This is a genomic window from Synechococcus sp. Cruz-7E5 (genome assembly GCF_024345995.1).
Taxonomy (GTDB): Bacteria; Cyanobacteriota; Cyanobacteriia; order PCC-6307; family Cyanobiaceae; genus Regnicoccus_A.
This window is the reverse complement of sequence record NZ_JAGQCE010000005.1, coordinates 108,607-162,867: the sequence shown is the minus strand read 5'-3', so window position 1 is coordinate 162,867 and position 54,261 is coordinate 108,607. Positions and strand designations below refer to the sequence as shown.

60 protein-coding genes and 1 pseudogene (2 of these 61 cut by a window edge) are annotated in these 54,261 nt (G+C 65.8%); 25 read left to right on the top strand and 36 right to left on the bottom strand.

The window, feature by feature from the left end; all coding sequences use genetic code 11:
- A protein-coding gene (gene purB / locus KBY77_RS08360) for an adenylosuccinate lyase (protein ID WP_255103089.1) crosses the window boundary here: on the bottom strand, nt 1–1,024 show its 5' portion. It extends 272 nt beyond the left edge of the window; the window shows 1,024 of its 1,296 coding nt (coding positions 1–1,024); the start codon lies at nt 1,022–1,024; its stop codon lies off the left edge, out of view.
- 56 nt (nt 1,025–1,080) lie between these two features.
- Between purB and KBY77_RS08355 the strand changes: the two genes are divergently transcribed.
- Nucleotides 1,081–1,902 carry a TlyA family RNA methyltransferase gene (locus tag KBY77_RS08355; protein ID WP_255103087.1) on the top strand — a complete coding sequence of 274 codons (822 nt, stop codon included), beginning with the start codon at nt 1,081–1,083 and terminating at the stop codon, nt 1,900–1,902.
- A gap of 68 nt (nt 1,903–1,970) precedes the next feature.
- On the opposite strand, the gene KBY77_RS08350 is transcribed toward KBY77_RS08355, so the two are convergent.
- The 3 genes from KBY77_RS08350 to KBY77_RS08340 form a co-directional block, all read right to left on the bottom strand.
- Nucleotides 1,971–2,309, bottom strand: coding sequence for a P-II family nitrogen regulator (locus KBY77_RS08350; RefSeq protein WP_094554775.1), 339 nt, complete (start codon nt 2,307–2,309; stop codon nt 1,971–1,973).
- Nucleotides 2,310–2,339: 30 nt separating this feature from the next.
- Nucleotides 2,340–2,573: a hypothetical protein gene (locus KBY77_RS08345; RefSeq protein ID WP_255103085.1), complete on the bottom strand. Its 234-nt coding sequence runs from the start codon at nt 2,571–2,573 to the stop codon at nt 2,340–2,342.
- 137 nt (nt 2,574–2,710) lie between these two features.
- The gene (locus KBY77_RS08340) at nt 2,711–2,905 is read right to left on the bottom strand and encodes a DUF4278 domain-containing protein (protein ID WP_255103083.1); all 195 of its coding nucleotides are present in this window, start codon (nt 2,903–2,905) and stop codon (nt 2,711–2,713) included.
- Nucleotides 2,906–3,171: 266 nt separating this feature from the next.
- Between KBY77_RS08340 and queF the strand changes: the two genes are divergently transcribed.
- Nucleotides 3,172–3,657, top strand: a complete 486-nt coding sequence (gene queF / locus KBY77_RS08335; RefSeq protein ID WP_255103081.1) for a preQ(1) synthase — start codon at nt 3,172–3,174, stop codon at nt 3,655–3,657.
- Here queF and KBY77_RS08330 read toward each other — a convergent pair.
- The 7 genes from KBY77_RS08330 to KBY77_RS08300 form a co-directional block, all read right to left on the bottom strand.
- Nucleotides 3,629–4,951: a cytochrome c biogenesis protein ResB gene (locus KBY77_RS08330; protein ID WP_255103079.1), complete on the bottom strand. Its 1,323-nt coding sequence runs from the start codon at nt 4,949–4,951 to the stop codon at nt 3,629–3,631. The two genes, queF and KBY77_RS08330, sit on opposite strands and share 29 nt — an antisense overlap.
- Entirely contained in the window at nt 4,948–5,691 is a 744-nt protein-coding gene (locus KBY77_RS08325) for a cytochrome c biogenesis CcdA family protein (protein WP_255103075.1), read from the bottom strand. Before KBY77_RS08325 ends, KBY77_RS08330 begins: the two co-directional genes overlap by 4 nt.
- 37 nt (nt 5,692–5,728) lie before the next feature.
- A complete protein-coding gene (locus KBY77_RS08320; RefSeq protein WP_255103073.1) occupies nt 5,729–6,973 on the bottom strand; it encodes an FtsW/RodA/SpoVE family cell cycle protein in 1,245 nt (414 codons plus the stop codon).
- 148 nt (nt 6,974–7,121) lie between these two features.
- Nucleotides 7,122–7,322 carry a phycobilisome linker polypeptide gene (locus tag KBY77_RS08315; protein WP_006171988.1) on the bottom strand — a complete coding sequence of 67 codons (201 nt, stop codon included), beginning with the start codon at nt 7,320–7,322 and terminating at the stop codon, nt 7,122–7,124.
- Between the two features lie 35 nt (nt 7,323–7,357).
- Nucleotides 7,358–7,846, bottom strand: a complete 489-nt coding sequence (gene apcB, locus KBY77_RS08310) for an allophycocyanin subunit beta (protein ID WP_094554768.1) — start codon at nt 7,844–7,846, stop codon at nt 7,358–7,360.
- A gap of 40 nt (nt 7,847–7,886) precedes the next feature.
- A complete protein-coding gene (locus tag KBY77_RS08305; protein ID WP_255092470.1) occupies nt 7,887–8,372 on the bottom strand; it encodes an allophycocyanin in 486 nt (161 codons plus the stop codon).
- Between the two features lie 438 nt (nt 8,373–8,810).
- A complete protein-coding gene (locus KBY77_RS08300) occupies nt 8,811–11,840 on the bottom strand; it encodes a phycobilisome rod-core linker polypeptide (protein ID WP_255103070.1) in 3,030 nt (1,009 codons plus the stop codon).
- A 165-nt stretch (nt 11,841–12,005) separates the two neighbouring features.
- Here KBY77_RS08300 and KBY77_RS08295 point away from each other — a divergent pair, with 165 nt between their 5' ends.
- From KBY77_RS08295 to KBY77_RS08235, 13 genes are all read left to right on the top strand, one after another.
- The gene (locus KBY77_RS08295; RefSeq protein ID WP_255103186.1) at nt 12,006–13,229 is read left to right on the top strand and encodes a bifunctional 2-polyprenyl-6-hydroxyphenol methylase/3-demethylubiquinol 3-O-methyltransferase UbiG; all 1,224 of its coding nucleotides are present in this window, start codon (nt 12,006–12,008) and stop codon (nt 13,227–13,229) included.
- A gap of 47 nt (nt 13,230–13,276) precedes the next feature.
- Complete coding sequence (locus KBY77_RS08290) at nt 13,277–13,801, top strand: ATP synthase subunit I (RefSeq protein ID WP_255103067.1); 525 nt, start codon at nt 13,277–13,279, stop codon at nt 13,799–13,801.
- A 64-nt stretch (nt 13,802–13,865) separates the two neighbouring features.
- The gene (gene atpB / locus KBY77_RS08285; protein WP_094554763.1) at nt 13,866–14,594 is read left to right on the top strand and encodes a F0F1 ATP synthase subunit A; all 729 of its coding nucleotides are present in this window, start codon (nt 13,866–13,868) and stop codon (nt 14,592–14,594) included.
- Between the two features lie 163 nt (nt 14,595–14,757).
- On the top strand, nt 14,758–15,006 hold the full coding sequence (gene atpE, locus KBY77_RS08280) for an ATP synthase F0 subunit C (RefSeq protein WP_094554762.1): 249 nt from the start codon (nt 14,758–14,760) through the stop codon (nt 15,004–15,006).
- Nucleotides 15,007–15,135: 129 nt separating this feature from the next.
- Entirely contained in the window at nt 15,136–15,606 is a 471-nt protein-coding gene (locus KBY77_RS08275; RefSeq protein ID WP_255103064.1) for a F0F1 ATP synthase subunit B', read from the top strand.
- Nucleotides 15,603–16,133 carry a F0F1 ATP synthase subunit B gene (locus KBY77_RS08270; protein ID WP_255103061.1) on the top strand — a complete coding sequence of 177 codons (531 nt, stop codon included), beginning with the start codon at nt 15,603–15,605 and terminating at the stop codon, nt 16,131–16,133. The genes KBY77_RS08275 and KBY77_RS08270 overlap by 4 nt, the downstream gene beginning before the upstream one ends.
- Nucleotides 16,133–16,681, top strand: a complete 549-nt coding sequence (atpH, locus tag KBY77_RS08265; protein WP_255103058.1) for an ATP synthase F1 subunit delta — start codon at nt 16,133–16,135, stop codon at nt 16,679–16,681. The genes KBY77_RS08270 and atpH overlap by 1 nt, the downstream gene beginning before the upstream one ends.
- A gap of 60 nt (nt 16,682–16,741) precedes the next feature.
- A complete protein-coding gene (atpA, locus tag KBY77_RS08260; RefSeq protein ID WP_255103056.1) occupies nt 16,742–18,259 on the top strand; it encodes a F0F1 ATP synthase subunit alpha in 1,518 nt (505 codons plus the stop codon).
- 12 nt (nt 18,260–18,271) lie between these two features.
- Nucleotides 18,272–19,225, top strand: coding sequence for a F0F1 ATP synthase subunit gamma (locus KBY77_RS08255; protein WP_255103054.1), 954 nt, complete (start codon nt 18,272–18,274; stop codon nt 19,223–19,225).
- Nucleotides 19,203–19,970: a TIGR02466 family protein gene (locus KBY77_RS08250; RefSeq protein ID WP_255103051.1), complete on the top strand. Its 768-nt coding sequence runs from the start codon at nt 19,203–19,205 to the stop codon at nt 19,968–19,970. The genes KBY77_RS08255 and KBY77_RS08250 overlap by 23 nt, the downstream gene beginning before the upstream one ends.
- Nucleotides 19,971–20,044: 74 nt before the next feature.
- The gene (locus KBY77_RS08245) at nt 20,045–20,368 is read left to right on the top strand and encodes a 2Fe-2S iron-sulfur cluster-binding protein (RefSeq protein WP_255103049.1); all 324 of its coding nucleotides are present in this window, start codon (nt 20,045–20,047) and stop codon (nt 20,366–20,368) included.
- 11 nt (nt 20,369–20,379) lie between these two features.
- Nucleotides 20,380–20,571 (top strand): hypothetical protein, encoded by a 192-nt coding sequence (locus KBY77_RS08240; protein WP_255103048.1) that lies wholly within the window; start codon nt 20,380–20,382, stop codon nt 20,569–20,571.
- Nucleotides 20,568–21,722 carry a DUF3326 domain-containing protein gene (locus KBY77_RS08235; RefSeq protein ID WP_255103046.1) on the top strand — a complete coding sequence of 385 codons (1,155 nt, stop codon included), beginning with the start codon at nt 20,568–20,570 and terminating at the stop codon, nt 21,720–21,722. The genes KBY77_RS08240 and KBY77_RS08235 overlap by 4 nt, the downstream gene beginning before the upstream one ends.
- Here the strand turns inward: KBY77_RS08235 and ald are convergent.
- The 5 genes from ald to KBY77_RS08210 form a co-directional block, all read right to left on the bottom strand.
- Nucleotides 21,634–22,773, bottom strand: a complete 1,140-nt coding sequence (gene ald / locus KBY77_RS08230; RefSeq protein WP_094554753.1) for an alanine dehydrogenase — start codon at nt 22,771–22,773, stop codon at nt 21,634–21,636. The two genes, KBY77_RS08235 and ald, sit on opposite strands and share 89 nt — an antisense overlap.
- A 93-nt stretch (nt 22,774–22,866) precedes the next feature.
- Nucleotides 22,867–24,606, bottom strand: coding sequence for an NAD+ synthase (locus KBY77_RS08225; protein WP_255103044.1), 1,740 nt, complete (start codon nt 24,604–24,606; stop codon nt 22,867–22,869).
- Entirely contained in the window at nt 24,606–25,220 is a 615-nt protein-coding gene (locus KBY77_RS08220) for a nicotinate-nucleotide adenylyltransferase (RefSeq protein WP_255103043.1), read from the bottom strand. Before KBY77_RS08220 ends, KBY77_RS08225 begins: the two co-directional genes overlap by 1 nt.
- Nucleotides 25,217–26,545: a DUF697 domain-containing protein gene (locus KBY77_RS08215; RefSeq protein WP_255103042.1), complete on the bottom strand. Its 1,329-nt coding sequence runs from the start codon at nt 26,543–26,545 to the stop codon at nt 25,217–25,219. Before KBY77_RS08215 ends, KBY77_RS08220 begins: the two co-directional genes overlap by 4 nt.
- Entirely contained in the window at nt 26,542–27,555 is a 1,014-nt protein-coding gene (locus KBY77_RS08210; protein WP_255103041.1) for a CNNM domain-containing protein, read from the bottom strand. The genes KBY77_RS08215 and KBY77_RS08210 overlap by 4 nt, the downstream gene beginning before the upstream one ends.
- A gap of 84 nt (nt 27,556–27,639) precedes the next feature.
- Here KBY77_RS08210 and KBY77_RS08205 point away from each other — a divergent pair, with 84 nt between their 5' ends.
- A complete protein-coding gene (locus KBY77_RS08205; protein ID WP_255103040.1) occupies nt 27,640–28,959 on the top strand; it encodes an aminopeptidase P N-terminal domain-containing protein in 1,320 nt (439 codons plus the stop codon).
- Here KBY77_RS08205 and KBY77_RS08200 read toward each other — a convergent pair.
- On the bottom strand, nt 28,931–29,806 hold the full coding sequence (locus KBY77_RS08200; protein ID WP_255111874.1) for a TIGR01548 family HAD-type hydrolase: 876 nt from the start codon (nt 29,804–29,806) through the stop codon (nt 28,931–28,933). The genes KBY77_RS08205 and KBY77_RS08200 overlap by 29 nt on opposite strands.
- Between KBY77_RS08200 and KBY77_RS08195 the strand changes: the two genes are divergently transcribed.
- A complete protein-coding gene (locus tag KBY77_RS08195; protein ID WP_399212491.1) occupies nt 29,805–30,284 on the top strand; it encodes a 30S ribosomal protein PSRP-3 in 480 nt (159 codons plus the stop codon). The two genes, KBY77_RS08200 and KBY77_RS08195, sit on opposite strands and share 2 nt — an antisense overlap.
- A 111-nt stretch (nt 30,285–30,395) precedes the next feature.
- Here the strand turns inward: KBY77_RS08195 and KBY77_RS08190 are convergent, their stop codons facing one another.
- The 6 genes from KBY77_RS08190 to KBY77_RS08165 are packed head-to-tail and all read right to left on the bottom strand — an operon-like array spanning nt 30,396 to nt 35,913.
- Nucleotides 30,396–31,448 carry a hypothetical protein gene (locus KBY77_RS08190; RefSeq protein WP_255103038.1) on the bottom strand — a complete coding sequence of 351 codons (1,053 nt, stop codon included), beginning with the start codon at nt 31,446–31,448 and terminating at the stop codon, nt 30,396–30,398.
- Between the two features lie 12 nt (nt 31,449–31,460).
- Complete coding sequence (locus tag KBY77_RS08185) at nt 31,461–32,795, bottom strand: protein phosphatase 2C domain-containing protein (RefSeq protein ID WP_255103037.1); 1,335 nt, start codon at nt 32,793–32,795, stop codon at nt 31,461–31,463.
- Entirely contained in the window at nt 32,792–33,574 is a 783-nt protein-coding gene (locus tag KBY77_RS08180; protein ID WP_255103035.1) for a VWA domain-containing protein, read from the bottom strand. The genes KBY77_RS08185 and KBY77_RS08180 overlap by 4 nt, the downstream gene beginning before the upstream one ends.
- 23 nt (nt 33,575–33,597) lie before the next feature.
- Nucleotides 33,598–34,932, bottom strand: a complete 1,335-nt coding sequence (locus tag KBY77_RS08175) for a protein kinase domain-containing protein (protein ID WP_255103034.1) — start codon at nt 34,930–34,932, stop codon at nt 33,598–33,600.
- A gap of 19 nt (nt 34,933–34,951) precedes the next feature.
- Nucleotides 34,952–35,641 carry an FHA domain-containing protein gene (locus KBY77_RS08170; protein ID WP_255103033.1) on the bottom strand — a complete coding sequence of 230 codons (690 nt, stop codon included), beginning with the start codon at nt 35,639–35,641 and terminating at the stop codon, nt 34,952–34,954.
- On the bottom strand, nt 35,638–35,913 hold the full coding sequence (locus tag KBY77_RS08165; protein ID WP_255092500.1) for a hypothetical protein: 276 nt from the start codon (nt 35,911–35,913) through the stop codon (nt 35,638–35,640). Before KBY77_RS08165 ends, KBY77_RS08170 begins: the two co-directional genes overlap by 4 nt.
- Before the next feature lie 57 nt (nt 35,914–35,970).
- Here KBY77_RS08165 and KBY77_RS08160 point away from each other — a divergent pair, with 57 nt between their 5' ends.
- A complete protein-coding gene (locus tag KBY77_RS08160; RefSeq protein WP_255103032.1) occupies nt 35,971–38,304 on the top strand; it encodes a transglycosylase domain-containing protein in 2,334 nt (777 codons plus the stop codon).
- A gap of 34 nt (nt 38,305–38,338) precedes the next feature.
- On the opposite strand, the gene KBY77_RS08155 is transcribed toward KBY77_RS08160, so the two are convergent.
- The 4 genes and pseudogenes from KBY77_RS08155 to atpD form a co-directional block, all read right to left on the bottom strand.
- Nucleotides 38,339–39,481, bottom strand: coding sequence for a rhomboid family intramembrane serine protease (locus KBY77_RS08155; RefSeq protein ID WP_255103031.1), 1,143 nt, complete (start codon nt 39,479–39,481; stop codon nt 38,339–38,341).
- Nucleotides 39,478–40,122, bottom strand: a pseudogene (locus tag KBY77_RS08150) (transaldolase family protein); the annotation flags it as partial. The gene KBY77_RS08155 and the pseudogene KBY77_RS08150, both read right to left, overlap by 4 nt.
- A 39-nt stretch (nt 40,123–40,161) precedes the next feature.
- Nucleotides 40,162–40,569, bottom strand: a complete 408-nt coding sequence (gene atpC, locus KBY77_RS08145) for an ATP synthase F1 subunit epsilon (protein ID WP_255103030.1) — start codon at nt 40,567–40,569, stop codon at nt 40,162–40,164.
- A gap of 40 nt (nt 40,570–40,609) precedes the next feature.
- A complete protein-coding gene (atpD, locus tag KBY77_RS08140; protein ID WP_255103029.1) occupies nt 40,610–42,088 on the bottom strand; it encodes a F0F1 ATP synthase subunit beta in 1,479 nt (492 codons plus the stop codon).
- Nucleotides 42,089–42,350: 262 nt separating this feature from the next.
- Here atpD and groES point away from each other — a divergent pair, with 262 nt between their 5' ends.
- On the top strand, nt 42,351–42,662 hold the full coding sequence (gene groES, locus KBY77_RS08135) for a co-chaperone GroES (RefSeq protein ID WP_094554734.1): 312 nt from the start codon (nt 42,351–42,353) through the stop codon (nt 42,660–42,662).
- A 95-nt stretch (nt 42,663–42,757) separates the two neighbouring features.
- Nucleotides 42,758–44,392, top strand: a complete 1,635-nt coding sequence (groL, locus tag KBY77_RS08130; protein WP_094554733.1) for a chaperonin GroEL — start codon at nt 42,758–42,760, stop codon at nt 44,390–44,392.
- Nucleotides 44,393–44,506: 114 nt separating this feature from the next.
- Here the strand turns inward: groL and msrB are convergent, their stop codons facing one another.
- The 3 genes from msrB to gpmI form a co-directional block, all read right to left on the bottom strand.
- Nucleotides 44,507–44,986, bottom strand: a complete 480-nt coding sequence (msrB, locus tag KBY77_RS08125; protein WP_255103182.1) for a peptide-methionine (R)-S-oxide reductase MsrB — start codon at nt 44,984–44,986, stop codon at nt 44,507–44,509.
- A gap of 72 nt (nt 44,987–45,058) precedes the next feature.
- Nucleotides 45,059–45,289: a preprotein translocase subunit SecG gene (gene secG / locus KBY77_RS08120; RefSeq protein ID WP_255103028.1), complete on the bottom strand. Its 231-nt coding sequence runs from the start codon at nt 45,287–45,289 to the stop codon at nt 45,059–45,061.
- Nucleotides 45,290–45,310: 21 nt separating this feature from the next.
- Nucleotides 45,311–46,882 carry a 2,3-bisphosphoglycerate-independent phosphoglycerate mutase gene (gpmI, locus tag KBY77_RS08115; protein ID WP_255103180.1) on the bottom strand — a complete coding sequence of 524 codons (1,572 nt, stop codon included), beginning with the start codon at nt 46,880–46,882 and terminating at the stop codon, nt 45,311–45,313.
- A 250-nt stretch (nt 46,883–47,132) separates the two neighbouring features.
- Between gpmI and pyrR the strand changes: the two genes are divergently transcribed.
- Nucleotides 47,133–47,681: a bifunctional pyr operon transcriptional regulator/uracil phosphoribosyltransferase PyrR gene (gene pyrR / locus KBY77_RS08110; RefSeq protein ID WP_255103027.1), complete on the top strand. Its 549-nt coding sequence runs from the start codon at nt 47,133–47,135 to the stop codon at nt 47,679–47,681.
- A 38-nt stretch (nt 47,682–47,719) separates the two neighbouring features.
- Here pyrR and KBY77_RS08105 read toward each other — a convergent pair whose 3' ends face one another.
- The 3 genes from KBY77_RS08105 to KBY77_RS08095 form a co-directional block, all read right to left on the bottom strand.
- Entirely contained in the window at nt 47,720–47,941 is a 222-nt protein-coding gene (locus KBY77_RS08105) for a ferredoxin-thioredoxin reductase variable chain (protein ID WP_255103178.1), read from the bottom strand.
- Between the two features lie 67 nt (nt 47,942–48,008).
- Nucleotides 48,009–48,839: a hypothetical protein gene (locus KBY77_RS08100; RefSeq protein WP_255103026.1), complete on the bottom strand. Its 831-nt coding sequence runs from the start codon at nt 48,837–48,839 to the stop codon at nt 48,009–48,011.
- A gap of 114 nt (nt 48,840–48,953) precedes the next feature.
- The gene (locus KBY77_RS08095; protein ID WP_255103025.1) at nt 48,954–50,534 is read right to left on the bottom strand and encodes an Hsp70 family protein; all 1,581 of its coding nucleotides are present in this window, start codon (nt 50,532–50,534) and stop codon (nt 48,954–48,956) included.
- 53 nt (nt 50,535–50,587) lie between these two features.
- On the opposite strand from KBY77_RS08095, the gene KBY77_RS08090 reads away from it, so the two are divergent.
- From KBY77_RS08090 to KBY77_RS08080, 3 genes are all read left to right on the top strand, one after another.
- A complete protein-coding gene (locus KBY77_RS08090) occupies nt 50,588–50,818 on the top strand; it encodes a DNA-directed RNA polymerase subunit omega (RefSeq protein ID WP_255092515.1) in 231 nt (76 codons plus the stop codon).
- Between the two features lie 4 nt (nt 50,819–50,822).
- The gene (locus KBY77_RS08085) at nt 50,823–51,200 is read left to right on the top strand and encodes a DUF1818 family protein (RefSeq protein WP_255103024.1); all 378 of its coding nucleotides are present in this window, start codon (nt 50,823–50,825) and stop codon (nt 51,198–51,200) included.
- A 361-nt stretch (nt 51,201–51,561) separates the two neighbouring features.
- Nucleotides 51,562–51,876: a DUF2811 domain-containing protein gene (locus KBY77_RS08080; RefSeq protein ID WP_255103023.1), complete on the top strand. Its 315-nt coding sequence runs from the start codon at nt 51,562–51,564 to the stop codon at nt 51,874–51,876.
- Here KBY77_RS08080 and KBY77_RS08075 read toward each other — a convergent pair.
- Together KBY77_RS08075 and KBY77_RS08070 are read right to left on the bottom strand one after the other, a co-directional pair.
- Nucleotides 51,822–52,643, bottom strand: coding sequence for a hypothetical protein (locus KBY77_RS08075; protein ID WP_255103022.1), 822 nt, complete (start codon nt 52,641–52,643; stop codon nt 51,822–51,824). The genes KBY77_RS08080 and KBY77_RS08075 overlap by 55 nt on opposite strands.
- Nucleotides 52,640–53,101, bottom strand: a complete 462-nt coding sequence (locus KBY77_RS08070) for an EVE domain-containing protein (RefSeq protein ID WP_255103021.1) — start codon at nt 53,099–53,101, stop codon at nt 52,640–52,642. Before KBY77_RS08070 ends, KBY77_RS08075 begins: the two co-directional genes overlap by 4 nt.
- A gap of 135 nt (nt 53,102–53,236) precedes the next feature.
- Here KBY77_RS08070 and KBY77_RS08065 point away from each other — a divergent pair, with 135 nt between their 5' ends.
- A complete protein-coding gene (locus KBY77_RS08065; protein ID WP_255103020.1) occupies nt 53,237–53,959 on the top strand; it encodes a hypothetical protein in 723 nt (240 codons plus the stop codon).
- A 25-nt stretch (nt 53,960–53,984) separates the two neighbouring features.
- On the opposite strand, the gene murD is transcribed toward KBY77_RS08065, so the two are convergent.
- Nucleotides 53,985–54,261 carry the end of a UDP-N-acetylmuramoyl-L-alanine--D-glutamate ligase gene (gene murD / locus KBY77_RS08060; RefSeq protein ID WP_255103019.1) on the bottom strand. 1,115 nt of this gene lie beyond the right edge of the window, so only the last 277 of its 1,392 coding nucleotides appear in the window; its start codon lies off the right edge, out of view; the stop codon is at nt 53,985–53,987.

Genomic DNA, 54,261 nt, shown 5'->3' with positions numbered 1-54,261 from the left:
TCATGTTCTCGGGGTAGACCCCGAGGCCCTTCACCACCTCCGTCATCTCCCGCAGCATGAAGTGCAGCGTGCAGGAGCAATCAGGCAGCATCATCCGCTCTACGGAGCTGTGGCTGATGTCGCGCTCGTGCCAGAGGGCCACGTTCTCCAGGGCCGCGATCGTGTAGCTGCGCAGCACTCGAGCCAGACCGCTGATTCGCTCGCTGCGGATCGGATTGCGCTTGTGGGGCATGGCCGAGCTGCCTTTCTGTCCCTTGGCGAAGTTCTCCTCCACTTCCAGAACATCCGTGCGTTGCAGGTTGCGGATCTCGGTGGAGAACCGTTCCAGGGAGGTGCCCACCAGTGCCAGGGTCTGCACGTATTCCGCATGGCGATCGCGGCCGATCACCTGGGTGCTGGCGGTGTCGGGCTCCAGGCCGAGGCTGGCGCAGGTGAGGGCCTCAACCTGGGGGTCGGTGTTGGCGTAGGTGCCCATGGCCCCGCTCACCTGACCCACCGCCACCACCTGGGCCAGTCGTTCCAGTCGCTCCCGGTTCCGCTCCGTCTCCGCCAGCCAGCCAGCCACCTTGAAGCCGAAGGTGATCGGCTCGCCATGGATCGCATGGGAGCGGCCGATCATCACCGTGTCCTTATGCTCCGCCGCCAGGGTCCGCAGTGCGGCGGCCAGCTGATCGAGCTCTTGGCGCAACAACGCCACCGACGCTTTCAGCTGCAGGGCCAGGCCCGTGTCGAGCACATCGGAGCTGGTCATACCCACGTGGATGTAGCGGCCCGCATCGCCCACGTGCTCATTGACGTTGGTCAGAAAAGCGATCACGTCGTGGCGCACCTCCGCCTCGATCTCCAGAATGCGAGGCACATCGAAGCGGGCCCGCTCGCGGATCGCGGCCATGGCCTCCTTTGGCACCCGGCCCAGCTGGCAGTTTGCGCCGGTGGCAGCGATCTCCACATCCAGCCAGCTCTGGAATTTGGCCTCTTCGCTCCAGAGGTTGCCCATCTCGGGCAGGGTGTAACGCTCGATCAAGGCCAGCGCGTGGCAACGTCCTGGTCAATCTATGGGTCGACCCCAACGGGATCCCTATGGCAGGCAAGCAGCGACTCGATCAGCACCTGGTGGCGCTTGGGCTGGCCGCGAGCCGTCAGCAGGCGCAGCAGTTGATCCGTGCCGGACGGGTGCGCAGTGGTGATCGGGTGCTCGACAAGCCCGGCCAGGAGGTGCCGGCTGAGCTGAGACCCGAGGTGAGCCACCCACCCCGCTTTGTCTCCCGTGGCGGTGAGAAGCTGGTGGCGGCCCTGGAGGCCTTTCCCCTGCAGCTGCCGGGACGCATCTGCCTAGATGGTGGCATCTCCACCGGCGGCTTCAGCGACTGCCTGCTTCAGCATGGGGCCGAGCGGGTGTACGGCATTGATGTGGGCTACGGCCAGACCGCCTGGAGCCTGCGCACCGACCCCAGGTTGGTGCTGCGCGAGCGCACCAACCTGCGCCGCCTCACACCCGAGGAGCTCTATGGCCCCGATGACCCCTGGCCCGACCTGGCCGTGGCCGACGTGTCGTTCATCTCCCTGGCCCTGGTGCTTCCGGCCCTGCGGGCTCTGCTCAAGCCAGCCGCCGTCGAGGCCGTGCTGCTGGTGAAACCCCAGTTCGAGGTGGGTCGCGAGCGGGTGGGCAAAGGCGGTGTGGTACGTGAGCCTGGCGCCCATGCCGATGCCATCACGGCCGTGATCCGAGCGGCTGCAACGCATGGCTTGTGGCCCTGGGGCCTGATCGCCTCACCGCTCACCGGCCCCGCCGGCAACCACGAATACCTGCTCTGGCTGCGGTCCAAGCAGGAGCCCGCAGGCGAGCCGGTGACGCCCGACTCGATCCGCGCCCTGGTGCACCGCACTCTCTCCACTGGCTGACCACAAAAAAACCGGAGATCTGATCGATCCCCGGCTGAAGGTGCTGAGCCTGTCTCTGAGTGCTGGCGTCAGATAGCTGTGCTGTCGCGGTCGCCGGTGCGGATGCGGATGACAGTCCCTATGGAGCTGATGAAGATCTTGCCGTCGCCGATCTCGCCGGTGCGGGCTGCGTCCTGGATGGCGGTGACCACCGTGTCCACCCGGTCGTCGTCGACCACCACTTCCAGCTTCAGTTTCTGCAGGAATTCCACAGTGAATTCAGAACCGCGGTAGCGCTCCACCTGGCCCTTCTGCCTGCCGAAGCCGCGCACTTCACTCACCGTCATGCCAACGATGCCAGCGTTCACCAGGGCCACCTTGACATCTTCCAGCTTGAAAGGGCGAATGATGGCCTCAACTTTTTTCATGGAGTCTCCAATGATTCGGATTTAAGTCTCTCAGGAGTGATCGCTGAGAGGAAGGGAAAGGTTGGGGATGCGGTTGACTCGGAGCCCTGCGGACAGGGCATCCTGACAAAGCCGATCGGCGGAGCTTGGACTCACCTGAACCCTGCCGGTGGCCAGGTGGGACCAAACGGCATCGTCGAAATGGGTCTGGAGCCAGACCATCCCCAGGGCCGACTGGGGCTTGAGGCGAAAGCCGCCGTGACTGCTGGCGAGGAGGAGGTCCATAAGGAAGACCCTGCGCACTGGGGCCATTAGGCCTGAGTGCGCAGGGCTTCGGCGTAGCTGTTGCTACGGGGCGGCAGGCTGACGCAACTCAGCCGTGAGGCTGACGCAACTCAGTCATCCTCAAGGTGCAGTTGGTTCTACTGCTGCTGGCGGTGGTGATAGATGTGCCCGCGGTAGTGAAGATCAAGGTTTTCATCCACCAGCCGGGGCTCATGCTTCAGCGGCATGCGGTAGTGAACGCCTCTGTACACATGCTCCACTGGTTCGAGGCTGGGGAGGGAGTGGTGGGTGGTGTATGGGACACCCCGGTAGACAAGTTGGCCTGCGGTCATGGTTTGGAGCCTCGAAGGGATTCAGATCACTGACCCCCTGGGGTCGGTGCCGCTTCGTGGGAAGGAGCGTTGCTTCGCCTCGCGGGGGGCTACTTCCGACAGGAGGGCCCGGAGGCTCTCCGTAACGTCCAACGTTTTGTCCTTCGGATCATTTCTAGCGAAAACGGCTGTTCATGGCGAACAAAGGTTGAGTCTGCTTCAGTAATCTTTACTGATTTGCCGTTCCTACGATCGGCAGAACGTCTTTTCTCCTCCTGCGACCGCTGATGCCGTCCCCATTCACCACCTCCACTCCAGCTGCCACCACAGCAGCCACTCCAGCCGCCACCACCGCTGCGGCCAACGAGGAGCTCCAGGAGGGCACCGTCAGCCCGCACTACGGCGAGCGGCAGATCAGCGAGGAAGCGCCGCTGATCTGCTTCGACAACCCCCGCCGTGGGCGCGCCTACGAGGTGGCGATTGAGCTGCCGGAGTTCACCTGCAAGTGCCCCTTCTCCGGTTATCCCGATTTCGCTGTGCTGCGCCTGATCTATCAACCCGGCCCCAGCGTGCTTGAACTCAAGGCTCTCAAGCTCTACGTGAACGGCTGGCGCGATCGGAGCATTTCACACGAAGAGGTGGCCAACCGCATTCTCGATGATCTGGTGGCCGCTGCTGAGCCTGTCTGGATGCAGCTAGAAGCCGATTTCAATCCGCGCGGCAATGTGCACACGGTGATCCGTGTCAGCCACGGCCAGCGACAGGACTGCTGAGCTCGGATGCCGCTTTCAGTTGCTCCAGCAGCAGCGGCAATTCGTTGGCCAGGGCCGTGAGGCTGCGGTTACAGAGCCCGCCGACGTGCAGCTGGCCCTGATCGTCATCTGCAATGGCCCAGAGCTGGCGCGTAGCGATCAGGCTCAGGCCACCGCCCAGCAGGGCAATGGCGAAACCGCCGTACACCAGGGGGACCCCCGGATCACGCTTCAGCAGCAGTCCGCTGGCGGGCATCACCTCAACCACCTTCAGGGGCAGGCCACCTATCTCCAAGGGCTCTCCACCAGGGGTGATCTGGCCGATCAGCTGGGCCTGGGCCGAGTACACATCGATGGGTCCCATCTCGCTGCTGAGGGCCAGCAGCACCGGTTCCGATCCGTCAGGCCGTGTGGGCAGGGCCAGTCCCCATACCTGCTCTCCCAGCTCAGGGAGGCTGCGCAGAGGCAGCTGCAGCAGGGGACTGCGCCCCAGTTGCACAGTGATAGCCGCCAGCGACCAGTCGGCTTGGTAGACAGTCATCCCCCGGAAGCGCAGGGGATGGTTGACGCTGATCTGGCTGCGCTGCAGCGGTTTCCCCTCAGCATCGAGCAGGCGCAGCTCGGAGCGGAACTGCTCTGGACGTCCGGCTGGATCCCGATCGATCCGGAACGAGTCGACCGCCAGGGTCATCTGGTTCACACCTCGCTGGTTCAGCAGTTGCAGGTCATGGCCCGGGGCCAGGAAGCGTTCGAGCCGCTGCCCCGCCAGAGCCCCCCACGAGGCCCCCACCATCAGCACCACCAGGCCGGCATGAACCAGCAGGGGTCCCACCCGACCGAGAATGCCGCGCCGGGCCGCCAGCCGATCACCCTGGATCTTCAGCTGCCAGCGCTGGTTTCGCAACAGCTGGGCCAGGGCGTCGAGGTCGGTCCTTGGCTGGGCCGTGGGCAGGGATTCGGCCAGGCTCAATTTGCTGAGCTGGCGTGGGGAGCGGTAGTCGATCCAACGCAGGGCAGCCTGTAGAGCGGGCCACTGGCGCCGCCAGCTGCAGAGCACCAGCGAGAGCCCCAGCCAGGCGAGCAGGGCCAGGAACCAGTTGCTTGCATAGACGTGGTCAAGTTCGAGCTTCAGGATCCAGTCGCCATCAAGCAGCCCCAGCCAGGGCTTGGCGTCGTAAGCCTGGTGGTAGGCATCCGCCGTTTCCTGCTGGGGAATGATTGTGCCCAGACCGCTGGCCAGGGCGATCACAAGCAGCAGACCTATGGCGAGGCGCAGATCCGAGATCCAGGCGGCGAGGCGGCTGAGGGACCTCATGGCAGCTGGGCCAGCAGGGTCAGGCCGCCGCTGGCGAGCAGCACCACGCCACTGATCGGCGGGATCCATCGGCTGCGTTCGCGCAGGGCGAGGAGCCTGGGCATCGCTGCGGCCGCCGTGCCCGCCAACATCAGGGGAATCACCTGGCCGGCTCCGAAGCAGGTGAGCAGAAGCATGCCCACCACAGGGTGTCCCTGCTGGGCGATCCAGGCCAGCAACACTGCCAATACAGGCGTTGTACAGGGACTGGCCGCCAGGCCGAAGGCGGCTCCGGCCGCCAGGGGTGCCAGGGGGGTGGGTACTCGCTGGCGCCAGAACTCGGGATCGGGGCCGGCCGGCAGGGGCAAACGCACCAGCCCCAGCAGGTTCAGGCCCATCACCACCGCCAGCAAAGCCACCACGGTGGGAACCACCCCGGGCACCTGGCCATAGAGCTTCCCGAGCAGGGAGGTGGTGCCCCCCAGAAGTACCAGGGCCGCCACGATTCCCGCCGCAAAACTGAGGCTGCGCTGCCAGGGGCGCCCAGGCGCTTCCGGTCTGGAGAATCCGGCCATGTAGGCCACTGTGATCGGCAGTAGCGAGAGTGAGCAGGGACCCAGGCTGGTGACCAGGCCGGCGCTGAACACCACCGTGAAGGTGAGAGGCCCTGGCGTTGAGAGGGAGCGCTGAAGCAGCTGCTCACTCCAGAGGGCTAGATCCGAGAGGGGCAGGCCGAAGCCGTTCATCCGTGTCCTGGTCATCCGGAACGGCGGCAGGCCTGTCAATCCGGAGGGGAACTCAGCCTATCGGGGCGGGGTTGGGGCTGGCCCCACCGCCGCGGTCACGGCGGCCGCGGAGCGGACGTCTCTCCCAGCCGCGGGATTCCAAGGAACAGCGGATCAGCAGGCCCGCGGTGAGCAGGCTGGCCAGCAGGGAGTTGCCTCCATAGCTGATCATCGGCAGCGGCAGGCCCGTGGTGGGCATCGAGCCACTGGCCACGGCGATGTTCAGGATTGATTGGCCCACCAGCAGGGTGGTGGCACCGATGGCCACCAGTCGCTGCTGATTGCTGCGGCAGCCCAGGGCAACCCGCAGTCCCACAAAACCGAACAGCACCAGGAACAGCAGCAGCACCAGTGAACCCACGTAGCCGAACTCTTCAGCGAAGACCGCGAAGATGAAATCGGTCGACTGGATCGGCAGGTATTGCAGTTTCTGGGTCGAGAGGCCGAATCCCTCACCGAGCACCCCACCTGAACCGATCGCCAGCAGGCTCTGCACAAGTTGATAGCCGTCACCCTGGGCGTCGCGCCAGGGGTTGAGAAAGGAAACCACCCTCAGGCGCTGATACTCGTTCACCATGATGCTGGCTGTGCCCAGGGCCCCTCCGGCGGCAGCAGTACCGAGCAGCGAAAGCAGCGGCAAGCCGGCTGCCAGGGCCATGAACCAGAGCAGCAGGCCAGTAAGAGCTGCGGTGCTGAGGTTGGGCTGCTTGAGGATCAGCAGCAGCAGGGCTGCAAAAGTGCCCAGCCAAAGCATTTTCTGATCCAGGCCGATGCGTTTCCAGTGGGCAAATAGGGAGGCCCCCTGAAGCACCACGAAGGGTTTCACCAGCTCCGAGGGTTGGATCTGGATAGGTCCGAGCACCAGCCAGCGGCTGGCGCCATTGACCGTGCTCCCCGCCACCAGGGTGGCAGCGATCAGCACGCCGCCGATCAGTACGGCAGGGCCTGCCATCCGCAGCCAACGCCGCAGGGAGGTGCGCATTCCCAGCCAGAGCAGTCCCCAGCTGGCTATCAGCCAGATCGCCTGGCGCTTGAGGTAGAAGGCGGGATCCCCGTTCTCCCTTGCTGCCACCCACCAGCTTGCCGAGCCCAGGATCAGCAGTCCGGCCAGGCACCAGATTCCGACCATCACCAGCAGCAGTCTGGCTTCTGCTGGCCAATCGGCCCAGGCCAGAGGCAGCGGAGCTGGATTTGCCTCCGCCACGGTCAACTGGTCGCTCGATCTTGAATTGGCAGGGCTCCTGGGGCGTCGGGTCATGGTGGCCGGCAAGGACTGGCGCAAGGAGTGCGTTCCCCATTCAGCCGTGGCCGCAGCTTCGGGGGAAGGGGGTTGGGACAAAAAAAAGCCCGGTCAGGGCCGGGCTTTGCAGGTTTGATCAGTCAGGAGCCAGAGCTCAGAGCAGCTGTCAGTTGCCGACGTTGACCTGGCGGCGACCCGTGACGAGCTCAACCTTGAGAATCTTGCCCCCCTGCTTCATGATCCGCTGTTGTTCAGCGAACCAGCTCTCGTAGGGCACCCACTTTGTGAAGAAGGTGTTCTGCAGTTCCCGCTGGCTCCTGACTTTTTCAGGGCAGGGAATGCAGGCCGTGATCTTGAACAGGCGCATGTGGTGATCCTCGCGGGTTGGGCGTTGGGTCGGGATCAGTTGCCCAGGCCGGAGCTGATGTAATCCAGGTAGGTGCCGAGTTCACGGCCAGCCTCGGGGCCCACCAGCGAAGCAGCCGCTTGTTTCATGGCCTGGATCGACTGGACGGTGGCGCCGATGGGCACACCCAGGGAGTTGTAGGTCTCCTTGAGTCCGTTCAGGACACGCTCGTCGAGAATTGAGGTGTCACCCGCAAGCATGGCGTAGGTGGCGTAGCGCAGGTAATAGTCCAGGTCGCGGATGCAGGCCGCATAGCGACGGGTGGTGTACATGTTGCCGCCCGGACGGGTGATGTCCGAATAAAGCAGAGTCTGGGCGACAGCTTCTTTGATTATCGATGCCGAGTTGGCACCGACGGTGGCCGCTGCGCGTACACGGAGCTCGCCGCTGGAGAAATACTGCTCCAGCCGTCCGATTGAGGAGTCGTCCAGGTAGAGACCCTGAACGTCGGACTGGTTGATGACGTTGGTGATCGCGTCTTGCATGTGTCCTGGGAAGAGGCGGTGGGCAAGGAGAGGCGAAGCCTCAGGAGAGGGCGCCGATGACGTAGTCGAAGTAGAAGCCTGCCTCTTCGGCGTCGGCTCCCGTGAGCAGCCCCAGGGAGGCGTTCTTGAGCTCACGGACGACCTCGGCCATGGCCTCCAGGGGAGTGCCGAGCGCGCGATACATCTCGCGAGCGCCGATAATGCCGATTTCTTCGATCGGGGTGACGTCACCCGCTACAACGCCGTAGGTCACCAGGCGCAGGTAGTAGTCGACGTCACGAAGACAGGTGGCCGTCATTTCCTCGCCGTAGGCGTTGCCGCCTGGTGAGATCAGGTCGGGTCGCCTTTGAAAGAGGGCGCCGCCGGCCTGCTTCACAATGCGCTCGCGGCTTTCGCCCAAGACCTGAGCCACCCGCAGACGGCGTTGACCGCCGGCGACGAAGGACTTGATCTGGTCGAGTTCGCCAGGGCTGAGGTAGCGGGCTTCGGCGTCCGCGTTGATGATCGAGTTGGAGACGATGCTCATGCAGTTCTGCCTCGAAACAAGCGGTCGCCGTAATGGAGACCGATATCCGGTGGGTAAGGGATGCCCCTCGCTCCTTCGCTTCGTTGACGTGAACGCCAACGGTTTGGTCGGGAGAGTGAGCTGTCGATCAGGTTTGCTGACCGCGGAGTCATTCTGCGGCAGAGGTGGCCACCCCTCCCGGCGCCGGTAACAGTTCTTCACGGCGGTGTGCTTGGGTCAAACCCCTTGTCTGGCAGCGACTCTGACCTCTTCTGCGCCTAAGGGAAGACCTCTTAGTTTGTTAACACTTTGCAGGCCTTCTGGCGCTTCCCATTTTCATTCCACATCAATGATCGTGGTGATCACATCATTTTTCCATGAAGAAATCCCCCGAACTTCCGTCCGGGGGCTCATGGGGAGAGCAAGGGATTGATCCCTGGTCGAGCGTTCAGCTGAAGCTCAAATCGCCCCGCGAGGTGGAGGAGTCAGCCCGGCATTCCCGGAGTAGAGCAGGGCCGTGCGGTTCACAGTGGCAAGGGGGATCCCATCGGCGGTGGCCATGCCCCTGATGTAGGGGACGGTATCGCGGCCGAAGCTGTTGGCGTACTCCTTGCCGGAGAGCATGTCGTCCAGGGCGCTCAGCTGACCCTTCTTGCCTCGGGTGGCCAGGTACTGGCTCACCTCACGGGGCTGGGCAGCTCTGCCCAGCAGGGCGAGGTATGCCGCCGAGGCAGCCCGCAGCGGCGCCATGCGGTTGAGCCGTTGCTGGAAAAGATCAGAGCCGGCGATCATCGCCACGAATTCCGAAACTGACAGACGCCTATCACGCAGTTGCGATTCGGCATCGCTCAGGCGCTCAGCCGCCAGCGGGATCCGGTTCAGCAGTTGCCGGTAGGTGGCTTCAATCACCTGCTGGAGCATGGCCTCATCGGCCTCGGGCAGCAGCATCACCGGCTGGCCGAGGCTGCGGCGGCGGCTGAACCCCTGAGGGCGAGCTCCGTCGAGGGCTTTAGCCATGGCTGCTCCAGGCTGGGGTGCCACCACTGCACGGAATCCATTGGAGGCGACCTGGGCGCTCCAGCCTCCTGGAATCTGGTTGCGGTCCACAGGTTTGGCCACCCGCGCCGAGCTGCCGGCATTGGCGCTCCAGCCACTGGACGTGGCGCCGGGCCGGCTCGGGGCCTGGCTCCAGCGGCGGCTGGGCTCGGGTGGTTGACGCAGGCTCTGGGGAGAGCTGCTTGCTGGCCTTGACGGAGTCTCTTCGCCTTGGGCGAAACGAGCACTCCAGCCTCCCACCACCTGGTTGAGGCGGCGGTCGGGCAGGTTGCGAGGCGTGATGTCGCCACTGCTGCGGAAGGTGCTGACCGGGGCCACCTGCGGCCGGCTCACCGGGGTGAGGTCTGGGATGGTCGAGGGATCGAGGACACGGCGCAGGGCGGGAATCCTGCGGGCATTGAGGTCGGATGGGGTGATGAAGCGCTCGTAGGGGACCGTGTCTTCCCCGAAGGCTGCAAGGTATTCAGGGCTGTTCAGCATGGCGTCGACGACGCCGTAGAAGCCATTGCGCGCCGCCGTGTCGAAGTAGCTGTTGATCTCACGCCTCCCGAAAGTGGGACGCCCGAGCAGACGACGGTGCATCACCTCGATGGCCTTGGTGATGTAGAGGTTGGCCCAGTAACGGCGACGGAAGGCGGTTGAGCGGGCCACCTGGCGAATGAACTCGCGCAGGCTGATGTCACCGTTCTCAAGCTTGATCTCCTCCACCTTCAGCGGCTCGCCGTCGTAGCCGGTTGTGCCGAGCACCTGCACGTACACGGCCCGTATCACCGCCTGAGTGCTGGATTCTGTGCCGCGGATGCTGGGTTGGCCGCCGCGCCGTGGCACAGAAGCCCCACCGGTGGCGATCTGCTGCAACCTCACCACCTTCGGACCGACACGCCGGGGTGTGGAGGCCCGGAACTGGGGGCTGTCCATCTGACCGGGCTCGGCCATGCCGTTGCCCACCAGGATGCGCCGGGTGTCGTCGTTGAAAGGAGCGGATCGGGTGGCCACTGAAGCCGTTCCCGAGGGGAAGATCGCCCCATAGTTCAGACCCAGGGGGTCGTTGCCACCGCCGTAGGGGTGCTGATCGGGCAGAGGTTGGCGGTATGACGCATAGAGCGTGATGTACTGCGGCGCCCCTTCAAAGGGCGCGCTGAAGCGGAACAACTTGCGGTTTGATCCCCAGCCGGCGCTTTCCTGGGCTTCTTCACCCAGACTGCGCAGGTAAGGGACAGTTTCCTCCCCGAAGGTCTGGGCGTACTCCTGCGTGTTGATCAGGGAATCCACCAAGCCGGGCAGTCCCTGCTGGCTGACGATGGCGAAGTAGCGACGGAATTCTTCGATCGTGCTCACGCCACGCCCGAGGAAATGACGGAAGGCAAGTTCCACGACCCGGCTGTTGGAGAAGCGTCCGTAGAACTGACGCCTGTATTCCTTGCTGCGCCCCAGAGCGCGAATGAACTCCCGCATCGAGAGTTGACCCTGCGCCACCTGGGTGGCTTCCACAGGAGCTACCACCTGGGAGTAGCCCTTGACGATGTCTCGCTGGAACACCTGCCGGTAGGCGGCACGGATCACCTCAGCCTTTTCGCGGCCGGAGAGGCCTGACTTCATGACGAAGCGCTGGCGGGATTCGGCGGCCAGGGCGTAGATGGCCGGAAGCTGAAGGCCCTGGTTCTCGGGGCTGCCCAGGCGCTGGCGGGCCGAGGGGGTGGGAACGTCCAGCTCCTTGAGCAGCACGTTGAAGCAATCGATCACCAGTCGCCTTGATTCCGAATCCTTGCGGAAGAGATTGGCGGCGGCTGCGCGCATCTCCTGGAGGGCCACGTTGGTGGCTGTCAGGGAGCAGGCTCTCTCAAGCACATCGCGCAGGCCGCGTGTGTTTACGGCCAGGATGCTGGGATCACCGGCCACCAGGGCATACCCCACGTATCGCAGGAACCAGCCCATGTCGCGCAGCGACTTGCGCATCCGCTCGGTGCCGTAGCGCGCCACGCTGATCGGGCTGAAGCCGGGGGGAAGCACCACCCGCACATCGGCATCGGCCTGGACCCCTTCAAGGATCCGGCCGAGGAGGCCGGTTCCACCGCTGCCCTGGGCGAATGTACGCACGGAGATAGCGGCCGCCACCTGGTCGCTGGCCAGCGGCTCGCTCTCAAGAGAACCCACGTTGAAGGGGGTCAGAGGCGCATCGAGATAGGACAGCGGCGTACCGCCGGCGAAGATCCGGTTGGCGGCCTTGGCGACGATGGCGTCGGCATTGGCGGAGATGAGCCGAGCCGCTTCAACTCGAGCTGAACCGCTTCGGTAGAAGTTGAGGAGAGTTTCCAGCTCCACCTTCTCGAGAAAGCGATCCTGTTGCTCCGCCTGACGGACGCTGGAGAGCGGCAGGGTGTCGTAGAGCTGGGGGCTGACCCTGGTGCTGCCGCTGCTGGCGGTCACGGTCATGAACGGGCGTGTACCGGGCAAAGCCACGTTACGGCTGGGGTCCTGCCCTCCCGGCCGGCATGAACAAATGTTTGCAGCGGACCTTCAACGGCGCCCATCGTCCAGCGGGGTCCATAGGTGGGCCCAGCCCATGAAAAGCTCCCCATGGATTCCATCCCCTCGACGATGAACCCTGGCTCCGCCGATGCCGCCACACCGGTGGTGAGCGCCTTCTATGACCGCTTCCCCTACCCGGGGGATCCACTTCAGGACGGACCTCCACCCGGCTACAACTGGCGCTGGAGCTATCCCTGCGTCAGCAGTGCCTGCACGGGCCGCCTGCCGGAGGTGGGCTCGCCGCTCCGACTGCTGGATGCTGGCTGCGGCACTGGCGTCAGCACCGATTACCTGGCTCACCTCAACCCAGGAGCGGAGATCCTGGCTGTCGACATCAGCTCAGGCGCCCTGGGGGTTGCCCGCGAGCGGCTGCGTCGCTCTGGTGGCGCCCGGCACTGCTCTTCCCTGCGCCTCGAGCAGCGCAGTCTGCTGGACCTCAAAGGAGAAGGCCCGTTCGAGCTGATCAATTCGGTCGGTGTGCTGCACCACCTGCGTGAGCCCGAAGCGGGACTGCAGGCCCTGGCTGAACTTTTAAGCCCCGGCGGCCTGTTGCATCTGTTTCTTTATGCCGATGGCGGCCGCTGGGAGATCCACCGGGTGCAGCGGGCGCTCACGGCTCTGGACGTGATCGGCGACGGTGATGGCCTGCGCCTGGGCCGTGCTCTCTTCGAGCAGTTGCCGGAAACGAACCGCCTGCGCCGCCACCACGAGCAGCGCTGGGCTCTCGACACCGCGGCGGACGCCAATTTCGCCGACATGTATCTCCATCCTCAGGAAACCAGCTACGACCTGGAAGGCCTGTTTCGCTTCGTGGCCAGCGCAGGGCTTGAGTTTGCCGGCTTCTCCAATCCCGAGGTCTGGGATCCGGCCCGCCTGTTGCAGGGAGAGCTGTTGGAGCGTGCCCGGGCCCTGCCCGATCACCAGCGCTGGGCGCTTGTGGAAAGCCTCGACCCCGACATCAGCCACTTCGAATTCTTTCTCAGCCGAGGCCCCCTGAGCATCAGCTCCTGGGACGACGACGAAGAGCTGCTGGCGGCCAGCGGACGCCGCAACCCCTGCCTGTGGGGCTGGCCGGGGGCCACACTGCTCGATCCTGACCTCAGGCCGATCGAGCTCGATGATCAGCAACTGGCCCTGCTGATGACCATCGAGGCTGCGCCGGAGTCGACTCCGATCGGCAGGTTGTCCCTGGGCTGGTCGTCCGAGCTGCAGGCTGCGGTGGCGCGCACTCTCTGGCGCCGCCGCCTGCTGTTGCTGGCTCCTGCCGGCAAGGGCTCCACGACTGGGTTGTAACAGCTTCGTGATAGATTCCGCGCGCCTTTTCCGATTTGCTGACGCGCTTGCAGGCCACCCCCGCATCCGGCACCACAACCGGGCCTGATTCCCCTGAGGCGTTCCCTCAGGAGGCTTCTGATCTGCGGGCTTCCTTGCTGCGTGGTCTGGCCGGGAGAGAACTGGCGGTTCCCACTCTTGTTCCGCCTGCTCCATCCCCAGAGTCCACTCCAGAGGTGGACATTCCAGATAACGGCATGGACGAGTACGTGCGTCTGCAAAGGCGTCTGTTGTTGTCCACTCTGCTGGTTTCAGCTCTGGCTGTCCCTGCGGCTGCCTTCCTGTTCGATTGGACTACTGCCCTGAGCCTCTCGCTTGGAGCGGTCTCCGGCATGCTCTACCTGCGGCTTCTGGCACGCAGCGTGGGTCGTATCGGTCCCGACTCCAAGGGGGTTGGAAAGGGTCAGTTGCTGGTTCCGGTGGTGCTCGTGTTGAGTTGCTCCCGGATTCCCCAGCTGGAAATCCTTCCGGCCTTGATCGGGTTCCTGCTCTACAAGCCGGCCCTTCTCCTTCAGGCCTTCGTCCGTCCCTGATCAGCGATACCTCGATTTCCTGATCACCCAATCCGTCGCTTCAGCGGCACCTCTGTACCCCTCGATGGTTCCGTTGTCTCTTTCCCTTCCATTCGCCGAGCTGGAGGTGGGTCAGCACCTCTACTGGAAGATCGGTGGCTTTCAAATTCATGGCCAGGTATTCCTGAGCTCCTGGCTCGTCATCGGCGCGCTGCTGGCTCTGGTTGTAGCTGGTACCAGAAACCTCGAGCGCGATCCCCGTGGTGTCCAGAACCTGCTGGAATTCATCTGGGGTTATCTGCGTGATCTGGCCCGTGATCAGATCGGCGAAAAGGCTTACCGTGACTGGCTTCCTTTCATCGGCACCCTTTTCCTGTTCATTTTCGTGAGCAACTGGGGCGGAGCCCTGGTTCCCTGGAAACTGATTCATCTGCCCAGTGGTGAGCTCGGGGCACCTACTGCTGATATCAACACCACCATTGCCCTGGCTTTGCTGGTATCTCTGGCCTACTTCTATGCAGGTCTGAGCCGCAAGGGCTTTCGATACTTCGAGTATTACGTGGAGCCCACGCCGATCATGCTTCCATTCAAGATCGTCGAGGATTTCACCAAGCCCCTGTCGCTCTCCTTCCGTCTGTTCGGCAACATTCTTGCCGACGAGCTGGTGGTGGCGGTGCTGGCGTTCCTGGTACCCCTGGTTGTGCCACTCCCTGCCATGTTCCTGGGTCTCTTCACCAGCGCCATCCAGGCCCTGATTTTTGCAACCCTCGCCGCTTATTACATCGGTGAAGCCGTGCACGAAGAGCACCACTGATTCTTCAAGGCTGATCAGCCTCCACAGGTCCGGTCGGTCGTTCTGCTAAATCTTCTGCGCGTAGGTCCGGTCTGAACCGGGCCCGTCTCCCTCAGCGGAGATGTCCCAGGCGCCAGGTTCATCCCGCGCTCTTCCGGCGCCCCCACATCCCCAACGTTCCACCATGGATTCCATCACTTCTGCAGCGTCTGTTGTGGCTGCCGGTCTCGCCATCGGCCTCGGCGCCATCGGCCCCGGCATCGGTCAGGGCACCGCTGCAGCCGGAGCTGTCGAGGGCATCGCCCGCCAGCCCGAAGCCGAAGGCAAGATCCGCGGCACCCTGCTGCTCTCCCTGGCGTTCATGGAAGCGCTCACCATTTACGGCCTGGTTATTGCCCTTGTGCTGCTGTTCGCGAATCCCTTCGCAGGCTGATCGCTCCCGGCAGGAACGGGGGACTGGGGCTGAGGCCTCGGTCCCCGTTCTGTTGTCCCAAAGCTTCTATACGTCCCCTCCTCCTCCAGGTCGGGGCGGCCCACCCGATCCCTCCAGCGTCCCCGCCCCATGACCAGCTGGCTACTGCTTGCCGCAGCAGGTGCTCCCGAGGGAGGTCTGTTCGACCTCGATGCCACCCTGCCGCTGATGGCGGTTCAGGTCGTCCTCCTCACCTTCATTCTCAACGCTCTGTTTTTCCGCCCTGTCGGCAAGACCGTCGAGGAGCGTGAGAGCTACATCTCCACCAGTCGCGCCGAGGCCAAGCAGCAGCTTGCCCAGACTGAGCGGCTGGAGGCGGATCTGCGCCAGCAGCTGCGCGAAGCCCGCCAGCAGGCCCAGTCATTGATTGTGGAGGCCGAACAGGAAATGGATCGTCTTTACCGCAGTGCACTCGCAGCGGCCCAGGCGGAAGCCAATGGCAGCCGTGAGTCGGCTCGGCGGGAAATCGACAGCCAGAGGAAGCAGGCTGAAGAAACTCTTAATGTTGAAGCCGACCGGCTCGGCGATCTGATCGTGACCCGTTTGCTGGCAGCACAATGAACATCCTCACTTCAGTCCCCAGCTTTCTTGCGAGTGAGGGAGGATTCGGCCTCAACCTGAATCTTTTCGAAACCAACATCATCAACCTGGCGATCGTAATCGCCGCATTGGTCTGGTTCTTGCCCAAGGTGCTCGGAGGGATTCTCGCGACCAGGCGAGCTACCATCCTTGCTGATCTGCAGGATGCCGAGCAGCGTCTCCTCGAGACCACCACGGCCCTGGCGGCAGCCAAGCAGGACTTGGCCGATGCTCAGATGAAGGCCGAGAAGATCCGGAGTGATGCCAGGGCCCGTGCTGATGCCCTGCGCCTAGATAGTGAGCGCCGAACCGTCGATGAGATGGCCCGTCTCAAGCAGGGTGCAGTGGCCGACCTCCAGACGGAAGCATCCAGAGTCAGCGAACAGCTGCGCCGCGAGGCCGCCCGACGCGCTGTCGATAGGGCCCTTGCTTCCTTGCCCGGCAAGCTCGACGCCGAGGCTCAGGCTCGCTTCATCGACCAATCCATCAACAGCCTTGGGCAAGCCTGATGCCTCTCCTCAACTCCATCTCCACCCCTTACGCCGAAGCCCTGCTTCAGGTGGTCGATCAGAGACAGGAAACCGAACTTGTGGCCGAGCAGGCCAAGGAGCTCCTTGAGCTCTGGCATGCCTCACCAGAGTTGCGGGCAGCTTTCGCCTCGCCGGTGCTCGAGCCCGACGCCAAGAAGAAGGCCCTGATCACGCTGTTCGAGAAGGACATCACTCCAACGTTCCTGACACTGCTCAAGGTGCTCGCGGATCGCCAACGCATCTCCATGCTTGATGCGGTTCTGGATCGCTTCCTGGTGCTCTACCGGGAGCAACGGGGGATTGCCCTGGCCCGGGTCACTTCCGCTTCACCTCTGAGTGAGCAGCAGCAGCAGGCCCTGCATACCAAGGTTCAGGCCGTTGCCGGCACCGACAAGGTCGAATTCGACCTGCACATCGACCCTGCCCTCATCGGTGGCTTCGTCGTCAGCGTCGGTTCCCAGGTGATCGACGCGAGCCTCGCTGGCCAGGTGCGCCGTCTTGGCCTGGCTCTGGCCAAAGCTGGCTAGCCCTACCCCCAACCGCCTCCAACTCCCTTCCATCGTCTCCCCACCCGGGGATCTCCATCCATGGTTTCCATCCGCCCCGACGAGATCAGCGCCATCCTCAAGCAGCAGATCGAGGACTACGACAAGTCCGTTTCGGTCAGCAACGTCGGAACAGTGCTTTCGGTGGGTGATGGCATCGCCCGGATCTACGGCCTGCAGCAGGTCATGTCCGGCGAACTGGTGCAATTCGACGATGGCAGCGAGGGCATCGCCCTGAACCTCGAAGACGACAACGTCGGTGCTGTGCTTCTGGCGGAGGGTGTGGGCATCCAGGAAGGCAGCACCGTCAAGGCCACCGGCCGCATCGCGGAGGTGCCAGTGGGCGAGGCGATGCTCGGCAGGGTGATCAACCCCCTCGGTGTGCCGATCGACGGCAAGGGTGAGATCGCCACCACATCGACCCGCCTGATCGAGTCGATGGCCCCCGGCATCATCCAGCGCAAGTCGGTGCATGAGCCGATGCAGACCGGCATCACCGCCATCGACGCGATGATCCCAATTGGTCGCGGCCAGCGCGAGCTGATCATTGGCGACCGTCAGACCGGCAAGACGGCCATTGCTATCGACACCATCCTCAACCAGAAGGGTGAGGGCGTCGTCTGCGTCTACGTGGCCATTGGCCAGAAGTCGGCTTCAGTGGCCAACGTTGTGGAAGTGCTGCGCGAGCGCGGCGCCCTCGATTACACCGTGATCGTTGCCGCAAGTGCCTCTGAGCCTGCGGCTCTTCAGTACCTGGCTCCCTATACGGGTGCCGCCATTGCCGAGTCCTTCATGTATGAAGGCAAGGCCACCCTGGTGGTGTACGACGACCTGACCAAGCAGGCTCAGGCCTACCGCCAGATGTCGTTGCTGTTGCGCCGTCCGCCTGGCCGTGAGGCCTATCCCGGCGACGTCTTCTACTGCCACAGCCGTCTGCTAGAGCGTGCAGCCAAGCTCTCTGATGCCATGGGCAAGGGCAGCATGACTGCCTTGCCGATCATCGAAACCCAGGCAGGAGACGTTTCTGCCTACATCCCCACCAACGTGATCTCAATCACTGATGGTCAGGTGTTCCTCAGCTCCGATCTGTTCAACTCCGGTTTACGGCCCGCCATCAACGTGGGTATCTCCGTGAGCCGGGTGGGTGGTGCCGCCCAGACAAAAGCGATCAAGAAGATCGCCGGCACCCTCAAGCTGGAATTGGCCCAGTTCGATGAATTGGCCGCCTTCTCGCAGTTCGCCTCCGACCTTGATGCTGCCACCCAGGCCCAACTTGGCCGTGGCAAGCGCCTGCGCGAGCTGCTCAAGCAGCCCCAGTACAGCCCACTGATCCTGGCGGAGCAGGTGGCCGTGGTTTACGCCGGCGTCAAGGGACTGATCGACGAAGTGCCTGTGGATCAGGTGGTGCAGTTCTGCCGCGAGCTGCGGGATTACCTCAAGACCAACAAGCCCGAGTTCATCGCCAAGGTTCAGACCGAGAAGCAGCTGGGAGACGAAGCTGAAGCGATGCTCAAGGACGCCATCAACGACGTCAAGTCCACCCTTCTGGCTTCCGCCTGAGGTCCCCCCACCATGGCCAACCTCAAGGAAATCCGAGATCGGATCAGTTCCGTTAAGAACACCCGCAAGATCACCGAGGCGATGCGCCTGGTGGCGGCGGCAAAAGTTCGCCGCGCCCAGGAACAGGTTCTGCGCGCCAGGCCCTTCGCAGACCGACTGGCGCGGGTGCTCGAGAACCTGCAATCACGCCTGCGCTTTGAAGACGTTGTCAACACACCCCTGCTTGAGCAGGAGCGTCCCCTACGCAACATCACCCTGTTGGCGGTCAGTGCCGATCGGGGCCTATGTGGTGGCTACAACGCCAACATCATCAAGCGCACGGAACAGCGTTTCGCTGAGTTGAAGGGACAGGGCTACGAGATTTCGCTGGTCCTGATCGGCCGTAAGGCCACCACCTACTTCCAGAATCGCTCGTATCCGATCACGGCCACGTTCACTGGACTCGACCAGGTGCCGAATGCCGATGAGGCGCGCTCTATCGCTGATCAGGTGCTGGCCGAGTTCCTCTCCGGCTCCACTGACCGCGTCGAGATGGTGTACACCAAGTTCATCAACCTGGTCAGCAGTGCTCCTGTTTCCCAGACCCTGTTGCCGCTCGATCCCCAGGGCATCGCCAGCCCTGACGACGAGATTTTCCGCCTGACCACCCGCGAGGGTCGTCTGGCGGTGGAACGTGCCACGGCACCCAACCAGGAGCCGGCCCTGGAATCTGACTTTGTTTTTGAGCAGAGTCCTGATCAGTTGCTCAACGCCCTGCTGCCTCTTTATCTGGAGAATCAGCTGCTGCGTTCCCTGCAGGAGTCGTCGGCCAGTGAGCTGGCAAGCCGAATGACGGCCATGAACAACGCCAGCGACAACGCCAAAGCTCTCGCCAAGAGCCTCACCCTCGACTACAACAAGGCCCGCCAGGCGGCCATCACCCAGGAGATCCTGGAAGTGGTGGGTGGTGCAACAGCCATGGCCTGAGCCGGATCGAGGGATCCTCAGCCTCTTCCCTCTGGCGATTGGCAGGGCTCAACTGAGGCCTGATCCGCTCGATTCGGCCCTGATGCTTCAACAGGTGCTTGCCCTGCGCGGCGAGCAGGATGCCAACCCCGATCCAGGTTGCGCCTGGACCGGGGATTTTCATGGCGTCTGGCAGCTGCATAGGCGTCCTGAGTTCGCCTGGCTGTTGGAGCAGGTGTGCTGCGAAGCACAGCACTACCTGAGGGGTCTTGGCTTCGATCTCGCGCGCATCAGGCTGCATCTGCAGCGTTGCTGGCCCGTGGTTGCGGAGCCGGGCCAGGTGGTGGGTCGCCACCACCATCCCAATGCCCATCTCAGCGCTGTGTATTACCTCAATGGCGATGGCAGCGGCCGCAGCGGTTGCCTGCGCCTGTTCGATGGACGCCGCAGCAATGAGCTGGTGCCCGGCCTGGCGGTCGGCCACGACGGCCCGCTCGCTCCGGGCCATCCACTCAATGCCGGCTGGCACGACCTCGCCCCGCAGGCGGGTCTGCTGGTTCTCTTCCCCTCCAGCACCGACCACGCTGTGTTGCCAAGCGAGGAAGAGGAGGACCTGCGCCTCTCGATCAGTTTTGACCTCTGCCTCACGGCTCCAGCCTGCGGCCCTTGTGAGCCCCAGCCGCCGGAATATCTGGCGCCCCATCCCGGCCAGTGGCTGGAGCTGCCACTCGATGGGGCCACGCCGTCCGGGAAGATAGAGGGGTGATCCGCTGGAAAGGCGGTCTCCTCCTGAAACCGACCACGCGCCGCGACAGGCCCCTGCCGCGTTTCCACCACGCCATGAGTGACAGTTTCACCGTGATCGCCGAGCTCAACGGCGTCACTCACACTTTTCCCTGCCGGGCGGATCAGACGGTTCTCGCGGCGGCGGAGGAGGCCGGTGTTCCCTTGCCCAGCTCTTGCTGCTCCGGGGTGTGCACCACCTGTGCGGCTCGCTTACGCCAAGGGGAGGTGAACCAGCCCGATGCGATGGGTGTCAAGGCAGAATTGCAGGCCGAGGGCTTTGCCCTGCTGTGTGTGTCTTACCCCCGCAGTGATCTGAACCTTGTGGCTGGCCAGGAGGATGCGCTCTACGAGATCCAGTTCGGCCAGTACCAGCGCTGAGTCCCCCTGCAGTGCCCCGGCTCGAGACAGTGGACTTCTGGTTGGAGGCGGCCCCCGGTCTGCTGCTTCCCCAGGTGCGTTCAGCCCTAGCTGAGCGCGGAGACCCCTTGCGCTGGGCCATCACCGCTGTCCTGCCGGCCGCGGAAGGCTCCAGCCCGCGGCGGCGGTTGCGGATCGAAGCGGTCCTGCTTCAGATCCCTTGAGCCGGCCTCTGCCCACTTTGTTGGTGATTCCCACCGGCATCGGCTGTGCCATCGGCGGCTATGCCGGCGATGGCCTGCCGGCAGCCCGGCTGTTGGCGGCCGCTTCCGGCTGCCTGATCACCCATCCCAATGTCCTCAATGCGGCGGCTCTCTACTGGAGCGACCCGCGTATCCATTACGTGGAGGGCTGGGCTCTGAACCGCTTTGCGGCCGGTGATCTGGCCCTGGCGCCCGTGGCGTCCCAGCAGGTGGGGCTGCTGCTCGATGCCGGTATCGAGGAGGAGCTGCGCCTGCGTCACCTGCAGGTGGCCGAGGCCTGCCGCGCCAGCCTTGGTCTCTCAATCGGCCCTGTGGTCAGTACCGACGCTCCCCTGGAAGTGAGCCTCTCGCTCGGCCCCAGCGGGGCTAGCAGCGGACTGATCGGCCGGCCGGATGCTCTGATCCGGGCGGGGGAACGCCTGCGCCAGGCCGGTGCCACCGCCATCGCCGTGGTGGCCCGCTTCCCCGATGACCCTTGCAGTGAGGCCCTGGCCTCCTACCGCCAGGGCAGCGGCGTGGATGCCCTCGCCGGCGCTGAAGCCGTGATCAGCCATCTGCTCAGCCGCCAGCTGGGCCTCCCCTGCGCCCATGCCCCGGCCCTTGCCCCCCTGCCTCTGGATCCGCGCCTGGACCCACTGGCCGCTGCGGAAGAGCTGGGTCACACCTTTCTCCCCTGTGTGCTGGTGGGCCTGAGTCGGGCCCCCAACCTCATCCCGCTGCAGCCCGTGCCATCACCTGGGCTTGAGCTCTTTGGCGATGGCCTGATTCATCCCAGCCGGATCGGCGCTGTGGTGGCCCCCGCCGGTGCCCTGGGCGGTGAGGCTGTCCTGGCCTGCGCAGAGCGGGGCATCCCCCTGATCTCCGTCGAGGGCAACCCTTCACTTCTAAACGTGAGCGCCGAGCTCCTTGGTCTGCGGACGATCGACGCAGCCAGCTACGCGGAGGCCGCTGGGATGGTGCTGGCCCTGCGGGAGGGCCTGCAGCCCGAGTCGCTGCGGCGTCCCTTACCGCCCCTGGAGCCGCTCAGCGCAGACAGGCCATCGGATGGCGGGTCGGCATTCCCAGGGCCTTGGCCACTCCGGGATGGCAGACCGCCCCATCCACCGTGTTGAGGCCGGAGAGCAGCTCAGGCCGCTCGGTGACAGCTTCCACCAGTCCCCGCCCGGCGATGCCCATGATGTAGGGCAGGGTGACACTGACCAGGGCTTCCGTGGAGGTGAAGGGCACAGCGCCGGGCATGTTGCCCACGGCGTAGTGCTGCACACCGTGGATGGTCACCACGGGATCGGTATGGGTCGTCTCGCGGCTGGTGGCGATGCAGCCCCCCTGATCGATCGCCACATCGACGATCACCGAGCCGGGCTTCATCCGCTTCACCACCCCCTCATCCACCAGGGTGGGGGCCCGGCTGCCGGGGGTGAGCACGGCGCCCACCACCAGATCGGCACTGGGCACCAGCCGCTCGATCAGGCTGTTGCTGCTCACCAGGCTCACCATCCGCCCGATCCGCTGGGGCTCCAGCATCCGCAGGCGCTGGGGGGTGTGATCCAGAAGGAACACCTCCGCATCCATGGCCGCGGCGACCCGAGCGGCATGCCAGCCGACGGTGCCGGCCCCGAGCACGATCACCCTCGCTGGCCGCACCCCGGCGCAGCCACCCATCAGCACACCTCTGCCTCCATGGGGTTTCTCGAGCAGATGGGCCCCCACCTGGGCGGCCAGCCTTCCGGCGATTTCGCTCATCGGCGCCAGCAGCGGCAGGTTGCCGTTGTCGAGCTGGACTGTTTCATAGGCCACGCCCGTGGTGCCTGCTTCCAGCAGGGCCCGGCCCACCTCGGGGTAGGCCGCCAGGTGTAAGTAGGTGAACAGCACCTGATCACCTCGCAGGAAGGGGAATTCCTCCGGCTGGGGTTCCTTCACCTTCACCACCAGATGGGCGCCCCAGGCCTCCTCGCGGTCCACCAGTCGTGCTCCCGCCTCGGCGTAGCTGGCGTCCTCCATGCCGGCCCCCTGGCCTGCTCCGGCCTCAACGCGCACCTCAAGGCCCTGAGAGACCAGTTCCCTCACCCCGTCGGGGCTGAGTGCCACCCGCTGTTCATCCCGTTTGATCTCCCTGGGAACACCGATGCTCGCGATCGGTGCCGCTGGGCCCATGCTGGCCATGCCACTGAGAAGCTCCTTCTAGGTTGGCGGGCTGGCCGCCCGATCGCCAGCTTTCGCCATGGATTGGGCACGGACCGCTTCGATGAGCGTCCTTCAGGTCAGCGGTCCGGCGGCGATGGGCATGCGCCAGCCCCCGCCGAAGGCCCGGCCACTCACCTTGAGCAGGGGAGCCGCTTGGCGGCGTTTGAATTCGGCCGTGCGCAGCAACCGGTACACCCGACGTGCCAGCTCCCCATCGACGTGTCCTTCGGCAATCAGCTCCTCCGGCGAGCGCAGCTCCTCGATGTAGGACCTGAGCAGTGGATCGAGCTGGTCGTAGTCGGGCAGGGAATCGGTGTCGAGTTGGTCGGGCCGCAGTTCGGCGCTGGGGGGCTTGGTGCGGATGACGGCGCCGATCAGCTCGCCGCTGCCTGGGAGGCCCAGGGCCTGTCGGCAATCGGCTGCGGCATCACTGTCGAGCCAGTGGCAGAGCCGGAACACGGTGGTCTTGTAGAGATCGCCGATCACTGAGAGCCCGCCGTTCATGTCCCCGTACAGGGTGCAGTAGCCCACCGCCAGCTCCGACTTGTTGCCGGTGGAGAGCAGCAAGCGGCCCTGTTGGTTGGCTACCGCCATCAGCAGTGTGCCGCGGATGCGTGACTGCAGGTTCTCGGCGGTCAGCCCCTGGGGAGCACCTCCCAGAACTGGCTCCAGGCTGTGGTTGAAGGCCCCCATCAAGGACTCGATTGCCACGGTCTGATGGGGGAGTCCCAGCCGGTCGGCAAGGGCGATCGCATCGAGGCGCGACCCAGCCGAGCTGTACGGGGAGGGCATCAGCATGGCCTGCACCTGCCCGGGCCCGAGGGCCGCTGCGGCGATCACGGCCACGAGGGCCGAATCGATGCCGCCGCTCAAACCCAGCACCACCTGCTGGAAGCCGCATTTGCGGGCATAGTCGTGAACCCCCAGCACCAGCACCCGGAACAGCTGCTCCATGGGCGCCGGCAGTGGCAGAAGCGGCAGTGGCAGAGGTGGCGGCGCGGTGGAGGCTGGGGTCGCTGGGGCTGTTTCCCGGGGTGCGGGCTCCCAGAGGTCGAGGGCCACCTGGGCGCAGGGCAGCTGGCGCAGCACCCGGGCCTGGGGATCGATCACGAAGCTGCCCCCGTCGAAGACCAGTTCGTCGTTGCCCCCCACCTGGTTCACGTAGACCACCGGACAGCCCAGCCGGGCTGCTGCCGCTGCCGCCAGCTGCAGACGCAGCTCCGGTTTGCCCTGGGCGAAGGGGGAGGCGGAGAGGTTCAGCAGCAGATCGGGGCGCTGGGACGCCAGCTCCGCGATCGGGTCGGCGCCTGCCAGCCGGTGCCCCTGCACCCGCTCCTCCACCCAGAGGTCTTCGCAGATGGTGAGCCCCAGGCGCCAGACCCGCCCTGCCCCAGGCCACTCCAGCAGGCAGGCCTGATCACCGGGCTGGAAGTAGCGCCGTTCATCGAAGACGTCGTAGCTGGGCAGCAGCCGCTTGCGCGCCACCATCCGCCAGCTGCCCCGCTGCACCAGGGCAACGGCGTTGTGCAACCCCGGCAGCTCGCGACCGGCAATCGGATCCACCAGCCCCAGCAGCAGGCCGAGCTCCGGCGGCAGCTCGGCAGCGAGGGCCTCGAGCACCCGCCCTTGCTCCTGCAGCAGGGAGGGGCGCAGAAGCAGGTCTCGCGGGGGGTAACCCCAGAGCGAGAGCTCGGGGGTGATCACCAGATCGGCGCCCGCAGCCGCGGCTCGCTGGCTGTGCTCCAGCAGCTGGGCGGAGTTGCCGCGCAGATCCCCCACGAGGGGATTGATCTGAGCCAGGGCAAGACGCATCAGCGCAGGGGAGGACGGCTGGCCTGGCAGGTGCGCAGACCATAGAGATTCTGCTCCAGCAACACTGGCCAGAGCTCTGGTGGCACCAGTTGCGGGTCGGGGTGGCGACGGATAGCGGAGCTGGCTGTGGCCGGGATCTCCAGGGGCAGCACCTCCACCCGGCCACCCCGGTGGTTCAGCTGCTCGATCTGCAGGGAGTCGAGCGGCCAGCCCAGCCTCGGCACCACCGCCAGACGGCAACGGTGCAGGATCTCATCCGCCGCGTACCAGCGTTGGATCTGGGGAAGCAGGTCGCTGCCCACCACGAACACCAGCTCCGCATCGGGCCACTGTTGCGCCGCCCGCTTCAAGGTGTCCAGGGCCCTGGGGCTGCTCAGGCTCTGGTCGAGGCGCAGCCTGGGACTCTCCAGGCTCTCCACCACAGCCTCCAGCAGGGCCGCCCGCACGGCCAGGGGTGCCCCATGGGTCTTGAAGGGGTTGTCGCTGGCCCAGGTCCTCACCAGGGGGTAGTGCCGGATGAGCCCCGCCAGCAGGGTGCGGTGGCCGAGGGTCGGTGGATCGGCGCTGGTACCGAACAGGGCCACCAATGCCGGCTGGCCGGCTGATTCACTCACGGCAGCAGGCTGGCATTCACCGCCTCCCGGCCTTCCAGCTGCCACTGCTGCAGCCATAGACGCGCCTGGGGGTCATGGCGTCCCAGGCGGCGCAGCAGAGCCCCGGGGCGGGCCCGGCCGCGCTGGGCCCCGTTCAACAGGGCGGCGGCGGCCAGCTTCCCTGTCTGGCGTGTGGTCTGGATGGCCAGGGCCGCCTGGGCCAGGGCCACCGGTGCCGCCGGAGCCAGGGACAGCCCGGCGGTGGCCGGCGCCGCCAGCAGCAGCAGTTGGCGCACGGCTCCAAGCAGCAGTTGCAGGGCCAGCTGGGCGCCCCCCAGCAAGGCGCTGTGGCTGGAGAGACGGCCCAGAAGTGCCCTGGCCTGGGGACCACTCAGCGGCAGCCCGTAGAGCTCGCAGAGCTGCAGTACCAAGGCCGTGTCCAGGGCCAGCCCACCGGCCAGGTCCAGAAGAATCAGCGGGTTGGCGGCCACGCCCGTGGCCTTGAGGGCTGCGAAACGTCCGATCAACGTCTGGGCCTGGCGGCGGTGCTGGTGCAGTCGCCAGTGCGAGAGACGCTGGTTGAAGCGATCTCCGGCCGCCAGGGCATTGAGGGCCAGCAGCAGCTCCCCATGGGCCTTGAGCAGTCCTCTGAGCCTCGTGCGCAGGGGCTCCACCTGCGGCGGCAGCCGCTCGCTGCGCACCCTGCCATCGGGGCGCAGCACCCCGCCCCGGGGCGCCGCGGCAACGGTCACCAGCTCCAGCTCACGGGCGGCTGCGGGAAGCCGGCTGCGGATGCTGGCCAGCAGGGCTTTTCGCTCCCCCTCGGGCCAGCCGTCGATTCGGTTCACCACCAGCAGCAGGGGTTTGCCCGAGCTCAGCAGCAGCTGCACCGCGTCGGCTTCCACCCGGCTGAGGTCGCCGTCGAGCACAACCAGCACCAGATCAGCCCCCAGGGCCACCCGGGCGGCCAGGCGTTGCCGGGCTGCTGCTGCCACCTCATCGATGCCAGGTGTATCCACCAGCTGCACCTGCAGCAGCCCGGCCATGGCCCCGGACCAGAGTTGCCGCTGCTGCGCTCTCGTGGAGCCATGGGCCAGATCGGTGGCGAAACGGGGCTCCCCCAGCAGGGCATTGAGCAGGCTCGATTTGCCCACTCCCACCCGGCCGAGAACGGCCACATGCGCTTCCCGGTGACGCAGCCGCTCCAGCTGGCGATCAAAGGCGGCCAGTTCCGGCCCCAGGCTGGTGCGCTCCCGGGCGCTCAGAGACAGTTGGCCGCGCCAGCGCAGCAGCAGCTGCTCACAGCGCTCGAGGAGCGGCGGCGGAGCCATGGCCGTTGCTGTCATCCCTGAGCCTCCCCGACGGGTTGGGGACGTCGCCACCAGCCCGCCAGCACCGCCAGCACGGCGTCGGCACCGATCACGCCCACGAACCCCCCGAATTCATCCACCACCACCCGCACCGAATGGCTGCTGCGGCGGAAAGCGGTGAGCAGCCGATCGGCGCGGATCATTTCAGGCACGAACTCCACCGGTTCGGTGAGGCTGAGGGCGCTGTCGAGGCCGCGGCCTTCCACCAGGGCCACCAGCAGGCTCTCGCGGCTGGCCACCCCAAGCACCTCATCCACCTCTTCACCGAGCACCACCCACCAGCCAGCGCTGTTGGTGAGCAGCAGATCGCGCACGCTCTCCAGGGGGGCATGGCCCGACACCGTCGGTGCCGCCACCCGCGGCACCATCAGATCCCGGGCGGTGAGGTCGTTGAGCTGAAACACCTTGGCGATCATCGCCGCCTCGTCGGCTTCGATCTGGCCTTTCTGGGACCCGAGGCGGGCCAGGAGGCGGATCTCCTCTTCGTCGGTGGTGAGTTCGCTCTCGGCGGTGATCGCCGGCATGATCCGCTCCAGCAGGATCACCAGAGGCAGCATCAGCCGCAGCAGCATGCTCACCGGCGCGGCACTCGCCAGCGACACCGGCAGCGCCAGGCGGCTGCCCACGGCCTTGGGAAGGATCTCCCCGAGCATGATCACCAGCACCGTCAGCCCCACGGAGAAGAGGGGGAGGGCCACCCTGTCGACGCCGAGCTTGGAGAACACCCAGCCGGCATAGCTGCCCAGCATCAGGCTGCCGAAGATGTTGAAGCCGTTGTTGAGGATCACCAGCACGGCCAGGGCGCGGCCCATGCGGTTCTTCAGGGCCAGCAATGCCCTGGCCCCCCGCACTCGCCTCGGCCGACTGGCCAGTTCGTGCACGCGCAGGGGGTTGACCGTGAGCAGGGCCGCCTCCACTCCGGAGCACAGGGCCGAGCCGATCAGGATGACCACCACCAAGGCCGCCAGACCCAGAATCTCATTCATCGGGGTGTCGTCGCGGCCGATCGCGGCATGGGAGCACGTTCATTCAATGGGTTATGCCATCTTCTCGCTAGAGGCGTTGACTCCATGGTGATCCCCCAGACCGAGTTCCACCAGCGTCGTGTGCGTTTCCTGGAGGCCCTGGGGGGTGCGGCGGCCGTGATTCCGGCGGCAGCGCTTGTGCGTCACCACGCCGATGTGGAGTACCCCTTCCGCCAGCAGAGCGACTTCTGGTACCTCACCGGCTTCGATGAGCCGGGGGCCGTCGCCCTCTTCCTGCCCCACCAGAGCGACAACCCCTTCGTGCTGTTCGTAGAGCCCAGGGATCCCTCCGCCGAAGTGTGGAATGGCTTCCGCTGGGGCTGCGAGGGGGCGGTGGAGCACTTCGGTGCCGATCTGGCCCACCCCCGCGCCGAGCTGGCCTCCCGCCTCTCCGACTACCTCCAGGGCGCTGAAGGGATCGCCTTCCGCGTGGGCCGCGACGCCACCGTGGAGCCCCTGGTGCTGCAGGCCTGGGGCCAGCAACTCGATCGTGCGCCGCGCACGGGACGGGCGGCACTGGGACTGGTGGCTCCTTGCCCGATCCTGCAGGACATGCGCCTGCGCAAGAGCCCGGCCGAAATGGATCGGCTGCGGGAGGCCGCGCGGATCTCAGCCGAAGCCCATGAACGCGCCCGGGAGGTGGCCCGTCCGGGGCTGAGCGAGCGCCAGATCCAGGCGGTGATCGAGCAGCATTTCCTCGAGCAGGGCGCCCGCGGTCCGGCCTATGGCTCGATCGTGGCCGGCGGCGACAACGCCTGCGTGCTGCACTACACCCGCAACGATGCCCTGCTGCGGGATGGTGACCTGCTGCTGATCGACGCCGGCTGCAGCGTGTCGGACTACTACAACGGCGACATCACCCGCACCTTCCCGGTCAGCGGCCGCTTCAGCGGCGAACAGCGAGCCCTTTACGAGCTGGTGCTCGAGGCCCAGCTGGCGGCGATCGCCACCGTGGCTCCTGGCGCCGACGCCGAGCAGGTCCACGGCGCGGCCCTGCGGGTGCTGGTGGAGGGCTTACGGGAGCTCGGGCTGCTCAGCGGGTCGATCGACGAGCTGATCGAGCAGGGCTCTTACCGTCATCTCTACATGCACCGGACCGGCCACTGGCTGGGCCTCGATGTCCACGACGTTGGCGCCTACCGCCTCGGGGAACATCCCCAGCCGCTCGAGCCGGGCATGGTCCTCACGGTGGAGCCCGGGCTCTACGTGAGCGACCGCCTGGCAGTGCCGGAAGGCCAGCCTCAGATCGAAGAGCGCTGGAAGGGAATCGGCATCCGCATCGAAGACGATGTGGCCGTGACCGAAGTGGGCCATGAGGTGCTCACCGCCGCCGCCCTCAAGGCGCCGGCGGCGATGGAGCGTTGAGGGACATGGCCCCCAGCCAACCCAGGAGCTGGTCTGGCTCCAGGCTGGCGGTGCTGGGGATGAGTCGATCCGCCCCAGCTGAGAGCAGTCCCTGCTCGTAGTCGTGTCGGGCAGTGGCCTGCTCCGGTCTCTGCAGATGCGGCGGGGCCACCGCCAGGCTCAGCAGGGTGAGGTCAGGTCGCTGGTGCCGGGCGGCCATCACCGTGCGAACGTCCGCCACGGTGTCGCCCAGGTAGGCCACCGGCAGTGCGTGTCCTGAGGCGGTGGTGCCGAGCTTCAGGGCCAGGTGCAGAAAGCCGGTGGGATCAGGCTTCTCGGGTGCCTCGCCCATGGCGATCAGGGGCGGATCAACCAGGCCCAGGCGCTGCTGAAGCACGTAGCGGCAGGAGGGCGGCTCAGCGCCACTGACGAAGCCCCAGGCGATGCCGGCCTGCTCCAGCATCAGGAAAAAGTCACGCTCCACCAGAAGCGGTTCGCTGCGGATGAAGCCCCTCCAGCCGGCTGGATCACCATCAGGATCGCCACCGAAATAAAGTCGGCTGAACACCTCCACAACTGCGTCGAGGGGTGGCAGGGGCTGGAGCCCCCGGCGTCTCAGCAACTCCAGCGAGGCCTGCCAGTCGTTGTTCCAGTGGCCTTCGGCCTTGAGGGCGTCGATCTGGCCCGGTTCAGGCCGCCAGCCGTCGTAGTGATGAACGGTTTCGGCGATGGCCCGCCGGTAACTGCCACTGACATCCCGGATCACCCCGTCGATGTCGAAAAGGAGAACGGCGCGGGGCTGCAGAGAGGCTGGTTCAGGGACTGGTACGTTAGTTGTTTGCCTTTTTGCCTTGAGCGCCGAAACCATGACGGCCACCGAAAGCGCTGCCACCGCAGGACTCTCCGCCGAGGCGGCCGTGGCGGTGAGCGCCGCTGAAGAGGCTCCCACCCAGGGACGTCCTCCCCTGCGCGGAGCCAGCGCCGCCCTGGCAACGGCCACGGTCGATGAGGACGGGGTGCCTTCCGGTCACACCCCCAAGGCCGATGAGGGCCGCTTCCTGCTCAAGATCCTCTGGCTGCCCGACAACGTCGCGCTGGCCGTGGATCAGATCGTGGGAGGCGGTCCCAGTCCTCTGACGGCCTACTTCTTCTGGCCGCGGGAAGACGCCTGGGAAACGCTCAAGGGCGAGCTCGAAGCCAAGTCGTGGATCACCGACAACGAGCGGGTTGAGATCCTCAACAAGGCCACCGAGGTGATCAATTACTGGCAGGAAGAGGGCAAGGGCAAGGCCCTCGAGGAAGCAAAGGTCAAGTTTCCCGATGTCACCTTCTGCGGCACAGCCTGATCGGTATCACAGATGGACTGAGTGTTCCATCAGCAGGGCGCCCCGCATGGGGCGTTTTTTTGTGCCTGGCGTCCCAGCTGCCGGCATCGACAATCTGTTGTGGGACCACAACTAGCGGGGCTTGACCACCCCCGCGAAGTCGCTTGCGGTGATGAGGGCGGGAGTGGTGGCGGTGTCGACGCTGAAACGGCGGCTCTCGGTCTGGACGCTGCCATCGGGGTAGACGAAGGTCACCAGTCCCTGGAGGGTGACGGTTGAGCCGTCCTGGCTGGTTTCCTGCAGATCGGACACGCTCACCTGCTCGAACTGGTCGAAGAAGGCGGGATCGAACTGATCGGCCGCAGCTCCCCCGAAGAAGCGGCGGGCCTGGTCGTAGGTCTTGCCGCTGAGAGCGGCATAGAGGCCCTGAACGCTGGCGATCGCCTGGTCGGTGTTGGCCGGCGGCGGCTGTGGCGCGGTGATTGGCTCCGGTTCCGGCAGGCTCGGTTCCTGGGGTGGTGTGGCGGGTTTCTCAGCGGTCGTTGGTGATTCCGATCTGGGCCTGGGGGTGGAGGGGCTTTCCACCCTGCTGGGCGGGGACTTCTGAAGCAGCACCACGGCGCCCACAAGGGCTACCGCCAGGCCGCCGGTGAGGAAGGCGAGAACACCGAGCACGGCATTGCTGCCCCCGCCTCGCCTGGCCGGAGCCTGCAGGGGTTGAGTGGCAGGAGGCTGGAGGGGAGTCACAGGAGCTGGCACTGCAGATCTGCGCGCTGGCTGAATCCGTGCCGCCGCCTTTGGCATTGCTCCTTCTGCTGCCGCTGCTGGGGCTGCTGCTGGGGCTGAGTTTGAGCCTGAGCTTGAGACGTCCTTGGGCGGCAGGCCGATCAGTCCCCCCACCACGCTCTGCATGCGCTGGCAGATGGCTGGGTTGAACACCTCCTCCAGTTCCTGCATCAGCCTGGGCAGCAGCCGCGAATCGGAGAGGGGCGGGCTCTGGCTGGCCGCACTGGCGAAGGCGGCTGAGAGCACCAGATGGCGCAGGGCCGGCAGCAGCTTGATCTGCTCCTCGCCGCAGAGGTCTCCGGCCAGCGCCTGTAAACGACGGCCCTCGGCGCCGCGGCCGCGCTGGAGGTCGCTGAGCACCTGCTGCCTGAGGGCGGCTCCGAGCTGGTGGTCGTTCATCGGTCGGGGGGATCAGGGATGGTCGGGGGGTTGCCATTGACGCTGCAGGGCAGCAGCGAGGAGTGGGCAGAGACCGAGTGCCGTGAGGGCCTCCCCCTGCACCATCCCACCTGAGGCGGGATCAAAGCTGCGGGCGATCAGGGCCCCGAGAGGATCCAGATCGGCCGAGTCCAGTAAGGGCGGGGCTGTGAGGCGCCCTTGGCGCAGATCCGTGAACTGGCTGCGCCGGTTGCTGAGGGTGCCGGCGATGGCGTTGGCGGGGCCCTGGCAGAGCTGGTTGATCTGGCGCCGAACGGCACTTGGGGGGGCGGGGGCCATGCTCCAGTGCTGCAGCCAGTACCAGCCGGCCCCGAGGCCGGCGGTGGCCACCAGTAAGGCCCCGAGCAGCAAGGGTTTCTGGGCGCGAATGGTCATTGCCTCAATGGGCAGATCGCCAGGCGCTTTCTCCTCGCTGATGTTCACCTGGCTGCGGGTGAGGAGGCTGGGGGTGCAGAGGCTGCCGTGCTGGGCTATCGCGACTGAAACGTCATCGCCGCTGCCTTCGCTGGTGATCTGATCCAGGTTCGTGGCCAGCACCTCGCTGGCTCCCTCGGCAGGTGTGGCGATCAGGTGAGCGGCGAGCAACAGGAAATCCGTGTCGGTGGCGCACGATTTGCGGATGCCATCGGTGCTCAGCAGCAGGCCGAAGGTGGCTTCTGGGTGCTCGATCGGCTCCAGTCCGCTGCGGAACAGCCCGGCGGCCTGCTCCAGGCAGAGGCTGCCCGTGGCCTCGCCGCCGCCATCCCCCGCCGTTTCCTCGCTGAGCAGCGCGGCCTGCCCATCGGCGCCCACCTGCACCAGGTCCCAGTCGCCCAAACCGGTGTAACCCCACCAACGGGGGGCCAGCACCACCAGCCCCAGGGTGGTGCCGTAGAGGCGTGGCACCTCGCCCTCGGGTAGGGGGACTTCAGAACTGGGAGCCTGATCCGGAGCTGAGGAAAGGGCCGTGTGCCGCTGCCAGTGCTCCCGCACCAGAGCCAGCCAGCGGCTGTGGATCCGTTGGGGCAGCTCGGACGAAAGCCAGTGGGCCCATGTGTCAAGCCCCGGTGCCTGTGCGCCCTGCAGGTCCCAGAGGCCCAGGTGCTCCCCCGCCACCTGCAGGGCCAGGTCACAGGCCAGGGCGCTGCCAACGTCGCTGAAGAGATAGTGCTCACCGCCGTGGCCATCGGCCACCGCCATCACCTGCACGGGCTGGCCATCTCGGCTGGGGTATCGGCAGACGGCCACCGCGTCCTGGCAGGGGCGGCCCTGGCGCCGATGGGCCGCGCCGACGCGCCTGGCCTGGAGAGCTGGCCTCCAGCCGCTCACCACACCAGGGGACCGACGTCGTCGGTGGGATCCATCAGGGTGGGGGGCAGATCCGGCAGGGGGATGTTGGGCTGGGGCCCCGAGCCAGCCATGCGGCTGGCGGGCATCGACGCTGCGCCCACCACTGCGGTGGATGCCCACTGGATGTACTGGGCCAGCGAGGTGGCGCTGCTGGCCTGCAGGGGCCGGCGGGGCGAGCGGCCCGAGCGGTGCATTGGGGTCTGCCCGCTGGCGCCAGGGATTTCACCAGCGGGCAACCCACCGCCGGGGTCACTGCCGATGAACTGCTGCAACACCTCCGTGTCGGCGTCATGGCCCATGGCGATCGCCAGGCGCACCGCTTTCTGGGCCCAGGGCTGACGCATCAGGCTGGCCAGGCCGGCGTCGAAGTCGTCGGTGGGCTGGCCGTCGGAGATCAGCACGAGCACCGGCGGCAGGGCCCTCTCCTCCATCGGCGGCGACTGAAGCACCGCCGCCACCAGCTCCAGTGCTTCGCCCATGGCCGTGATGCCTCCGGCCTGCAGATCCAGCCACTGCAGCTGCTGCACCTCCGTGGGCTGCTCCAGGTGCCAGATGGCCCTGTCAGCAAAGCTCACGGCCCGCACCAGCACCCGCGCCTCCGGGTTCTGGCGAGCCACCTCGGCCATTCCCGGCAACGACTGGCGAATCGCCTGATTGAGGGCCTGGATCTTGCCCTGGGCCGCCATTGAGCCGGAGCAGTCGCAGATGTAGATGAAATGCAGCGGCCGGTTGGCGAGCCTGACGTTGGGAAAGGGCATCGGATCTGGGCTCGAGAGATGGCTCAGGAGGGCAGCTCGACCGCCCCGGCCGGTGTGGTGATCCGCACCAGTGGCGCGAGGTTACAGGCTTGTCCCGGCTCCACCATCAGCCGGTTGCCGGTCCTGAGCTCGGCCTGCCAGCTCTGGCCGCTGAGGTTACGCAGCCCCAGCAGGTCGCCATCACTGGGATGGGCTTCCACCCGGGCCAGGGGTTGATTCAGCCGCAGAGGTAGCAGGCGGTCGAAGTGGTGGGCATGCAGCTCGTTACCGGGCGCCGCCGTCACCTGGCCATGGGGCAGAAGCAGCCTGCCAGGGGGTGGCATGGGGCAGCCGCAGCTCCAGCACAAGGGGGCCGGATCGCTTGGGGCGGGGAACGTTTCCTGGCCGCAGCTGGCGCAGAGCTGACGCTGGTCGAGGGCCGCGGCCAGGGCCGCCATCCACTGGCCGGTCAGGGCCCGGCGCTGGGGGGCCTGTAGACCTGTGCAGAAGGTCTGCTCGAACAGCTGCTTGATCGGCTCGGGGTAAATCGGCCAGGTGATCAGGGCTGCGACGTGCTCGATCGGATCGGGTCGGTTGCTCGGATCAGCCGGATCGAAGATGAACAGCGGTTCTTCGCCATAGAGCCGGCGTCGGGCGGGCTCATCCAGGCAGCGGATCGCCAGTTCGCGGCGGCCCCGCAGGGGGTCGTGGCGGGTGAGCAGGCGGAAGATCAGTACCGCCAGGGAGAAGAGATCGCTGTTGGCTCCCGGCCGGGCCCGGCCCATCAGGATCTCCGGGGCCATGAACCCGGGGGTGCCGAGCACGCTGCCCAGATCCCGCCCATCCACATCCACGTTGTCGTTGTCGCAGATCAGGATCCGGCCGCTGGAGGCTTCCAGGAACAGGTTGCCCAGGGAGATGTCCTTGTAACAGAGGCCCTTGAGGTGGAGGGCATGGAAGGCCTCAGCCAGGAAAAAGCTGGCCCGCAGGACCTGGAGCAGGCCGATGGCCAGGTGGCCGCCCACGTGTTCATGGGCCCCCACAAAACCCGTGGGTCGCAGCTCCATCAGGTAGCCGAAGCTCGGTTCGCCGCGGCGCAGCAACGGCACCGCGCCCTGGCTGGATTTCACCAGCGCCAGGGGCCAGAGGAAGGCGTCGCTGGGGGCCGTGGCGCGGATGCTCTCCCCCAGACGCCGCTCCAGGTGGGGATCGCGGGCAATGCACGCCGGCAGATACCACTTCAGGGCCAGCCGTTCGCCGGCCACCTCCACCTCGAACACCTGGCCCTGGGTGCCGCCACCGAGCCCGCGCAGCACCTGCAGGGGGCTGGAGATCCCCTCCAGATCAAGGCTGGCGCCTTCCGGCAGGATCCAGTTCACGGAGGGCTGGCTTGGGGTCTCAGGCCTCCAGACTCTGGCCGATGGCCTTGCGGATCCCATTGCGGTGGGAGAGAGCCGTGAGCCGGTTGGCGAAGCTGCGACGCTGGGCGCGGCCATCACGCAGCACCACGGTGAGGGTGTGCTCCTTGCGGGAGCCCAGCAGGATCCAGCCGGCCAGGGCCGCCACTTGCAGCGGCCAGAACAGGAACGGGAACGGCAGCAGCAGCAGGCCCCCCAGGCACACCAGCAACCACCAGCTGAAGATGTGGGGATGGCGTGGCAGGCTCTGCACAGTGGCCGATCGGATCTGATCCAGATCGATCTGCTGGCCACCGATGTCGAGGCTGCTGACGGCAGGCGCCACGGGCGGGACCACTGGCTGCAACGCAGCAGCAGCGGTCAGCTCGAAGATCAGCACCGGTCCGCTGCGTCCAAGCCGGATTTCATCGCCATCGGCCAGGGGCCGGCACTGCATAAGGCGTTCCCCCTGGAGAAAGGTGCCATCGGTGCTTTGCCAGTCGCATACCACCCAGCGCTGATGGCTGCTGGAGTGGCGAACCACGGCGTGGTGGGGCGAGAGTCCGTCCTGCTCTGGCATGCACAGGCGATTGCTGCGCTCACGCCCGATCGTGAGCGGCCTGGCTGGATCGAGCCGGGCCACCTTGCCCGGCTGATCCCGCAACCGCAGCTGGGCTGGAGGCTGGGTCATGGGTTTCCGCGGCGCCGCCGCCACCACAGGCGCCTGTCGTCCTGGAGATCGCTCCACCAGCCCCCATCGCCGGCGCGGTGTGCAGTGACACGGCCGGGAAAGAGCAGGGCCTTGCTGGCCAGCAGCAGGGCAACCAGGACCAGAACCAGCAGCACCCAGCCCGGGATGGCCCCCACCCAGGTGGCGGCGAAGCTGGCCCGGATCGCATAAAGCCCGATCGTGATGGCCAGCCAGAGCCTGAAGGGCTCCCAGGGATCGCGCTGGCGCAGCACGGGGCGAGGAGATCGCTGCGCGTAGCGTATCCCCGGGCACGCCAGTTCATTCTCCGCATGGTCGAGCCGTCCTCTCCTGAGGGTGTCCGCGAGCAGGCCTCTGGCCCCGCCACCACCACCGATCAGGACTCTCGCTCCAGCGCTGGGCAGCCGCTGGCCGGTGGTCGTCGCGGGGCCTGGCGGCGTTTTCTGGCCGCCTGGAGCAGCGGAGGGCCTCACGGGCGCCCTGCCGCCATCCGCTCGGCCTGGAGCCAGCTGCTGGAGCGCCAGGCTGTGGCAGAGCTGTGGCTGGGGGAGCGGCGGGTCAGCCGCACCGTGCTGGCAGAGGGTCGTTATCGCATCGGCCGTGATCCAGCCTGCGAGCTGCCGATCGAGGCGGAGAGCCTCAGCCGCGTGCACGCCATCCTGGAGAAACCCCGCTGCAGGGATCGTGATTTCGCCCTCGACGACTTCAATTCCGCCAACGGCCTGTTCCACCGCGATCGGCGCATTCGCTCCATCCGTCTGCGCCACGCTGATCAGGTGCAGCTGGGATCACCGCTCAAGGGCTCGGCTCCGCGCCTGCGTTACCTGCACCCCCGCAGTCCGCTGGAGCAGGCGGTGCACCTGCTGGGCCTGGCCAGCCTGCTGGGGTCGGGGCTGCTGGTGGGGGGGCTGCTGCTGGTCTCCTCCATCGGTGGCGGCTCGCGCATTCGCCTGATCTCAGGCCCCGTCAAGATCGTCTCAGCCTCGGGTCAGCAGATCGACGCCAAGGAGGGCTCCGCCACCGCTCTGCCCTCCCTCCAGTCCTATCCCCTGCACCTGCGCCAGGCGCTGATGGCTTCGGAAGAGGCGCGCTTCGGCTGGAACAGCGGGGTCGATCTGTTCGGCACCCTGCGCTCGGTTCTGCTGCGCAGCGGCGGCGGCAGCGGCCTCACCCAGCAGGTGGCCCGCATCTATTACCCCGAGGTGGGCACCGACTACAGCCTCAGCCGCAAGCTGCGGGAGCTGTGGGTGGCCCTGCAACTGGAGGTGGGCTACAGCAAGAACCAAATCCTGAAGATGTACCTCGACCGGGCCCATCTTGGTCTCGGCACCGATGGCTTCGAGCAGGCGTCCAGGCTCTACTTCCGCAAGTCGGCCAGTGACCTGGACGTGGGCCAGGCGGCCTTCCTGGTGGGCCTGCTGCCCAGCCCCAATGGTTACAGCCCATGCAATACCAAGGATCCCACTGCCGGCCGCGAGCGCCGCGACCTGGTGCTCAAGCTGATGCATGAGCAGGGCTATCTGCGTGATCAGCAGCTGATCGATGCCCAGCGGCGGCCCCTGAACATCGATCCCTCGGCCTGCCGCGAATCCAGCTTCTCCAGCTATCCCTTCTTCAGCGACTACGTGCTCGGCGAACTGGAAGGTACCCGCTTCGGCCTCAACCTTTCGCAGAAAGCTTCAGGCGGCAACTACTACGTGGTGAGCACGATCGATCCGAAGTTGCAGCAACTTGCCCAGCAGCAGTTGCAGCGCTTCCTTGAGGGCCCGGCCGCGCGGGTGGGGCTCACCCAGGGGGCCCTGATCTCTCTCAATTACCGCAGCGGCAAGATCCTGGCCTACGTGGGTGGCGGTGATTACTCCCGCTCCAGCTTCGACCGGGTGCAGGCCATGCGCCAGCCGGGCTCCACCTTCAAGCTTTTCCCCTACCTGGCGGCGCTTGAGGCCGGCACCAGCCCTGAGCAGCCCATCTCCTGTGCCCCCCTGGCCTACGTGGCGGGCTGCCGCCACGGTGCCGCCGGCGGGAGCGTCAGCGTGGCCAGGGGCTTCGCCGATTCCGAGAACGTGGTGGCCCTGCGTCTGGCGGAGACAGCCGGCCTGAAGCAGGTGCTGCGCAAGGCCCGCCAGCTGGGGATCAGCACCCCCCTCGACGCCGATCTCAACACCATGCTCGGCGGCCGTGAAACCCTCCTCTACGAGATGGCCCGGGCCTATGCCGTGGTGGCCAATGGGGGCCGCAGCGTGCCGATGCACGGCGTCAGCAAGATCTACGACCTGGGCATCTGCCGTTCGATCTACAGCCTTGCCACCTGCCCGGAGCGGGGGGTGACCACCCCCATCGGTGAGCAGCCGCGCCAGCTGCTGCGCGAGGAAGACGCTGCGGCGATGGACGATCTGCTGGCGGGGGTGGTGCGAAGCGGCACGGGGCGGGCAGCTGCGCTGGTGGCTGATGGCCGCGGCAAGACCGGCACCACCGACAACGGCGTGGATGTGCTCTTCATCGGCTACTCCCCGGCGCTGGAGATCCTCACCGCCATCTGGATGGGCAACGACGACAACCGGCCGGCGCAGGCGGCCAGCGGTGCCCTGGTGGCCGAGCTCTGGGGGCGGTACATGGCCGCGATCGGGGCGGGACGCCAGACCTGAGACCAGCCTCTGAGGCTGTTCCTCAACAGCCCGCTCAGCCGCCGGCTCCCCTCGACTTCAGAGCCAGCTGCACCAGTGTGTCCAAGCGGTTGACCACCGCCCAGGCCACCCCCAGCACCAGGCCCCACCACCACTGGCTGCTGAGCAAGCGATCAAGGGGACGACTGTCGTCGTCCTCGCTCTGGCGGGGTAGCTGCCAGCCCAGCTGCAGGACCCCGTACACCAGCAGCAGCACCCAGGTTGGAATGTCGATCGGGCCCAGGCTGAAGTTCAGAGCACGCCAGTTCAGCAGGCTGGAGGCGGCAGCCAGGCCGATCAGGGCGCTCACCGCCCCGGCGGCACCATCCCAGCGGCGCTCACTGGTGCGCCGTTCCGCCACCAGCAGCGCCAGGGTCATTGTCGCCAGGCTGGTGAGCACGTAGCGCAGCACCACATCGGGCAGAGGCAGCGGTGAAGGAGACCGCAGGATCAGCAGCAGCAGGGCCACATTCACAACCGCTTCTGGATGGCTGTGATGGATCCAGGGGGCGGTCATCCAGCGCCAGGCCTGGCGGGGCTCGGTGGCATCGGCCTGCTCCAGGGGCCACTCTCGCCGCGCCCGCTTCAGGGGGCCAAGGCTGAGGATCTGCAGCAGTGCCAGGCTGAGCGCCAGCACCAGCCAGCCCTGCCAGTTCCAGGTTTTGAACAGCCAGCGGTCGAGTTCGCCGCTGAGCCAGCGCAGCACCAGGGCAGCACCCGCCGCCAGGGCCAGGCCCGGGCCCATGGCCTGCAGCGAGTGAACAAGCCACCGCTTTTGGCCTGGCGACCGCTTGACAGCAGGGGTGTCTGGTGTTGCTGCCGGTGGGATGGTCTCAGGGCCTTGGGGCCGGGAGACCGCCACCCCCGTGGCTGCCTCCAGCAGATCAAGCAATTCCTCCAGCACAGCCGGGGCATAGGTGTTCCCCAACTGCTGGGCCAGGAGCTGCACGGAGGTGCTGCGGCCTGCCCCACTTTCCTGGAGTGCCCTCAGCAGCAAGGGCTGGTCAGCCAGGTCGCGCACGGGCCCTTTGAGACGCTCCTCGGCCCCGAGCAGATCCACCAGCCTGTTGGCGATGGCCCTGCCGTTACTCAGCCCCGGGCTACGGGCCTCGTGCCAGGCCCGCAGCTGCAGGCCGAGCTCCCGTCCCTTGCCCCTCACCGCTCCACCAGGGTGGCGTCATCTTCAAATCTTGCCGCTGCGGCTTCGGTGGCCTCGCAGCTGAACAGGGCCGCGGCCAGCTTCGGGGAGAGGGTGAAGGTGGTCATCCCGGCCGCCGCCAGACGGCTGAGATCGGTGGTGGTTCGCAAACTGGCCACCAGCAGACGCAAGCTTGAGCCACTGCGATCAACGCACTGCTGCATCGTGATCAGTTCCTGGTGGCTGTCTCGGCCCAGATCCTGGATGCGGCCCAGATAGGGAGCTATGTAGCGAGCGCCGAGAGCTGCTGCAACAAGCACTTGAGGTGCCTCGTAGCAGGCGGTGAAGGTGAGCGGAATCCCCTGGGCGATCACCTTCACCGCCGCCGTGGTGCCGGCCCTGGTGAGCGGAACCTTGATGGTGATCCGCCCTGGGGCCAGCTCAGCCAGGGCCAGGGCACAATCCAACAGTGCCTGAGGCTCACGTCCCCAGGCCTGCAGGTGCAGCTCCTGGCAGCCGAGCTCGAGGGCACGTTGGCTGAGCGAGCGCAATGCAGAGATACGGCAGATCTGGCCGGACTGCCGCAGAAGCGTGGGATTGGTGGTGATGCCGTGGAAAAAACCGCATGGCATCCACTCGTCCCAGGCGAGGGGATCAGCCGAGTCGAGGAAAACCGCAGGCTCATGGTGAGCCCCGAGTCCTCAGTTGGCGCGGGTTGCTTGGAGCCTTGCCCGGGACCGCGCCAGCTTCTGCTGGGCCTTCACCTTTTCGGTGCTGGGAGGCTGACCTTCAAAGCCAGCTGCCATCTGCTCGGCCATCTCCACCTCTTGCTCAGCCTTGCTGGGATCAATGCTCGAGCCGAGCTCGGCTCCGTTGACCAGCACGGTGACCTCATTGGCCTCCACTTCAGCAAAGCCACCCATGAGGGCGATGCTGGTCCAGTCCTTGCCGGTTCGCAGGCGCATCACGCCCACATCAAGGGCCGTGAGCATGGAGACGTGGCCGGTGAGGATGCCGACCTGGCCAGAGATACTGGGCAGGATCACCTCATCGGCAATGCCGTCGAAGACACTTTGGTCGGGAGCCAGAACACGCAGATTGAGAGTCATGGAGGTGAGTGCTCAGGAAGCGGATGGGGGATGGTGAAAATCAGCCCTTTTTGGCTTCTGAGGCAATCTTCTGAGCTTTGGCCTTGACCTGATCAATTGTGCCGACCAGGTAGAACGCCTGCTCGGGAAGATCATCGAGTTCGCCGGCGAGAATCATGTTAAAGCCTTTGATGGTTTCTTCCAGCTTCACGTATTCGCCAGACTGGCCGGTGAAGATCTCAGCCACGAAGAAGGGTTGAGAGAGGAACTTCTCGATCTTGCGGGCCCGGTCCACTGTGCGGCGGTCGTCCTCGGAGAGTTCATCGAGGCCAAGAATGGCGATGATGTCCTGTAGCTCCTTGTAGCGCTGCAGGGTGCTCTGCACGGCGCGGGCGGTGCGGTAGTGCTCATCACCCACCACGGCGGGCTGGAGCATGGTGCTGGTGGAATCGAGGGGATCCACAGCTGGGTAGATGCCCTTTGAGGCCAGGCCGCGGCTGAGAACGGTCGTGGCGTCGAGGTGGGCGAAGGTGGTGGCTGGAGCAGGGTCGGTGAGGTCGTCGGCTGGAACGTAGACCGCCTGGATCGAGGTGATCGAGCCTTCGAGGGTGGAGGTGATGCGCTCCTGCAGCTCACCCACGTCGGTGCCGAGGGTTGGTTGGTAGCCCACAGCGGAAGGCATGCGGCCCAGCAGAGCACTCACTTCGGAGCCGGCCTGCACGAAGCGGAAGATGTTATCGATGAACAGCAGCACGTCCTGCTTGTTCACGTCGCGGAAATGCTCAGCCATGGTGAGAGCTGAGAGGCCCACCCGCATGCGAGCACCTGGGGGCTCGTTCATCTGCCCATAGCAGAGCGCAACCTTCGATTTGCTCAGGTCCTCGGAGTTGATCACTCCGGACTCCTTGAACTCTTCGTAGAGATCGTTGCCTTCGCGTGTGCGCTCGCCCACCCCACCGAAGACCGACACACCGCCGTGCTCCTTGGCGATGTTGTTGATAAGTTCCTGGATCAGGACGGTTTTGCCCACGCCGGCTCCACCGAACAAACCCACCTTCCCGCCCTGGCGATATGGGGCCAACAGGTCGATAACCTTGATGCCGGTTTCGAACACCTTGGGCTTGGTCTCCAGCTCGGTGAGCTTGGGAGCTTCGCGGTGGATCGGTGAAGTGAGAGTGGTTGAGACAGGACCACGCTCGTCGACCGGTTCACCCAGCACGTTGAAGATGCGACCCAGGGTGGCTTCACCCACGGGCACGGAGATGGGTGCGCCGGTGTCCAGGGCTTCCATGCCGCGCACCAGGCCGTCGGTGGTGCTCATAGCAACGGCACGGACCCGGTGATCACCCAGAAGTTGCTGCACCTCAGCGGTCAGAGCCACGTCCTGTCCAGCTGAGTTCCTGCCTTCGATGCGCAGGGCATTGAAGATCCTGGGAAGCTTGCCTGCAGGAAATTCAACGTCCAGCACAGGACCGATCACCTGGCGGACAACGCCCTTAATGCCGGTGGAGGCGCCGGAGGTTGCGGATGCAGCAGCCATAAGTCGAGAAAGGATTCGCGCAGCGGGAGCCTCCCGCCTTAAGCGGCGCAACCCTACCACTTGAGCAAACCGCTTTCCCCACGGGCCATGCAGCTTGAGGTCTTGCGGCAACGCAACCGCCGCCGGCGGTTCGGTGACCCGCACAGGGATCGGATTGCGGCGCTGCAAAGGATCCGCCTAAGTTGGCAGTCAACGGGCTCGAGTGCCAACTCCCCGTTGTCGTGGCGCCCTAGGCGTCACTCTGTCGCAATTGCATGGATTCATGGCTGCTGTTTCTCTGAGCGTTTCCACGGTTAAACCCCTTGGAGACCGTGTGTTCATCAAGGTGTCCGATTCGGACCAGACAACCGCTGGTGGCATCCTCCTGCCCGATACCGCCCAGGAAAAGCCCCAGGTGGGTGAGGTGGTGCAGGTCGGTCCCGGCAAGCGCAGCGACGACGGATCCCGCCAGGCTCCGGAAGTGAGCGTGGGCGACAAGGTCCTCTACAGCAAGTACGCCGGCACTGATATCAAACTCGGAGGCAATGAGTTCGTTCTCCTTTCGGAGAAGGACATCCTCGCCATCGTCAACTAGTCATCGTTTTTGACTGGGGAAGTCAGGCCCTCGTTACTACGGAAGCCGTCCCCATAGCTCCATTCTCCACCCTTTTGAACAGAGATTAATTCTCCATGGCCAAACGCATTATTTACAACGAGAACGCCCGCAGGGCTCTCGAAAAAGGCATCGACATCCTGGCGGAAGCCGTGGCTGTCACCCTCGGACCCAAGGGCCGCAACGTGGTGCTTGAGAAGAAATTCGGTGCTCCTCAGATCATCAACGACGGCGTCACGATCGCCAAGGAGATTGAGCTGGAGGATCACATCGAGAATACCGGTGTGGCCCTGATCCGTCAGGCCGCCTCCAAGACTAATGACGCTGCTGGTGACGGCACCACCACCGCCACAGTTCTGGCCCACGCCATGGTCAAGGCGGGGCTGCGCAACGTGGCTGCCGGCGCCAATGCCATCACCCTCAAGAAGGGCATCGACAAAGCTTCCGATTTCCTTGTCAAGAAGATTGAGGAGCACGCCAAGCCGATCTCCGATTCCAACGCCATCGCCCAGGTGGGCACCATCTCCGCCGGAAACGACGAAGAGGTGGGCCGCATGATCGCCGACGCGATGGACAAGGTGGGCAAAGAAGGCGTCATCTCCCTGGAAGAAGGGAAGTCGATGACCACCGAGCTGGAAGTCACCGAAGGCATGCGCTTCGACAAGGGCTACATCTCGCCCTACTTCGCCACCGACACCGAGCGGATGGAAGCGGTTCTCGAAGAGCCTTACATCCTCCTCACCGACAAGAAGATCGGCCTGGTCCAGGACCTGGTGCCCGTACTTGAGCAGATCGCCCGCACCGGCAAGCCCCTGCTGATCATTGCTGAGGACATCGAGAAGGAAGCCCTCGCCACCCTGGTGGTGAACCGTCTGCGCGGTGTGCTCAACGTGGCCGCCGTCAAGGCTCCTGGCTTCGGTGACCGCCGCAAGGCCATGCTCGAAGACATCGCCGTTCTCACCAACGGTCAGCTGATCACCGAGGACGCTGGCCTGAAACTGGAGAACACCAAGCTGGAGATGCTGGGCACTGCCCGCCGCATCACCATCAACAAGGACACCACCACCATCGTGGCCGAAGGCAACGAAGCGGCGGTGAAGGCCCGCTGCGAGCAGATCCGCAAGCAGATGGATGAAACCGACTCCTCCTACGACAAGGAGAAGCTGCAGGAGCGTCTGGCCAAGCTGAGCGGCGGTGTGGCCGTGGTCAAGGTGGGCGCTGCCACCGAGACCGAGATGAAGGACAAGAAGCTGCGCCTTGAAGACGCCATCAACGCCACCAAGGCGGCAGTTGAGGAAGGCATCGTTCCTGGCGGTGGCACCACCCTGGCCCACCTGGCCCCGGCCCTGGAAGAGTGGGCGGCTGCCAACCTCACCGGCGAGGAGCTGATCGGCGCCACCATCGTGGCTTCCGCTCTCACCGCTCCGCTGATGCGGATCGCCCAGAACGCTGGCGTCAACGGCGCCGTCGTGGCTGAGCATGTCAAGGGCATGCCCTTCAACGAGGGCTACAACGCCGCCACCGGCGAATACGTCGACATGCTGGCTGCCGGCATCGTTGATCCCGCCAAGGTGACCCGCTCTGGTCTGCAGAACGCAGCCTCGATCGCTGGCATGGTGCTCACCACCGAGTGCATCGTGGCCGATCTGCCCGAGAAGAAGGAAGCAGCTCCCGCCGGTGGCGGCGGCATGGGCGGCGACTTCGACTACTGATCCTCCCCGGCAGAGCGTGTGAACGCTCCGCCATCAGGATCGGTTCTGCAGGAGGGGGGTCTGACCTCCCTCCTTTTTTGTTGTGATCATCCGCCCGGCCCAGGCGGGCAGGCTTCAGCCGACCTTGAACTCCAGGGCCACGCCGTTGTTGCAGTAGCGCTTGCCAGTGGGCCGGGGACCGTCATTGAAGACGTGACCCTGGTGACCGCCGCAGCGGCTGCAGTGGTACTCGGTACGGGGTACCAGCAGTTTGAAGTCGGTTTTGGTGGCGATCGCCTCGGGCAGGGGCTGCCAGAAACTGGGCCAGCCGGTGCCACTCTCGAATTTCGCCGAGGAGCTGAACAGGGGCAGGCGGCAGCCGGCGCAGAGAAACGTTCCCTTTCGCTTCTCATTGTTGAGGGTGCTGCTGAAGGGACGTTCAGTCCCTTCGCGTCGCAGCACGTTGTAGGCCGCAGGGCTCAGGCGCTTGCGCCATTCACTGTCGCTGAGCTGCCACCTGGGATCGGCGGCCTTTGAGGCCGCTTCGGCTTTGTCACCCCCCCAGAGCGTGCTGAACAGGACGGCAAAGGAGGCGAGCAGTCCTCGGCGTTTGATCGGATCCACAGGAGGACATTGAGGCGGAGGGACGCGAGCTGGATGCTGGAAGCCTGTTCTGAAGCGGCAACCTCAGCGCAACCAGCCGGCACTGAGCACTATCGCCAAGCCGAGGAACAACCCCAGCAAGGTCCAGCTGATCCGGTTGAGGGTGTCTTCGGCGCTGCGGGCACTGCTGAACATCGAACCGCCGCTGCTGGCCAGGCCGCCCATTCCATCCCCTTTGGGACTGTGAAGCAGCACACTGCCAATCAGCAGCAGGCCGACGGCGAACCAGACCCAGGAAAGAACAGTTGTGATCATTCAGCCAACCTAACCAAATGCTCAGACCTGGAGGGCTTCCGCGAAGGCGGCTTTGGGGCTTGCCAGTTCCAGTGGTTCCACCAGAGAACTGCCCGTCATGCTCTCCGGCTGGGGCAGTCCCAGGATCTGCAGCAGGGTGGGAGCGATGTCGGCCAGACCACCTCCCTGCCGCAGCTGGGGCGCGGCCCCATGTCCCCCAAGCCTGCGCTTTTCGCCCTCCACCAGGATCACCGGTACCGGGTTGGTGGTGTGAGCCGTCCAGGGGCGGCCGTCATCCCCTTCCATCAGCTCGGCATTGCCGTGGTCGGCGGTGATCAGCACGGTGCCGCCCAGACGGTTTGTGGCTTCCACCAGGCGGCCTATGCAGTGGTCCACAGTGGTGATGGCCTGCTCGGTGGCGCCCATGCGGCCGGTATGTCCCACCATGTCGGGGTTGGCGTAGTTGATCACCACCAGGGAATACACCCTCTTGTTGAGGGCGGCGATGCAGTTGTCGGTGAGTTGGTCGGCCGACATGGCCGGCGCCTGGTCGTAGGTGGCCACGCGTGGGGATGGCACGAGCTGGCGGTCTTCGCCGGGGAAGGGTTGCTCGATGCCGCCGTTGAGGAAGTACGTGACGTGGGGATACTTCTCGGTTTCGGCAGTGCGCAGCTGACGCAGACCGTGGGCTGAGACCACCTGGCCCAGCAGGCCGTCGAGGGATTCGGGTGGGAATGCCACCGCCACGGGCAGGCCCAGTTCGTACTGGGTGAAGGTGACCACATGCAGGGGACTGATGCGCTTGCGCTCGAATTCATCGAAGTCGTCGAGCACCAGGGAACGGATCAGCTGACGCACCCGATCGGGCCTGAAGTTGAAACAGATCAGCCCATCGCCGGGCTTGAGGTGGCCTGGGGCGAGGCGCAGGGGTTCGAGGAATTCATCGTTGATACCTTCGCTGTAGGCCGTCTGGATGGCCTCCCGGAAGGAGAGCGGGCTGATCTCACCGGCATCGCTCAGAAGGTGGTAAGCCTTCTCGGTGCGATCCCAGCGGTTGTCCCGATCCATGGCCCAATACCGGCCGCAGATGGTGCTGATCCGCCCGACTCCGGCTGCCTCCACCTGGGCCTGGATGCACTCCAGGTAGGAAATGGCGTTCTGGGGGGGCGTATCGCGGCCGTCGGTGATCACATGGATGCAGACGTCGCTGAGGCCCCGCGAGGCGGCCCATTGCAGCAGGCCACCGAGGTGGCCGATGTGGCTGTGGACGCCGCCATCGGAGCCGAGCCCGAGCAGATGGAGGGTGCCGCCCTCACGCAACAGCCGATCAGCCAGCTCGTTCAGGGAAGGGTTGGCCGCCAGGCTGCCATCGCGTACGGCCTTGCCGATCCGCACCAGCTCCTGACGGATGATCCGGCCGGAGCCAATCGTGAGATGGCCCACCTCAGAATTGCCCATCTGGCCGTCAGGCAGACCCACCTCTCCGCCGCTGGCCTGAATCAGGGTGTGGGGATAGGCCTCCCAGAGGGCATCCATCACCGGTGTGCTGGCCGAATGGATCGCGTTGTGACGTGCGTCTTCCCGAAAGCCCCAGCCATCAAGGATGGCCAGCACTACAGGGGCGATTTCGCCATCGCGGTCAGGCTCCGAAGCTGACTCCCGGCCGGAGGAAAGGGTTGGAGGTCTGAAGCTGGGAATTGCGCTCACCCTGACTTCCCGAATGGTCATTCAAGCGTCTTCCAGGCTCAAGTTACTCCCGCAGGTCGTTGAGCCAGACTCCGGTCCGGGGGCGTCAGCTTTTGGGAACATTCCCGCCTTCATACGATGGAATGACCAGCTTCGGTTCCTCGTGAACACTCCCTTGGTGCCGTCATCCGATCAGCGGCGGGTGGAGATCCTCTCTGCCGACGACCTTGCCCGCACGGTGCGTCGCCTTGCTTCCCAGGTGCTCGAAGGAGTCGTCGACAGCCGCCAGTTGCTGCTGCTGGGCATCCCGACCCGTGGGGTGGCCCTGGCCCGGGTGCTGGCCCAGCAACTTCAGGAGCTCTGCGGTCACCCCATTGACCAGGGGAGCCTCGATCCCACGTTCCACCGCGATGACCTGGAGCGGGTCGGCACCCGGCTGGTGGAAGCCACTCACCTGCCCTCCGACATCGAAAGTCGCCAGCTCGTGCTGGTGGATGACGTGATCTTCACCGGGCGCACGGTGCGGGCGGCCCTGGAGGCCCTGCACACCTGGGGACGTCCCGATCTGGTGCGGCTGCTGGTGATGGTCGACCGCGGCCACCGGGAACTGCCGATTCAGCCCGATTTCTGTGGACGCCTGGTGCCAACCAGCAGGCAGGAGTCGATCCAGCTCTGTTTGCGCCAGACAGATGGAGAAGACGGAGTTTTTCTGATCCGTGCCGGTTGAGCTGGTTTCTCCATCCCCGACGGTCTGGGCCTGGCCGTTCAGCCGGCCGCTTCAAGTTCGTCGGGGCGGAAGTGTGCCCGGAAACGTCCGAACGCCACGATCACCGGCAGGGTGGGGCTGATCGGTTTGCCTTTCCAGTCGTCGAGCACCTGTTGCACTTCACCTTGCTGTCCGAGAAGATCGAAGGCCTTGCCACGGTGCTCAGGGTGGGTGTAAACGACCACGCTCTGGCAGACCTTGACCTGTTCTCCAGGCTTCATGCGCAGGGGACCCTGAGGAAGGACCAATCCTGTCATGGCCCCAGGGTTGGGGGTGGCCCCGCGGTCTTCAGCGGCGACAGGTGGTTTCCGGTCCCGACTCCACCACCCGTCCGCCCAGCTCGGTGCAGGCCTTGGTGAAGGCGGTCCACTCATCGACGCCTGTGGCCAGCTGGCGTTGGACGGCGGCATCGAGGCTGGCGATGGGCACGCTGTCGAGCGGCTGAGCACCGTGGCTGTGGTGCTCCTGTTCCTTGCTCCTGAGCCCGACGATTGCTTGATCCACCTGCTGCCGCAGGGGCGCAGTCGCGGTTGTCCACCAGGGGTGATCGATCCGGTTGAGGGCGTCGAGAGCTTCCCACCAGCGTTTCTCACCTGCCAGTTTCACGGCCCGCTGCTGCTGCAGTTGGTTGCGCGCCCAGAACTCGCGCAGGCTGTCGCCGAGAGCGGAGCCGTCGGACCGGTGGTGCTCTCCCATCGGCTTGAGCAGGGCGAGGGCCCCCTCCAGGTCCCCCTGCTGGAAGCGGGAAAGGGCCCGGTCCTTGAGGTCCTGCTGCCAGGCCAGCAACTGCTGCCGGTCGGCCTCGGTGCCCGCTGCTGAATTGGCCAGCAGTAGTTGCAGTTTGAGGGCCTCCCCGGGCTTCTGCTGCCGCCAGAGCTGTTCAGCTTTGGCCCGGCGGCAGCGGCCCTGCTCCGCCGGTGCGCGTCCGCTCAACCAGCGCAGAGAAGCCAGCTGATCGCTGTAGCGGATGCAGTCGTCGAAACGCCCCTCGTTCGCGGCCCGCTCCAGCCGGCGCGGCAACTGGGATTCCCACCACCAGGCGCCACCGACCCCAGCTGCCACCAGGCCAAGGGTGAGAGCCAGCCAGAAGCGCGGAAGCCTGTGGCGGCGAATGGCCAAGAGGGGAGATCAGAGTGATTTGCCTGTTCTATGAAAAGCGGGGCCCTGCTAACAAGGTCAGGGGGCAGCCGCCGCGTTGTCCACTGCCGCGGGCCGTGGCAACGGCAGCACTGTTCAGCGCACCGGGCCGAGCACCCTGGCAGCCGTGATGGTGCCGCCGAGCAGATCTTCGCTTTCAAGCAGCAACTGCCCCTCGGCGTCGATGCTGAAGCGGAGTCGCAGCCGGTCGATGCCGCAGGTCCCAGGCGGGTCGAGGCTCACAGGGGGCGGCTGCCGGCTCCATGGCTCAGTCCTGGCTTCGCCGGCAGGGCGCCGCCGCACCTGGGGGAGCCCGTCGATGAAGACCACCTCGCTGCGTTCCTCCTCGACCGGCTCACCGAGCACCAGCTCCAGGATGCTCTGCCCATCGCGGCTGCAGCTGAGCACCAGCTCCAGGGGCTGGTCGGTGGGCCAGCTCTGACCGGCGAGGAACAGGGGGTGCCAGCGATGTTCCCCGCCGCGCTGGTCCCAGCAGCGCAGCGACACCCCCCGGGCCAGCACGTCCTTGAGCCGCACCCCCGGCGTTAGGGCGAGGGCCCCGAGGGCCACCGCCTCCACAGGCCGCTGGTTGCTCAGGGGGATGGAGCCACAGCGGTCCGCCAGCCATTGGCGGATGCTGGGCAGGCGGCTGGTACCCCCCACCGGAAGCACCGCATCGATCTGCTCTCGGTCAAGTCCTTTTGCCCGCGCCGCTGCCAGCACCCGCTCCAGCAGGTCGTCGAGCAACTCCAGCAGTCCACGCTCGCGCAGCAGCTGATCAAGCTGGGTCCGATCAAGGCGCAGGACGCGGCTGTCGGCCCCCGCTGAGCTCCAGATGCCTGTCACCTCCTCGGCCTCGCTCAGGCCGCACTTGAGCCGCTCGCTGACCTCCAGCAAACTGGGGTCCTCTCCCAGGTCCGGGGCGAGACTCATGGCGATCCAGCGGTCGATGTCGCGGCCACCGAGGGCGGAGCCGGCCTTGCCGATCACTTCCGCGCAGCGCAGGGCCTGGCGACCGCCATCGAGATCCCGGCCGCCGAAGCGCAGCAACTGGGCGATCGGCGCCGCCCGTCCTTCACCGCCCTGGAGGGCCACGAGCGAGAGATCGATCGTGCCGCCGCCGAGATCCACCACCAGCACTCGGCTGCCTGCCGGCAGGCCCGCCCCGATGGCGGCCGCCGTGGGTTCATCCACCAGGGCCACCTCTTCCACGGGAATCTGGCTGCTCAGCTGCTGCAGCCACTGGCGGTAGCCCCGATACCCCTCGATCGGCGCGGTCAGCACCAGTCGGGTGGGCACCACCGACGTGGGCAGGGCTTGCCACAGTCTGGTGATCAGCAGGCTGCCGGCCTGCTCCGGTGTGAGCGGTTCGCCGCTGGCTCCTGCGGCCGCCGCCGGGCCGGACTCGCCTGCGAGGGCACCGATTCTGCGTTTGAAGTCGCTGCAGAGGCCTTCGCCACCACTGACAGCCAGGCCCGCATCGAGCACCTGACGGCCGATCAGGGGCTGATCGCTCTGGGGGTTCGCGAGCCAGATCAGGCTGGGAACCACACAGGGATCGTTGCAGCTGAAGGGTGGGATGGCGAGCAGCTCCGGCGCTCCGCCCGAGCTGGGTTGAAAAGCCAGCACCGTGGTGCTGCTCCCCAGGTCGATCGCCAGGGTGCCGGTCACAGCCATGGATGGGGCCCAGGCGGCAGCTGAACTAGGGTGGTGGAAATGGGTTTGATTCGATGTTTACCGGTCCGACTGTTCATCCCAAGGAACTGGCCCAGCGGGCTGAAAGTCTGATCGGTCAGTCGAGCAACCGTTACCTGACCACTGTTCGGATCGCTTTCCGTGCCAAGCAGCGCCGCTTCGATGATTTCGATGGCCTGCTCGAAGATTCAATGGTGAAGCCCGTGCAGCGGGCGATCGTTGAGCTCAGCGACGAGCAGGACCAGCCCGACCTGCTGCCCGGCTGAGTCCTTGACTCCCAGCGGGTATAGCGCTGAAGCAGAGGGTTGGAGACTGGTCTGGGATCCGTCCAAGGAGCCGTTCCCTTTGCTCATCGGTGGAGCCGACTGGGCGGTGGAGCTCACCGCGGTAGAGGCGACAAGCCTGCGCGCCGGCCTCCTCAGCCTGCTGGAGCAACTCGGCGCCATCGCCGATCAGCTGATGGAAGAGGAATTGATCAGCCTTGAGCTGGAGCGTGACGGCTGGTGGCTGGGCCTTGATGGCAACCCGGGCCACTGGCACCTGCGCTGCATCCTCATCCCTTCTCCAGGGCTGAGGGGATGGGAGGGCGCCTGGGCTCCAGGTGCGGGCCTTGAGCTGGCGCGGGCGCTGGAGCCCTTGCCCCTGTGAGACAGACCGCGGGATTGGGGGGCGATCAGCACTGCTGATTGCCGCTCTGCTCCCCAGGCACTGTTCCGCCGGACCAGCCTTTTGCACAGGTTTTCCACAGGTCCAGGTTCTGCGGTCCTTCCGGTGGCTCAGGTCTGGGGAGAACCCGGCTTTGGCGGCCTCTCCCCTTGACAGGCTTCCTGTTCGGCTTCAAGCCCATCACCTGCCGAGGTGGTGGGCGCGCCTTGCCCCTGCGCGGCAGCCAGTCTCAGGGTTGGAAGGAGCTGCCGCCCCGCTGGGTCCCCGATTTGACGCGGCCCCGGCGCTGTGGAGAAGTGGATGACGTCACCAGCTCAACCCGTCCATGGACATTGCTCCGGTCATGACCGCTTCCGTCACTGCGTCCGCTCAGGTCGCCAAGGCCGATTCGGACGCCGGTGTGGTGAGTTTTCGCGCTGAGGTCCCCGAGGCATTGCTCACTTCCATGGCTCAGTTCATCGACGCCCACCCCAATTGGGACCAGTACCGCCTGATTCAGGCGGCGCTGGCCGGCTTTCTTGTGCAGAACGGCGTCCAGAGCCGGGCCGTCACCCGCTGCTACGTGGCCAACATGTTCCAGCGGGCGGCAGAGGGGAGGCCCGATCAGGCGCCGCCGTCAAGGACTCCCCGGTCTTCGGCGCCGACGATCTCCTGGTAACCGGCGCTCAGGCTGCAGATGGCCAGGGGCCAGGCCACCAGCAAACCTGCGGCCAGGGGCCAGGCGATGAGCAGGGCAAGCCCCAGGGGCAGCAGCACGATCAGGATCAGGCTGATGCTCAGGGCCAGCAGATGCCAGCCATGGGATGGCACCAGGGTCCGCCCGTAGCGGAAGGTGGCCACAGGAGAGAGTCCACCGGCCACGGCCAGCGGCAAGTGGAAGACCTGCGTCACGAACAGGGCCGCCATCAGCGTGGCGCCGATCAGCAGTGGCACCAGAGCCAGCAGCGGGTGGATCAGGCTCACCAGCCCCGCAGCCAACCCGGCTGTGGCCATGATCAGCAGGCTCAGCACCAGCAGCAGCAGCTCCACCGCCAAAAGACGACCCATGGCTGCGTTGCGCCAGCGGGCCAACTCTTCCAGCCGCGGCGTCCGTCCTTCCAGGGCAATCCAGGCACCCCCCAGCAGCCCGACATTCAGCCAGAGAAGGCTGCCCACGCTGAGCAGTAACCCAGCCAGTACCAGACCCATCGAAACCAGTAAGGGCTCCTCCGCCAGGGCCAGGGCATCACTGGCCCGGTTCTGCACCGTCTGGCCCAGCAGTTGAGCACTGCCGCCCACCAGCGTGAATCCGCTGAACAGCCAGGGTGCCCGCCCGTAGGCCCTGCGTCCCTGCCTCAGCCAGCCCCGCACCGCCTGAATCGCGGCCAGGCCCTCCCCGGCTCCATCCACCAGCCATGCCCCGCATCCTCGGGGCTCCGTTTTCATCGGCCGGGATCCAGCAGTTCAAGCAGTCGCAGGGCTGTGTCAGCCGGGACCGGCAGGATCGAGAGGCGATTGCCCCGGCGCACCACAGGCAGCTCCTGCTCATCGAAGCTGCTGCGCAGTTCGTCCAGGCTGAGCAGCTGGGGATAGGTGCGCCTGTAGGCCAGGCGGACGCAATCCCAGCGGGGGGCTTCCGGTTTCGAGGCCGGATCGAAGTACTTCGAGGCCGGATCGAACTGGCTGGGGTCGGTCAGGCCCGTTTCGATCACCTCCATCAGGCCAATGATGCCTGGTGGCTTGGTGTTGGAGTGGTAGAAAAAAGCCTGATCACCGACTGCCATGCTGCGCATGAAATTGCGCGCCTGGTAATTGCGGATGCCGTCCCAGAGAGTGGTGCCCTCGCACTCAAGATGGCTGATGCCAAACACATCAGGCTCACTTTTCATCAACCAGTAAGCCATCTCGCCTTGCTCAGCCCTGCTGGGCTGTGGGTCTTGGAAGCTTGATCCTATCGAGCGGGTTTGTTTCGGTTGGGTTGGCTGGAGCGCATCCCCTGGCCTAGACAACATCCGGATCAACCAGTCGAGAGGATTGTGATGGGCCAGTCACCAGCACCGAAGCCCACCCTTCAGTCGGCCTGGAACCTGTTCGTAGCCCACTGGCGCACCTACCTGGCCCTCCAGCTCACGGTGCTGGCCCTGGCGCTGGTCTCGGTGGCTATCAGCCTGCTGATCACCGTGATCGCGATGGCGGTGACCGCCGGCGTCTCGGCCGATATGCGCGAAAGCGTGACCCAACTGGTCTCGTCGGTGCTGAACCTGCCCTTTTCAATCCTGTATCAGGTGGTGGCGGGACTGATCGGAGTTCTGCTTTCCGCCCTGCCGGCCCTCTGGTTTGCCACGGGTCATCATCCGAGTTACGGGGAAGGGCTGGCCCTGCTGCGCGCCAATCCCCGCCGCTACGTGCTCGCAGGGCTGCTGGTCTCAGTAGCCGCCGGGCTCGGCATCCTGCTCTGTCTGATTCCAGGCCTGATCGTGATGGCGCTCACCCCCATCTACGTGCGGCGGGTCTTCACGAGTGAGGAGCCGCTATGGCCTGCCTTCCGGGCCTGCTTCAACGATCTTTTCTCCAGTCCCCACAGCTGGGGACTGGTGGGCTATGAGCTGCTCTCGGCAGTGCTGATAGCCATTTCCGCCCTGTTCTGCCTGCTGCCGTTGCTTGTGACCGTGCCCCTGGCAGCGATCTTCATCCAGCAGTACCTGGCGGCCTGGGAGATCGGCGCGCCGCCGCCTGACGAGGCCGCCGCTGCACTCCTGTGAAGGATGGGGGCACCCGCAAGGCCGCTCAGAGCGCGGCCACCAGGGAGCGGAAGTGCTCCCCGCGAGCCTCGAAATCCTTGTACTGATCAAAGCTGGCGCAGGCCGGTGAGAGCAGAACCGTGGGGCAGCCGAGGCGGCGGGCCAGCTTCCGGGCCAGTGGCACCGCCTCGGTCTGGTCCTGCACCAGCTGCACCGTGCCCGGATAGCCACTGCCGCTGAGCAGGGCGGCGAAGGCGTTCCTGGCCGCTCCGAACAGGACCACAGCGGCCGCCCGCTGCCCGAGGGCCTCGAGCCAGGCTCCA

Bases quoted from the DNA above. Each gene is read 5' to 3' on its own strand.
- KBY77_RS08095 (WP_255103025.1), bottom strand. From the start codon at position 50,534: ATGGCTGTGACCGGCACCCTGGCGATCGACCTGGGGAGCAGCACCACG.
- KBY77_RS08275 (WP_255103064.1), top strand. From the start codon at position 15,136: ATGACCAGCTGGCTACTGCTTGCCGCAGCAGGTGCTCCCGAGGGAGGT.
- atpE (WP_094554762.1), top strand. From the start codon at position 14,758: ATGGATTCCATCACTTCTGCAGCGTCTGTTGTGGCTGCCGGTCTCGCC.
- atpH (WP_255103058.1), top strand. From the start codon at position 16,133: ATGCCTCTCCTCAACTCCATCTCCACCCCTTACGCCGAAGCCCTGCTT.
- KBY77_RS08355 (WP_255103087.1), top strand. From the start codon at position 1,081: ATGGCAGGCAAGCAGCGACTCGATCAGCACCTGGTGGCGCTTGGGCTG.
- secG (WP_255103028.1), bottom strand. From the start codon at position 45,289: ATGATCACAACTGTTCTTTCCTGGGTCTGGTTCGCCGTCGGCCTGCTG.
- KBY77_RS08330 (WP_255103079.1), bottom strand. From the start codon at position 4,951: ATGAGGTCCCTCAGCCGCCTCGCCGCCTGGATCTCGGATCTGCGCCTC.
- KBY77_RS08105 (WP_255103178.1), bottom strand. From the start codon at position 47,941: ATGAAGCCTGGAGAACAGGTCAAGGTCTGCCAGAGCGTGGTCGTTTAC.
- KBY77_RS08205 (WP_255103040.1), top strand. From the start codon at position 27,640: ATGGTGATCCCCCAGACCGAGTTCCACCAGCGTCGTGTGCGTTTCCTG.
- KBY77_RS08170 (WP_255103033.1), bottom strand. From the start codon at position 35,641: ATGACCCAGCCTCCAGCCCAGCTGCGGTTGCGGGATCAGCCGGGCAAG.
- KBY77_RS08325 (WP_255103075.1), bottom strand. From the start codon at position 5,691: ATGACCAGGACACGGATGAACGGCTTCGGCCTGCCCCTCTCGGATCTA.
- groES (WP_094554734.1), top strand. From the start codon at position 42,351: ATGGCTGCTGTTTCTCTGAGCGTTTCCACGGTTAAACCCCTTGGAGAC.
- KBY77_RS08075 (WP_255103022.1), bottom strand. From the start codon at position 52,643: ATGAAAACGGAGCCCCGAGGATGCGGGGCATGGCTGGTGGATGGAGCC.
- KBY77_RS08180 (WP_255103035.1), bottom strand. From the start codon at position 33,574: ATGCCCTTTCCCAACGTCAGGCTCGCCAACCGGCCGCTGCATTTCATC.
- KBY77_RS08340 (WP_255103083.1), bottom strand. From the start codon at position 2,905: ATGACCGCAGGCCAACTTGTCTACCGGGGTGTCCCATACACCACCCAC.
- KBY77_RS08255 (WP_255103054.1), top strand. From the start codon at position 18,272: ATGGCCAACCTCAAGGAAATCCGAGATCGGATCAGTTCCGTTAAGAAC.
- KBY77_RS08090 (WP_255092515.1), top strand. From the start codon at position 50,588: ATGTTTACCGGTCCGACTGTTCATCCCAAGGAACTGGCCCAGCGGGCT.
- groL (WP_094554733.1), top strand. From the start codon at position 42,758: ATGGCCAAACGCATTATTTACAACGAGAACGCCCGCAGGGCTCTCGAA.
- KBY77_RS08200 (WP_255111874.1), bottom strand. From the start codon at position 29,806: ATGGTTTCGGCGCTCAAGGCAAAAAGGCAAACAACTAACGTACCAGTC.
- KBY77_RS08300 (WP_255103070.1), bottom strand. From the start codon at position 11,840: ATGACCGTGACCGCCAGCAGCGGCAGCACCAGGGTCAGCCCCCAGCTC.
- KBY77_RS08190 (WP_255103038.1), bottom strand. From the start codon at position 31,448: ATGAACGACCACCAGCTCGGAGCCGCCCTCAGGCAGCAGGTGCTCAGC.
- queF (WP_255103081.1), top strand. From the start codon at position 3,172: ATGCCGTCCCCATTCACCACCTCCACTCCAGCTGCCACCACAGCAGCC.
- KBY77_RS08350 (WP_094554775.1), bottom strand. From the start codon at position 2,309: ATGAAAAAAGTTGAGGCCATCATTCGCCCTTTCAAGCTGGAAGATGTC.
- KBY77_RS08295 (WP_255103186.1), top strand. From the start codon at position 12,006: ATGAACCCTGGCTCCGCCGATGCCGCCACACCGGTGGTGAGCGCCTTC.
- KBY77_RS08305 (WP_255092470.1), bottom strand. From the start codon at position 8,372: ATGAGCATCGTCTCCAACTCGATCATCAACGCGGACGCCGAAGCCCGC.
- KBY77_RS08195 (WP_399212491.1), top strand. From the start codon at position 29,805: ATGACGGCCACCGAAAGCGCTGCCACCGCAGGACTCTCCGCCGAGGCG.
- KBY77_RS08160 (WP_255103032.1), top strand. From the start codon at position 35,971: ATGGTCGAGCCGTCCTCTCCTGAGGGTGTCCGCGAGCAGGCCTCTGGC.
- ald (WP_094554753.1), bottom strand. From the start codon at position 22,773: ATGGCCAGCATGGGCCCAGCGGCACCGATCGCGAGCATCGGTGTTCCC.
- KBY77_RS08270 (WP_255103061.1), top strand. From the start codon at position 15,603: ATGAACATCCTCACTTCAGTCCCCAGCTTTCTTGCGAGTGAGGGAGGA.
- atpB (WP_094554763.1), top strand. From the start codon at position 13,866: ATGGTTCCGTTGTCTCTTTCCCTTCCATTCGCCGAGCTGGAGGTGGGT.
- KBY77_RS08320 (WP_255103073.1), bottom strand. From the start codon at position 6,973: ATGACCCGACGCCCCAGGAGCCCTGCCAATTCAAGATCGAGCGACCAG.
- KBY77_RS08070 (WP_255103021.1), bottom strand. From the start codon at position 53,101: ATGGCTTACTGGTTGATGAAAAGTGAGCCTGATGTGTTTGGCATCAGC.
- apcB (WP_094554768.1), bottom strand. From the start codon at position 7,846: ATGCAAGACGCGATCACCAACGTCATCAACCAGTCCGACGTTCAGGGT.
- atpD (WP_255103029.1), bottom strand. From the start codon at position 42,088: ATGGCTGCTGCATCCGCAACCTCCGGCGCCTCCACCGGCATTAAGGGC.
- KBY77_RS08065 (WP_255103020.1), top strand. From the start codon at position 53,237: ATGGGCCAGTCACCAGCACCGAAGCCCACCCTTCAGTCGGCCTGGAAC.
- atpA (WP_255103056.1), top strand. From the start codon at position 16,742: ATGGTTTCCATCCGCCCCGACGAGATCAGCGCCATCCTCAAGCAGCAG.
- KBY77_RS08210 (WP_255103041.1), bottom strand. From the start codon at position 27,555: ATGAATGAGATTCTGGGTCTGGCGGCCTTGGTGGTGGTCATCCTGATC.
- KBY77_RS08215 (WP_255103042.1), bottom strand. From the start codon at position 26,545: ATGACAGCAACGGCCATGGCTCCGCCGCCGCTCCTCGAGCGCTGTGAG.
- KBY77_RS08345 (WP_255103085.1), bottom strand. From the start codon at position 2,573: ATGGACCTCCTCCTCGCCAGCAGTCACGGCGGCTTTCGCCTCAAGCCC.
- KBY77_RS08225 (WP_255103044.1), bottom strand. From the start codon at position 24,606: ATGCGTCTTGCCCTGGCTCAGATCAATCCCCTCGTGGGGGATCTGCGC.
- KBY77_RS08245 (WP_255103049.1), top strand. From the start codon at position 20,045: ATGAGTGACAGTTTCACCGTGATCGCCGAGCTCAACGGCGTCACTCAC.
- KBY77_RS08315 (WP_006171988.1), bottom strand. From the start codon at position 7,322: ATGCGCCTGTTCAAGATCACGGCCTGCATTCCCTGCCCTGAAAAAGTC.
- atpC (WP_255103030.1), bottom strand. From the start codon at position 40,569: ATGACTCTCAATCTGCGTGTTCTGGCTCCCGACCAAAGTGTCTTCGAC.
- KBY77_RS08080 (WP_255103023.1), top strand. From the start codon at position 51,562: ATGACCGCTTCCGTCACTGCGTCCGCTCAGGTCGCCAAGGCCGATTCG.